Here is a 56,404-nt window from a genome sequence, read left to right as displayed (position 1 = left end):
CTTCCAATCGATGCTGCGCGAATCCATGCCGGTCGCAAATTCGCGCAGCTGATGAAATTCGGATCCTTCACCTCTCAGCCGCAGATCCTTCTGGCCGTTTTCGAGTGGCAGGATCTGTGCCTGTATCGCGCCCGACAAAACCGGTGAGATATCGGGCAGGACGGCGATATCCCTTTCGATTGGCATCGAAGCGATGATGTCCAGCAGTTTCAGTCGCGATGGCCATTTCAGCCAGAGCCTATGTATCCTGTATTGCCCTCGCCGCGCGAGGTGAAGGCCGGTAGATGTCTTCGCGTGTTTTCGTCCCGCGTCCACGGTGACGTCAGGCAATGCGTTCTCAGCTGAGCCAAGTTCCGGAGCGAGATCCAGACGCGCCTCAATTCCGAGAGGCAGCAATCCCCTGTGCGGCCGTATGTCGACCGTGAGCTGCGCTGTATGGCCGACAAAGCCCTGCGGCGGCAGGTCGACCTCGATCTTCATGCGGCTCGATAGCGCCGACAAGGCCAGATCGCCGACGGTCAATGCGGCGACAGCCACCCACGCCCAGATCAGCGGCAGGCTCATGTCAGCCCGCCACACGCAGATGACGAGGGTCACTGCAGTCAAGATCAAGATGAGTGCGATCAGGTAGGATGATGGCCGCATTTAACGAGGTGCATCCACGCGGTTTCTGATATTTCTCAAGACTTCATCGGCTGTGCGGCCATCGATTTCGGCCGCGGGCGACAGCACGATGCGGTGGCGCAACGCCGGCACCAGCAAGGCCTGAACGTCATCGGGCAGCCCGTAGTCTCGGCCTTCAAAGGCGGCACGCACTCTGACCGCCGATGCGAGAGCGTCGGCTGCGCGCGTGGATGCGCCATGAAGAATATCTGGGTCCGATCGGGTGGCGCGCACAAGGTCGACCACATAGGTCAGAATCGTGGTGTCCAGATGGATCTGATCGATCAGCGCTCGTCCTGTGGCAAGGGTCTCACTCGAGATGAGCGGCTGGATACCGGCATTGCGCACGTCCGATTTCAGAGCCTGGTTCGCATGTTTGGACAGGATGGCGATCTCGATGGCGCGTTCCGGAAAGTCGACGACCAGCTTGAAGAGAAAGCGATCGAGCTGTGCCTCCGGCAGAGGATAGGTGCCATGCTGCTCGATCGGATTTTGCGTGGCGAGCACAAAGAAATCCGATCCTAGCGAGTAGTCGGTACCGTCGATCGTGATCACCCGCTCGTTCATCGCCTGCAAAAGGGCCGACTGCGTCTTTGGCGGCGCGCGGTTGATTTCATCGGCGAGCAGTATGTCGGTGAAAACCGGACCCTTGGTCAGATGAAACTGGTTTGTCTGGAAATTGAAGAGATTGATGCCGAGCACGTCGCCGGGCATCAGGTCGGGCGTGAACTGGATGCGGCGATATTCCAGCTCCATGGCCGCCGAAACGGCGCGGGCGAGCAGAGTTTTCGCCGTGCCGGGCGGACCTTCGACAAGGCAGTGCCCACGGGCAAAGATCGAGATCAATACAAGGTCGATAAGGGTGTCCTGCCCCTGCACGGCCTTGCCGATTTCGCCGCGAACGGCGGCAATCAGATTGCGAAACTCACCTAGATCCAAGATCTGCACTCCCTAGCAACTTTCTGAATGTTTCGAGATTGCGATGCAGCTCCGAGCGTGTCATGGCATGCCCTCTTTCGATGAGCGCCTGCGCCGTGGAGCGCAATGCATGCGCCAAATTTTCGTCGCGGCGCGCCAGGCGCTGGAACATCCGCTCGATCCCCGGCTGATTGCCGGCACCTGCTCCAAAGAGCAGCATCGCCTTGTCGGCCAGCAGATGCTGCACGAATTGCGCCGCCATGCGGCCGTCATTGCCGGAGAGGCGCAGCAGCCGCGCCATCGCTTCGATGGCGGCCGTCTTCGATATTTCGATGTGGGAGGATCCGTCTGTCACAGGCGGCCCGAACCGATAGGCTCCCCGCCAGAAACATATCACCACGACAAGCAGGATCGTCCCCCAGATGACCGACAGGGGATAGGCGAAAAAGCGCTTCAGATCGGTTGCGGAGCGCTCATAGGTCTTGCCCTCATCAACAGGCTGTTCGCCTTCGAGTGCCTGACCCTTCGTGTCGAGATAGACCGGTCGCGTCTCATCGGCGCCCCGCAGATTCTTGATCAAGGAAACAGCAAAGGCCGCATTATCGGCAAGTGCGAGCCCATGGTTGTTCAGCAGGTCCGGATCAGACAACAGATAAACTGCAAAGCCGTTCTCACAGCGCAGAAGCAGGGCGCCGGCCGACGTGCCCGCAAGCTCCTTGCAATGGCCAGGCAATTTCGAACGCTCGAACACTTGCGCCCGGTATAAGGCTATCTTTTCAGGCTGATCCGGCGGCAACGGCAGCTGTGCCTCCTCGAATTCCGGCCCAAGACGTTTCAGGCGCAGATCCGGAAGATAGATTTTCGCAAGTTCGCTCTGAAGATCGGCCAGCGGCAGTAGTCCGGCTTCCCGCGCAATGCCGTCTTTCGCGACGCTGCCACGCCATTTCGACACTATGACCAGCGTCGGCAAATCATACAGCTTTGCTTCGTAGATCCAGGACTTCAAATGGCCATCGGTCTTATCGTCATCGGTCTGAGTTTCGGCCGCACCATCCTGAGATGTCGGTAAGGACAGGATACGCAGCGAGATTTCCGAACGTGACCGGGTGACATGATCATCGGATCGGACAACGGCTATTCCCTTGGACTGCAGCCATAGCTGAAGTCCCTTGTTACCGAGTGGCGAGCGATCGTAGTCACCGTCTCGCGGTGATCCGAATAATGCCAGTGCTGCCAGCGCGAGAAGCAGCCCGAGAAACAGCAAGGGACCAATTTTACGCATTGGCCACTCTACCGTTGGAAAGAAATCCGCGCGCTATGGCGAGGAGATCGTTGAACTGGCTCTCCACCAGTGCGCGGCCGCCATAGTGGACAAGCTCCGCCTCGATCAGCAGGTTTTCAAGCCGGTCGCGCCCCACCATATTCACCGGCAGACGTCCCAGAACGGCGCGTTCCGTGTCGTAGCGAAAAAGCCGCGTTCCCGTTGCATCGGCGGCATGAAGGAGACAATGCCTCAACAGCAGAACAAGCGCCTGCCGCCGGTCTCGCATGGCCGCGATCCTCTGCAGGAAATCGTTCGGTCGCTCTTCCATTTCGCGCGCGGGCGAGCCCCAGCTTTCGGGCACCTCTCCCTCGCGCCGCTTCATTTCCCGTGGCGCCGGCGCCAGCAACATGCCGCCGCCTCCGAAGCGCATCCATAGGCCTATGATTGTCGCGAACGCGACCAGCACCACGACGATAGCCACCGGCCCATTTAAGATCGGGTCTCGCGGGTTGAATAGCGGCTCGCTCGAGGATGGCGACGCTTTCGCTGCTGTCTCAGGCGTTCGCGCTGAATCGCCATAAACAAGCGTGCAGCGCAAACCATTTTGCAAGCATTGCGAGGCATATGCGGCACCGACCTCGCTGGTGGGGCGATCGTTCTTTCCATCACGATCAACACCATTGCCCTGCGACCATGCAGGGTGGAGTTGAATTGACAGGGCTAAGAACGGGCCCAGCACCAGCAGGCCGATGCTGCGGATCAACATGCCTCAGGCAAACACCGCCGCCGTGGCATCCGGACGCAATGGATCCGCGCCGAACTTGTTCGGGCCATCAGTGCCTTTAAGCATGGTGATAACCAGCATTGCGATGCTTGAGATGAAGCCGATGTAAGGAATTACGTTCAAGATATACAGGCCGAGAAGCCACCAACCGGAAATGTTGCGGTCATGGAAGCGGCGGACTTGAACGGAGATCTGCGGCAAGAACATCGCGAGCGCAAACAACCCGCCGAGAATTCCGATACCGATGACAAGGGGAGAAGGGCCAGCCTGTCGATCGAAAGTAGCGCCGATCAGCGCTCCGGCAACCAGACCGAATGCGAGAAGCACCAGCAAATAAAATAGCTGGAACCACCAAAATTCCGAGCGGGAAGCCCTGCCGGAAAACGTAACGTACTTCAATTTCAGTACTGTCCGAACAGATTCAGAAAATCCCATTTTATCCCCCGTTCTATCTTGTGAGACGCGCCATGATCGTCGGGCCTCAACGATGTCTGCATCCAAGAAAGTGACCCCGAACGATAAAGAGCTACAATTTGAACGTGAAACTTGCAAGAAGGCCGCGGTTTCCATGGCTTATTTCAACCTTCTAATTCGCCATGAACCCGACTCCGGATAGGCGGACTGCAAACAGGCGGCAGGTAACACCCCTACCCTCTCAGCAGCGAAAACAACAACTTATCGTGATCAGCGGCTTTGACACGCCATGACGGCGGGCAGACATCGTCTCGTTAAGATGTCGGTTTATATCACTGGGGCAGGCCCTGGTTTCAGGCCATATTTCACGAATTACATGGGTTTACCCGGCCAAGTCTACGCAGATTCGGCCGTTTCGCACGTAGCGGGAATCGTCGGGGCATCGCTTGCATCGGCTATCTGAAAGTGAAGTACTTGCATTCCGAAGACAGGACATATCGCCAATCTCAATCGCGGATTATGGAAGCATGATGAAGCTACGATCGCTATTCCCCCGCCTTTTGGCGCGGCAATGCTTCCATCCGGGTTGCCGTTCAAGCCAGCGGCTCTAGCGATGGTCGAAAACACCGATGCTGGTCGGCCTCGCGATCCGGATGTAACAGATCGTGCCCATATTGCTTCGACCGCCTACCATGTGATCAAGCGCTACTTCGCTCATGCGGAGGGATTGCCCGCTGGTTATGACTTCGAGGCGCGCTACCGCGCCTATCTTGGAGAGGCGATCGGAGCCGAAAACCGGAACGCTTTTTCCCTGGCCACCATGCGCTTCTTCGCAAGCCTGCAAAACGGCCACACATTCTTCGAAGACGAAGCACTGTCGCAACAGGCGGGGCCGGCACCGTTCGGGATAAAGCGAATCGACGGTCAGTGGACCATCGTAAGATCAAGAATGCCCGAGTTGGCGCCTGGTGAAGTGGTTACGATGGTTGACCACAAACCTGTCGATGAATGGCTCAAACCAATCCATGAACATATCGGTCAATCCAGCCGGACGGCGCTTGATCGTGCGACCTGGCGCCGGGTGTTTCTGTTTCCGAGGCATTTCACCATCGGCATGGATGACGGCCGGCAAGTGCCTGTCGATTTGAACGCACCGCTTGCCGGGCCCGAACGAGGGCTGGTGACCGCGACGGACGTCGAGACAATCCGACGCGCAGACGGTCTGGTCGTGATCCGCATCCCCAGCTTCGCAAATCCTAGATACGAGCAAGACGCGATTTTCGCCATTCACCATGCGGGAGATGCTCGAGCCATACTCCTCGATCTGCGCGATAACGGCGGAGGCAGCACGCCCGGAAACCTACTTTCAGCCATCATGACGAAACCCTATCGGGGCACTCTGGTCGCGACCCCCATGACAATCGCCATGAACGATGCCTCCAACTCCTTCAACGACACTATTGCGGCCTTGCCGACGCTGATGATGCGATACGGGCCGAATGTAACGCCGCCACTCGTGGGCGCTTGGCAGGGAAATATAGCCCTGCTTGTTAACGACGGATGCGCTTCGGCATGTGAGGATTTCGTCTTGCGCTTCCAGGATGGCGGGCGAGGCCTTGTGCTGGGAGAGCCGACATATGGCTCGACCGGGCAACCATATTTCGTGCGCTTCCCGGAATTTGGAATGTCGTTCAGGGTATCGACGAAACGCGAATATTTTCCCGACGGGCGTCAATTCGAAGGTGTTGGAATAACGCCCGATAGACCCATCCCGGTCACGCGCGAGGAGTTGTCGAGCGGCATCGATAGTCAGCTCGAACTTGCAGCCAGCCTCGTATTGGCACAGTGATTTTCGTCGCGCCGTTCGCTCTCTGACATGCTCCCCGGCACCGTCCTTGAAAGCGGCCAGCAACCGACGAACGGACCGCGCCGAATATCGCCGCCAGGCCCCGGTGGAACCATGGCAACTTTTTCAAACGAATTTGTCGGCCAGAGATGTTCCTGCGCGCAATACTTGCGAAGTATTTGTTTATATATCTGTTTTCATTGCAGAAAATTCAAATTATAACATATGTGAAAAACGATATAACTCCAGTTGCTACGCGGTTTCATAGCCTGATATGAATCTTACATGATAGCATTATCATGTTCGAAAATATCGTTGATTCCATGTTTTTGATGAGGCATCGTGCCTGCGTTGAGGGGTGGCGCACCCCTTCAAAACAGGAAAATGGAGTTAGTCATGTCTGTATTAGATAGCAGCTTGGACAATGCCGGTATCCGTGAGCTCCTGGACGGTGAACTCGATCATGTCGCGGGCGGAGCGGGCCTGCTCTCGGGACTTCTCGGCTCGATAGAAAAGGATGTCAACGGCCTCCTTGGCAACCCTGGTGGCGTTCTTGGCACCGTGCTTGGGAGTGCCGAGGGCGCTGTTAATGGCGTCGTTGGTACGGTTGGAGGCATCCTCGGATCCCTCCCGGTCGTGGGCGGCCTGCTCGGCGGCCTTATCTGATGAGAAAGACCTGGTCGATTGCTCGGCCTGGCAAAAACAAGGAATAACCATGGACCCACGCGGCCCATGACAGGGAAGATGGCGCCCTTGCATTGATCCGATCAGTGCAGGGGCGCTGGAGTCTATGCAAACACCATATCATCCGGGAACCTTGCCTTCTGACAGGCAGGCCGACATGCCAATTCTGATACCGACAGATCAGGGTGATGCCCCTCCCGCGGATCAAGCCCAAGGTAGCGGGCACCAGCCGGGATCGAGGACATCGCCGACGACGTGAGTGCTTTAACAGACGACCTAGCAGGACCAGCCCCATGTCCACATTGTTTCGTCGCGAAGTGCTGGAAGCCAAACAGGATGCCTGGCTCGGTCAGGTACAGGTTGTTTATCCGCTGTCCGTTCGCCTGGTTGCGATCACCAGTCTTGTGCTGCTGGCAGCCTGCCTGACATTTTCGATCATGGGCAGCTATACCCGCCGCGTCTATGCCAGCGGCGTGGTGATGCCTCGTGCCGGCTTGATTACGATCGCAAGTCCGGCAGCGGGTGTGATCGACGGCATGGCCGCGACGGAAGGGCAGAAGGTTCGCGCGGGCCAGTTCCTCTATGCGATCAATCTCGAGGCAACCTCGACCGCTGGTCCGACCCAGGAACGTGTCATCGCCGCACTGACGGACCAGAAGGTGGCATTGCAGCGAGAACTGTCGCTGCGAAAATCGATGGCGGCGGTGCAGAAGCAGGGATTGAAGGACCAGCTTGCCAATCTCGACCTGCAGCACAAAAATCTCGCGGCACAATTGGCCGCCGATGAGCAATCCCTGCCGCTGATGAAGGCATCCATGGATCGATTGAACGATGCAGCCAACCGCCGCATCGTTACCGACGCCTCCTTCCAGTCCCAGGCATTCATCTACGCCGAAGCCCTTGGCCAGCATGCCCAGTTCGAGCAGACATATCTGATGCTGGAGGGCAAAATCGCCGACGTCACCGCGCAGCTGTCCTTATTCGACGACAATCTGGCAAAGGATGTAAGCGGGCTCGACCGCGCGATCTCGCAGCTCGATCAGCAAATCGCCGAGGTCCAGGCCAAGCGGGCGATCCAGGTTCTGGCGCCTGCCGACGGCGTGCTGACAGCCGTGCGGGCGCATGTGGGTCAGCCGGTCGGAGCCGGCGCCGTGCTGGTCACGCTGCTGCCCAGTGGCCAGGCGCTGCAGGCGGATCTCTATGTCGACAGTTCCTCGATCGGTTTCATCAAGGAGGGAGCCCCGGTGCTCCTGCGCTTTGCGGCCTTTCCCTTCCAGCGCTTCGGCCTTTACGAAGGCCGCGTCAAGGAAATCACACGAGCCCCCGTTCAGGCCATTTCCGTAGCTGAAACCGGATCGTCCTTCGCAGCCGGAGGACAGGCATCCTCGCCCAGCAGCTCTTCCACCCAGGGCGGCCAGTATCGCGTCGTGGTCGAACCCGACCTGCCATATGTCATCGTCGACGGGGCTCAAAAACCGCTGGAGGTCGGCATGGAAGTGGGAGCGGATATCGCGCTTGATAGCCGCCGCATTTACGAATGGGCGCTCGATCCACTCTATCGCGCTCGCAGCAGCATCGGCGTGGTCACCGGCGTGCCCAGACAGGCGGCACCATGAAGCTCGACCGTGTGCTGCAATTCGGCTTCAGCCGCCGCTTGCCCGTTATCCTGCAGGCCGAGGCGGCCGACTGCGGCATGGTCTGCCTGGCCATGATCCTGGGCTTCCATGGCCATGCGATTGATCTCGGAACCATGCGGCGGCGCAATGCCGTGTCCTTGAAGGGGGCAACGCTGCGCGATCTGATCAAGCTGGCAGACGCAATGGGGCTCTCGACGCGACCTTTGCGGCTGGAGCTGGCAGATCTTCGCAAGCTGCGCCGGCCCTCCATCCTCCATTGGGGCCTCAATCATTTCGTGGTGCTGCAAAGTGTGGGACATGGCAAGATCACGATCCATGACCCGGCGGTCGGGCGCCGGGTCATTTCGATGGAGGAGGCTTCGCGCGAGTTTACCGGCGTGGCGCTCGAAGCCTTGCCGAACGAGCGCTTCGTTCGTGCGGATGAACGGCACGATCTGAAGCTGCGGCACCTGTTCCGCAATATCACGGGCGCCGGTTCGTCTCTCGTCAGCATCCTCCTCCTCTCGCTGGGAATAGAGCTTATCGCTCTCTTGATGCCCATCGGCTCGCAAATCATCATCGATGAAGTCATCGTGTCGGCCGACTACGACCTGCTGCTGACCGTGGGGGTCGGGCTTGCCGTGTTCCTCGTCCTGCAATTGGTCATCAGTGCGGCGCGCACCTGGGCGATCATGCTCGTGAGCACCACGATCAATCTGCAATGGAATACCGGGTTGTTCGATCATCTGACCCGCTTGCCGCTGGATTTCTTCGAGAAACGGCATATCGGCGATATCATCTCGCGCTTCGGCTCGCTGGCCACGATCCAGAAGGCGCTGACCACCGATCTGGTTCAGGCGGTGCTGGATGGGCTCATGTCCATCGGCATGGTGGCGATGATGTTCATCTATGGCGGATGGCTCGGCTGGGTGGCGATGATCGCCACTGCCCTGAACGCTTGCCTGCGGCTGCTTCGCTACCAGCCGTATCGTCAAAGCACGGAGCAGGCGATCGTCTACGATGCCAGGCAGCAGACGCATTTCATCGAGACCGTGCGTGGAATAGCCAGCGTCAAGCTGCTTGGCCTGCGCGATCGCCGCCGCTCTGCCTGGCTGAATTATCTGATGGACAGCATCAATGCCAAGCTGCGCCTGCAGCGCCTGGATCTGATCTTCGGCCGGGCCAATGAACTGCTCTTCGGCGCTGATCGGCTGGTCATGATCATCCTGGCCGCGCAAATGGTCATGACCAACAAGATGACTGTCGGCATGCTGGTGGCATTCCTGTCCTACAAGGATCAGTTCGCCACCCGCGTCGGAAGCCTGATCGCGTCATGGTTCCAGCTTCGGATGCTCAATGTCCAGACCGATCGGCTGGCCGATATCGTGCTGGCGGAGCAGGAGGAAGAAGGCAGCGGTTTTGCCGCACCTGCGATCCACGACAGGCCGGACCTTTCGGGTGCAGCGCTTCGGGCCGAGGATCTGTCCACTCGTTATGGCGAAAACGAGCCGTGGATCCTGCGTGGAGCCGATCTGGATATACCATCGGGCCAGAGCGTGGCGATCACCGGCCCCTCCGGTTGCGGCAAGACAACCCTGCTGAAAGTCCTGATGGGTTTGCTGGCGCCCACGGAGGGGCGCGTGTCTATCGACGGCATCGATATCCGCGCGATCGGCGGCACCGCATACCGGCATCAGATCGCGGGTGTACTCCAGCATGACGGCCTGTTCGCAGGCTCGATCGCCGATAATATCTGCGGCTTCGACCCAAATCCCGATCGAGGCTGGATCGATGAGTGCGCGTCACGCGCTGCGATCCTGCAGGATATCCAGCGAATGCCCATGGGCCTCGAGAGCCTTGTCGGCGATATGGGCAGCAGCCTGTCGGGCGGCCAGATGCAACGCGTCGTCCTGGCTCGGGCGCTCTATCGTCGGCCACGGATCCTGTTTCTGGATGAAGCGACGAGCCATCTCGACGAGACCACCGAGGCGGCCATCGTGGCAGCCTTGCGCGACCTGCAGATGACCCGCGTGATCGTTGCGCATCGGCCAGCCACCATCGCGAATGCCGATTTGGTCATTCCCTTTGCTACACTCGGCGTCGCTCATCTCAGCGGCAGTCTGCATCGGAGCGGCATCGAACGGGAAGCAAAGCGACCGGGGTCGCTTCCCGATAGACAGGCTTGAACTATCACACTGGGCAGAGATCATGTCGGCACAGCTGCCCGCGCATCATCCATATGCCTTGACGATTCCACCCGTGCCGCTGCCCTCCACGCAATCGACATAGGCCCGGATCAGCCTATCCATCGACACCGATTTCATTCCCGGAAACAGATGACCGAAATTTTCGATCGAGTCGGCGACCATCGTCGGACTGACGGCATTGATGCGCAGGCCGCGCGGCAACTCGATTGCCGCTGACAGGACGAAACTATGCAGGCCGCCACTGATAACCGCGCCGCCGGTGACGCCGGGCCACGCCTCATCGGCGAATATGCCGCTGGTCAACGTAAACGAGCCATTGTCCGCGAGGTAGCGCTGGCCGATCAGCACCAGATTAATCTGGCCGAAGAGCTTCCCGCGCATGTTCTCAAGCAGAGTGGCTTCGGTCAGCTCGGCGAAACGGTCCAATGCGCCCGATGCGGCAACGCAGATGCAGGCGTCTATGCGCCCCACGCGCCGATACATCTGCTCAATGCTGTCAGCCGACGTGATATCGACCGCTACGTCCCCACCGGAACGGCCGGCGGTCATCACCCGATGCCGCACCGCCAGCTCCGCGCAGAGCGGACGCCCAATGGTCCCCGCCCCTCCGACGACAAGAATTTGCATTCCGCTCCCCCTCTACTGTCCATGACATCAACTGAGGAGGAAGATCGCTCACTGGATTTGAGAAGAGAATAGTCTATTATATGACATAGCTTTAAAGGGAATAATACATAATGCGAGGCAGCGAGTTTGCCGATCTCAAGGCGTTCGTCGCCATCGCAGAGCGCGGCAATTTCTCGGCTGCGGCAAGAACATTGGCTATTTCGCCATCCGCCTTGAGCCAGCGGATTCGTGAGTTCGAGGCCCGGCTGGGTGTGCGGCTGTTCAATCGCACGACCCGGAGTGTTGGCCTGACCGAGCAGGGACAAACACTACTCGACAAAATCGTGCCGCTCTTTGCCGGCTTTGACCAGGCGGTCGCCGAACTGATGGCCGAAAACGCCGAGGTGGCCGGCTCACTGCGGCTCAATCTCTCACGCGTCGCCGCCATGTATCTGCTGGGGCCTCATCTGGAGGCGTTTCACCAGGCCTATCCGGCAGTGACACTCGACATCACCATCCAGGACACCTTCTCGGACATTGTTGCCGGGCGGTTCGACGCAGGTATTCGCCTTGGCGAAACCCTTGAAAAGGACATGGTGGCGGTGCGGATGGGCGGACGAAGGGCTTCCATGGTAGTCGCAAGCCCTGAGCTTATCGAGCGGATGGGAAGACCAGAAAGTCCTCAGGACCTGCACCGGTTCCCTTGCATCCGCTTCCGCTGGCCCGGTGCGATGAACATCTATCGCTGGGAGTTCGAGAAGGGCAGCGACGTTCTCGAGATTGATGTTGACGGCCCGCTGATCGCCAATGACACTGCGATGATGCTGAAGGCAGCAGAGCGAGGGCTGGGCTTCGCCTACCTGCTGGACCTCGAGGCAAGAGAGCAGATTAAGGCTGGCCGACTGATGCAGCTTCTTCCCGATTGGACGCCTTCGTTCGGCGGGTTCTACCTGTATCATGCCAGCGCAAAACAGATGCCGAAGCAACTCAGAGCGTTCATCGACTTCTTAAGCGACCGGCTGAACGTGTAGCGCCCCCTGCTTTCCAGTTCGCATTTATCATTGCCCCATAGAGCAACAAATCAAACGCACCTGTTATTCACCCCAAGCAAGTAATTCGGGATGATTTGCAAAAATTTAATCAGACATACGTCAAGGTGAAAAGAGTATGGCTGAACTTAGGAAGCCCCCGCTTTACGTTAGCGCAACAGGCCCCTTGTTTTGCAACTTCAATCGCGGGCAACTGTTAAGACATCAATCCTCTCTGAAATAGATCGATCCGTTATGGGAACAAAGGCCGCATAGATCGGCACATAAAGATATCGTCAAGGGAGATATGCTTGGGGGAGAGCATGCCGGAATTCTTGAAAAGCAAAGCTGGGAGGCAACTTGTCGTTCTCGTCTCCGGCTCGTCATTGCTCTGGATCATAGGTTTCTTTTGGCATCGAAACATCTTCAGCGGCCTCAGGGCACTCGGCGACAACGCCACTGACGTGCTGTTCCTGTCATTTACGATTGTGGGCGGAGCGAGCTTTATCTATTCGTGCCTGCGAATTCTTGATCTTCGCAAGGAAATGTTGCGGCAGGAAGAGCGTGGAAAGCGGGCGCACTGGATTGCCACGCACGATCATCTGACGCGCCTGCCGAACAGATATGCGTTCGAGAAATTCGAGATCGTGAAGGCGGTGAATGCAGAGGAAGACGATCAGGAACCAACCGCAACGATTTTTTCCATCGACCTGGATGGGTTCAAGAAGGTCAACGATCTGGTCGGTCACCAGGGAGGCGACAAGCTTCTGCAGGAAGTGTCGAAAAGGCTGTCTGCACTCGCCGATGAATCGAGCGTCTTCCGTCTCGGCGGTGATGAATTCATCGTTGTGACCAGAGGGCTTACCTGCGAGAAGGACGAGAAATTCGCAAAACTCCTCATCCACGCCATTAGCCACCCTATCCAGGTGGGGGCGATATCATGCCAGGTCGGAGCGAGCGTCGGCTATGCTCGCTGGCCTCAGCAAGGGGACTTGCTGCAGGAAGTCTGCCATCGCTCAGACATCGCGCTTTATGAGGCCAAAAGTGTAGGCACCAACATCGCCCTTCGATTTTCAGAGGATATGCAGCTCAAGGTCACCGCGCGGGCAAAGCTCGAAGGGGAACTTCGTCAGGCCGTCACGGAATGCCGCATCAAACCATATTATCAGCCTTTGATCGACCTGCGGTCAGGACAGGTCTGCGGCTTCGAGGCGCTTGCCCGATGGATTGCGGATGATGGCACAAGCATCTCGCCGGCGCTGTTCATTCCCATTGCGGAAGAAACCGGCTTGATGACGCCCTTGTTTCAGCAGCTTCTCCACGCCGCGTGCAATGATGCCAAGTCATGGCCCCAGCACATCTCGCTTTCCTTCAATGTTTCCGCCATTCAGATGGATGATCGTCTTCTCGCATCCCGGATTCTCAAGATCCTCGAGGATACGGGCTTGCCATCATCCCGGCTTGAAGTGGAGATCACAGAAAATGCCTTGATCCGGGATCCGGAGCTTGCCGCATCGATCATTGACGATCTTCACAGTGCAGGCATTCAGATCGCACTGGATGACTTCGGTACAGGCTATTCGAGCCTCGCGCAGTTGGCGCGCTATCAGTTCGATAAGATAAAGATCGACAAGAGCTTTGTCAGATCAGCACGAGACCATGATGACCGGCATGAAAAGATCGTACAGGCGCTGCTGATCATGAGCCGCGGCCTGGATGTGAAAACCACCGTGGAAGGCATCGAAGAACATGGGCAATTGATGTACTTCCTGCGTGAGGGATGTGACATCGGACAAGGCTATCTTTTCGGGAAGGCCATGCCTTTCCCTGAAACAATGCCGTATATTCGGGATCGAGAAGAGCTATCACGCAAGACAGCCTGAGCTACCTCCTGAAATCCCCGACACTTCGCTCCTACATGAGATGATCATGCCAGCAAGAACGAGGATTCCATTGCCGCGGCAAATGACAAGACATGTTCGTCGGCAAAACGCCGGCCGATGATCTGCAGCCCCACCGGCAAGCCATTTGATCCACGTCCCGCCGGCAGTGACAGAGCCGGAAGCTGCGGCAGCAGGTTGAAGGGACAGGTCATATCGAGGCCTGCGAATTTGCCGTTCCGCAATGTCGCGACATAATCGTCGTCGTTCTCCTGCACTGATGGAGCGGTGATCGCGCAGGTGGGGCATAGCAAGGCGTCGTAGGTCTCGAAAATCTTTGCCATGTCCCGCCACATGGAGGTGCGCAGCAGTTCCACGCGCTTGTAGTCCGTCGCATTGGCGGCAAGGCCACGCTCGATTATCGAGACGACGACGGGATCCATTTGGTGCCTGTATTGGATCAGGCGCTCGCCGAAGAATGAAGACATGAAGACGCACCACAGGTCGAACCATTGGTCGTTGACGGCGCGGGTCCAATGCATCGGCACCTCATCGACGACAGCGCCCAGCTCGCGAATTCGCCTGATCGCCTCGCACATCACGGCCGCGACTTCGGGTTGGATCTCGTAATATCCAAGATCCATCGAGAAGGCGAAACGCCTGCCTTTCAAACTCCCCTTTCGCGCGGTTTCCCCCGAGAAACCCAGGGGCAGTGACATGATGTCTTCATCGCTGGGGCCGCTCGCAGCCTCCATGAAGGCAACGGCATCACCGACCGTTCGCGCCAAGGGTCCAAAATGCGAGATATTGTCGAAAACGCTCGGCAGGATCGTCATTGGAATACGGCCAAGGCTTGGCTTCAACCCGACCACGCCACAGAAGGCGGCGGGAATGCGAACGGAGCCACCCATATCGGTGCCCTCGGCAAATGGCACGACGCCTGTTGCCACGGCGGCCGCCGAACCGCCGGAGGAACCGCCGGGCGTTCTTTCGAGGTCCCAGGGATTGCGGGTGGCACCCCATCGCGGACTATGCGTGAAGCTTGCATAGGCGAATTCCGGGGTCGCCGTCTTGCCGATCAGGATTGCACCGGCCTCTTCGAGCCGGCGGATGCAAAGCGCGCTTTCCTCCGGTATCCAATCGCCCGATGTCCAGGACCCCAATGTGGTCAAATCCCCTTTTGTCGGTGTCAGGTCCTTCGCGGCGAAGGGTACGCCGTGAAGAGAGCCAACCGTCCTGCCTTCGGATGTAATCCGGTCCGCCTTGCGAGCCGAAGCAAGTGCTTGCTCCTCGCGGATCACCGTGAATGCATTGAGCGTCGCATTGACGGATTTTGCCCGGCGAATTGACTCCATGACGACTGCTTCCGAGGTGAACTGCCCCGAGCGGATACCGCTTGCGATTTCGGTCGCCGGAAGGTCGAGTGGATGAGCAGTTGAAAGATTTCCCTGAGGCTTGTTCACGAGATCGGTTTCCGTTGTTTCGGCCTATTGCATTTCACGGGTGAAGCGTGCGTGCTACTGATGTGGTTTCGATGTCCGATAAAGAGAATGCAAGGAAAGGTCCGCTTTTTTGATGACTTCGGCTGCGACATCGAACACCCAGACGCCGCCTTTCGGCGTTTGGAACGCCAGTCTCGGAACTGCAGCAAGTTCTATCGGCTCGCTCGCGTTTCCCGATGCCCTGGCCGTCACATTGCGACTTCTGTCGCCGTTTCAGATGATGAATGGCTTTCTCTACTCTCCGGATGGACACGCCTTCGATCTCTACAACGAAAAGATCGTCGCCAAACGATCTGTCATCGTCGATCGCTATCTGGCCGGGGCGTTCGTGCTCGACCCGTTCTACGATGCCATCCGTATTGATAACAGCGAACGCATGATCGTGATGCGTGATCTTGCTCCCGACGATTTCACACAGACCGAGTATTTCCGGCTGCATTACGCCACAACCGAGATCGTCGATGAGATCGGTTTCGTGTTGAAGCTCGAAAGCGACTTTGTCGGCGTGCTCTCCCTGTCGAGAACCGGTATCGCGCCGTTGTTTTCCTGCGAGGATCTCAATCGGCTGAGAGCTGCCGCACCGGTCATTTGCGCGCTGGGAGAACGGCATTGGTTTCACGCTCCCAGCCTCTCCGTCGACAGCAAGGCTGCGCCGCCTGCCTCGAAGATCGAGCACCCTGTCCTCACCAAGCGCGAATTGGAGATCGTCACGCTGATCCTGAAAGGACATTCCACCCTCTCGCTTGCGGCGGTTCTTTCCCTCTCCCCGAATACGGTCAAGGTGCATCGCCGGCAGGTTTACGCAAAGCTCAATATCTCAAGCCAGGCCGAGTTGTTCCGCCTGTTTCTGGCGTGAGGCCCGGCCACAGACCGAGCCTCCTTTTCGTCCAGCACCCTATTCCGCAAAATCCATTTCGGGAGGAGCCGTCTGGAAGGCGCGGGTGAGATAGGCGAGATAGGCGATACCGATCACCAGCCAGACGAGACCGAGAATCTTGGCATCCTTGTCGAGGTTCCAGAGAAGGAAGAGATCGCAGACAGCCGCTACCGCCGGGATGACGAGGCCAATCAGCACCCCGAGCGGCTTAACCTCTGCATTATTCTTCAGATAGAGCGCGATGACTGAAATGTTGACCGCCGTAAAGGCCAGGAATGCGCCGAAGTTGATGAAGGAGGTGGACGTGGTCACGTCCATGGTCAATGCGAGCAGGCCGACAACGCCGACAAGGATAAGGTTGAGCAGCGGCGTATGCCACTTCGGATGCAGGCTACCGAAGAAGGCCGACGGCAGCACCTTGTCACGCCCCATGGCATAGAGCAGACGACCGACGCTCGCCTGGGCGGCAAGACCGGAGGTGAACTGCGCGACAACCAGCGTGGCGAGGAAGACTGTGACGAACAGATCTCCACCGATCGTCTTTGCGATTTCATTGGCCGCGGCATCGGTGGAAACAAACTCGAAACCGGGATGGGCAAGCTGCGTGACATAGGCCGAGGCAATGAAGATCAGACCGCCGGCAAGCGCCGTGATCAGGATCGCCCTCGGCATCGTGCGCTTGGCATCCTTGGTCTCCTCGGTCAGCGTCGAGACAGCGTCAAAACCGAGGAAGGAGTAGGCCGCGATGGCAGCGCCGGCGACAGATGCCGAGAAGGGCACTTCAGGCTTGAAGAAGGGCGTGACGGAAGCAAGACCGCCGGGACCGTTCAAGGCGATGACATATCGCGCCGCCAGGAAAACGAATGCCGCGAGAACCGCGAGCTGCACCACCATCAGAATGAAATTGACGCGGTTGGCGAAGGCGATGCCGACGACATTGACGATTGTTGTTACCGCGATGAAGCCGACGATCCAGATCCAGCCCGGAATGCTCGGAAACGCCGATGTCAGATAGGCGGCGCCGATGAGCCATATGACCATCGGCAGAAAGAAATAATCGAGCAGGACGGCCCAGCCGACAAGGAATCCGATGTTCGGATTGATCGACCGGCGGGCATAGGTATAGGCCGACCCGGCGACGGGATAGACGCGTGCCATGACGCCGTAGCTGATGGCTGTCAGAAGGATTGCTCCGGCGGCCACGAGATAGGCCATCGCCGTCGTCCCCTGGCTTGCCGTTGCAAGCGCCCCGAAGGTGCCGAAGACGATCATCGGCGTCATGTAAGCCAGGCCAAAAAGCACGACGGACCAAAGCCCGAGTGTACGGTCAAGTTTCACAGTGTTGTTCATGTTCCGCCTCCGCGAAGAGTTCTTGTTTATCTTCTCGGAAACTGCGCAGTGCAGATAAATCAGCCATTCCCGCGCAGGTCTCCGCCCGCTGTTTTTTTATTTATGAAGAAAACATGACCGAGGGGGTGGCCGCTTGATATAACCCCAAGGTGTTATATCGGCAGTGTTGGCTGGATGGCGAAGAAGGATGCCAGCATCGCAACCCTCGACACCTTTCGCTTCGAGTTCAGATATCTTCGCCTTGTCGGCATCTTGCGGCGTGACCGAGGCTTCGGCCGCCCAACTCCTTCAGCGCTTGCCGCACGGCATATTCGCAGCTTGCCGAAAACGATGAGAAATCAGTCTTTCGGTTCGAGGGACATAGCCACAATCGCCGAGTTGAAAACGCAGTGAAATTCAGCGTCACTTCAAGATCGTCAGCTAACAAGGCCGGAATCGGCGCCGAAAAATTGATGGCGCGATGTGATGTAGCGAATAATCGTGTGGGGCAGAGACAAAGATGAACGACCAAACCCATTCCTTCGGTGCGGCCCCGATTTTGGATCGGCAATGGGCTTTCATCATCGGTGGACTGTGGCTCGTCGTCATGTCGGCCTCGCTGATTGAAAGCTACGCCTATCGCTATGCTGGCGTCTTGCTCCTGATTTTGTCGCTCATTTCCTATCTGCGATCCTCATCAAGACCATCGATCGACTGGCGCGGCTGGCTCTGCCTGGCCTGGGGCACCTATGCGCTGTTGCGATTTTCTCTTCAGTTCGCGCTGCTAAGCGATCACCCGATCGGCGATCGCGATCTGCTGTTCCTGATGCCGCTCGTTTTTCCGCCGCTCGCCTATGCGCTGTTTTTATGCTGGTCGCACCTCGAGAGGCTCATCGCAGTCTATTTCGGCTTCGCGCTGATCGTCCTCTTATGGGGTGCGCGGGTCAGTGAGGTCGCCGCAGGCAATACCGTCATTCCGTTAATCCAGCACAATCAGATACATGGGGCGGTTTGCTGTGGCATGATTTTTATAGGCACCGTGTTCTGGCTACTCTATTACCTGACAGAGGGAGCCGGCAGGCGCACGATGCGCATCTACGCTTCCGTTCTGTCCCCGCTCATCTGCCTGCTCTGCCTGATTGGCATCTATGGGGCAAAATCGAAAGGGGTCTGGCTTTCGCTCCTTCCGGTATTGCCGATCCTGGCATTTTTGACACTTCGCAGCCTGAAACAACGGTTGGCGGTGCCGCTCGTCCTTGCCTCGCTCGCGTTGCTCGCCGCGGGTGCCTATGCAGTCCGGGACAATATCGACCACACTGCCGGAGCGACAGTCTCCGCCGCTCTAGCCATGTTCAAGGATGCCGGCACGACCGAGCCAATTGGCCAGGCCGTCTCGCGCTCCATCGAGAGCGGCAGTACGCCGCTTGCCATGAGCGAGCGTCTCCAGCTCTGGTCAAACGCGTGGGAATTGTTCTCCACCGCGCCGATCTTCGGTTGGGGAACCGAGTGGCTCACACGCTGGCCGCATACTCGCTATCCAAATGTCGGATATACTTTCATGCACAATGGCTACCTCGAAATCCTCATCCGGCATGGGATATTCGGCGCGGTGGTTTTGGGCGCGATGCTGACCTGCTTTTGCGCCAGCGTCTGGCGGGCGGCAAATAGGGGGATCATCCCCAGGCACGCCATGTATGCCTACTTTCTCATTCTCTTCTTTTTCAGCCTGACCATTCTCAGCAACTCGAACAACCGGCTCGCCAGCGGAGAAAGCCTGTCAATCCTGACCGCCGCCTTCGCCTTGGCGTGCGAGCTAAGAATTCGCAGGCAGGCGGCTTGAAGCAGGTTTCATATCGAGGAGCCGGAATTGGGTCGGAGCGGACCCGGCCTTGACGCGACTGCTGATCAGGTTTGTCGCGAGTAAAACCTGGCGGCCACGCGATCAAGGGCAATGAAAATCCCGCCGAGAGCCAGGAATATCGCGCCCAAGATTGCCATGTTGATCAGAACGGCGCTTAGGCCAACGTCGCTCACCTCCAAAAAGGGGTAGGGATAAAATCCCGAGAGATGACCATGAACGAGTGAATAGACTGAGTAGAGCGCGGGAAACAGCAGCCACCAGATCGCATCACGCCAGGAAAGCCTGCCACGTTCAACAAGGAAAATCCAATCCAACGCGGTGAGCAACGGGATCCAATAATGAAGTATTTGATCCCCCCACAATTGCCACCCGCGTGGATGCCAAGCGTCCTGCAGCACCCAAACGTAGACGCAGCCCGCAACCCCGACGTAAATGAGGAGCGCGGTTTTCGTGGCTGAACGTTTGGCCCATCGTCCGACCACCGATGAAGGCGCGATTTCAGCCGACAGCAGCGCAATGACAAGCAGAATATTCGCCTGGATCGTAAAATAGCTCAGAAAATTGGTCGTCAATCGCAATCGTGAGACATGGGCTGCCGGTATGATGGCCGCGTATGAGATGACGATGCCTGACAGCGCCAGCAGTGCGATCATCCAACGCCAGAACCGGACTGAAATTCTCTTGGACATCGCGGTCTCGCAGAGTTCTAGGGCAACCGACCCCCGCTCGCGAGGTGCACGACTTACGCATATGTCGTAGATCGAGTCGACAATACCCGTCTCTAGCGCACCAGATCAAAAATCGAAATCTATTTTCGGCTTCATGACTTGGAGAAGCCGCACCGCTTAACCTTTCGTCACTCTCTTGCGCAGCCGTACGGCGATTAGCAGTGCTCCTTCGGCAGCAATAATCGTTATGAGGACCCAGAAGCCGGTCTGGACAACGTCTCTTCCGCTGTAGCGCAGGCCATAGCCGAGGCACAGAAAGGACCCGTTCCAGATCAAGCAGCCAAGTGATGTCGCCGCCAGGAAAGTTTTGGGATCGAGCCGCAGGGTACCCGCCGGCAAGGCCATATAGATCCTGACTGCAGGGATGATCTGGCCAGACAACGTCACCCAGAAATGGTTACGGCGATAGCTGTCCGTCAACCCGTCATAGAACGAGAGCCGCAGCAGTATGTATCCACCATAGTTGGCGACCGTACGACGAACCCTCTGCGGTCCGAACATCCAGCCGACGGTATACCAGCCAAAGCCACCTGTGACCGAACCGGCTGTCATTGCCGCAATGGAGAAGGCAAGCGTGAGGGGATCGGGCGCCATCAAGCCGAGGAGCATCAAAAGGATGTAGGATGGGAAAAGTGGGACAAACTTTTCCACGACGGCGAGACAGAAAATTCCCCCAAGCCCGAAGCTGACGAATAGTCTGATCGTACCAGGCGCTTGCGCCACAAGTTCCTGCGCCGTCATGCGAGCTTCGATCCCACCGATCCGGAACCGTTCAGGACTTTGCAATCGCCAGCCTTGGAGATCCGGTAGACGGAGGCTGGCGGCAGGTTCCAGACAGTTCGGCCGATCCGCACGTCTCTAAGGTTTAAATGATCCAGCACCTGGTCCGGCACCGGACAGCGAGGCCCATAGGTGATCTGATGGAATGCTCCGCCAGGTTTGAGATTCTTGAAAGCGCCGCCGAGAATGGCACGGATCTCTCGTACCCGCATGGCACGAAAGCCCAGTCCGCTGACCACCGCACCGAAGGGAGCGCCTTCCAACATTTCCATCTCGCCAATCCGCGTCGCGTCCAGGCACAGCACGCGCGCCCTGGGAAAGCGCTTTTGCAGGAGCCTGGCGAAATCAGCACTCAGCTCGACCAGCGTGAGGTCATCTTCGCGAACGCCTCGTTCAAGAAGTGAATAGGTGAAGGCTCCCGTACCCGGGCCCAACTCCATAACCGCACCTGTGGCGGGTCCAATGCCTTGGGTCATCAAGGCGGATATGCGAGAACCCGAAGGGGCTACGGCCGAGATGGCACGGGGATTGCGAAGCCAGGCACGAAAGAACGAGGCGGCGTCAGCGAGCAGCATGACAGCCACTCTCAATTGCGAAATATCGATCGGCGGTGAAGCCGTTGGGGTTACTGGGCATCGTTGCTTCCTTCCAAGATGAGGAAGCGAGGTCTCACACACCCAGATTGAGAAAACCTGTCATGCCGGAGTGCCTCGGAAGATAGCGGCTTACGTGGCTCAAGGACGAGAAGCCCAGGTCCGCAACGGTCTTTGCAAGGTTATCGCAATGTAGCGATACTAAGCTTCGCGCGCCCTATCGATACGGGCGGGAGATGGAGTTTACTGAATGCGCGTGCTTTTGGTCGAGGACGAGCGGCCCATGGCCCTGGTCCTGCGCAACGGACTTGTGCGCCACGGCATGGTCGTGGACGACGTGGCAAGCCTATCGGAGGCGGAAGCCGCGCTCCACAATGATATTTACGATGTCGTGGTGCTGGACCGCCGGCTGCCTGACGGGGATGGCCTTTCACTGGTCAAGCTGCTGCGCGCCAAAGGCGATGTGGTGCCCGTTTTGGTCCTCACGGCGAAAGGCGACCTGATCGACCGGATCGCTGGCCTTAACAGCGGCGCGGACGATTATCTCGGCAAACCCTTTGCGTTCGAAGAGCTTCTGGCACGCTTGCGGGCAATCCTGCGCCGACCGGTTCATCTGCAACCCGACATCGTCAAACTTGGCCGCATGTCGTTCGATTTCGCCCATCGTGAGGCCCATGTCGAAGGTATCCATCTGCGCATGCCGCGCCGCGAACTGCTGGTGCTTGAAGCACTGATGCGGCGCATGGGACGGATGGTGCTGCGCGAGACGCTGATGGAGGCCGTTTTCGGCATGAACGACGAAATCGAGTCAAACGCTCTCGATACGCATATCTCTCGCGTTCGTCGCAAACTTGCCGACGCGCAGGCCGGTATCACCATCAGCGGCATTCGCGGCGTCGGCTATCTCCTGCGCGAGACTGCATGATGCGGCCACGCTCGCTGAAATGGCTGCTCGTCAGCAGGCTGGTGACGCTACAGGCAGGCATGATCGCCGTCGTCCTGCTGCTGGTTATAGCCGCGATCTGGAGCACCGGTTATCTTCTCGACGAGTATGAAGGCGGCAGCCTTGATGTTCTGGCTGATGCTACGGAGCGAGACCCGACGGGAGGATTGGCGCTGCGAGAGACACCGGAGCTCGCTCATCTGCGCGCCAAGGCGCCAGATTTGTGGTTCATGGTTCGCGACACTCAGGGGCATCGCCTGCAAGAGGGCAACATTCCCAAGGCCTATTTGCCTGTACTCGCCGTGCTTGACCAATTCAGCGATGCTCGGTTGAGCGACCGGCCAGAATTGGCCGGAAAACCCGATGCGGTAATCAAATGGGTGGAAAGCCCTGCCGGCAGGATCCAGATCCTGACGGGTACGAAAGGGCAGATGTCCGTCCAAAGACTCGCAAAGGGTATTTCAGGCGGCTTTGTCCTGGTGATGCTGCCCATTATCGTGCTGATGGCGCTAGCGACCTCGCTTGCCACTCCGTTGGTGGTTCGCCGGGCGCTGGCTGGTCTTGGCCGGACCGTAGCGCAGGCGGCTCACATCGAGTTCGACAAACGTGGCGCCCAACTGGAGGTGAACGATGTTCCCGCCGAGATCGGTCCGCTCGTCAGCGCGGTCAATGACACACTGTCCCGCCTCGATGCGGGATATGAACGGCATCAGCATTTTCTGGCCCAGGCGGCCCATGAATTGCGCACGCCGATCGCTATCCTGAACGCACGCGTTGCGGCACTCCCCGCCGGCCAGGACAAGCGCGACTTGCTGGAAGATGCTGCGCGGCTGACAACACTTGCCGGACAGCTGCTGGATCTCCAGCGTCTGGATCAGAAGCGAAATGATTTCCTACCGGTGAACCTGGCCGCCATGGCCAAGCAGGTGCTGTTCGACCTTGGCCCGCTGGCGCTGGATGCCGGTTATGATGTGGCCTTCGAACCGGAATGCGACGAGGTGCTGGTAACGGGTGACCAGACGTCGCTGGAACGGGCGCTGACCAATCTGGTTCAAAACGCCATCGATCATGGAGGACGTCAGGGAACGATCACGGTTCGCGTCGGCAAGAGTGGCTTCGTTGAGGTTTGCGACGAGGGCAACGGCATTCCCTGGAGCGAACGTGAGCAAATCTTCGAACCTTTCAATCGCCTGGGCTCCGAGGGCCGGGGGGCCGGACTGGGACTCAATCTGGTTCGGGAAATCATGCAGCTCCATGATGGCTCCATCGCCGTGGTCGATGTAGCCACCAAGGGCGCTTGCCTCAGGATGTCGTTTCCCGCGGCGCCTTCGGCGTAGTCAATGAGAAGACATCGGCGTCATCAACGGATCCTCGCCGACGATCTCAATCAGAAAATCGAGAACCGTCCTGATCCGCATCGGCAGGTTTCGGCGCGACGGATAGACGACGCTGATCGCGAAACGGCTCGGCGGAAAATCGGGCATGACGTTCACCAGCCTACCGTCCGCGATGTCAGATCCGACGAGAATGTGGGAGAGCACGGCAAGCCCGTTTCCGGCAAGCACGGCACGATGGACGGCGATCGAATTGCTGGCGACCAGACGAGGCGCGATGCGAACCGCCACATCCTCTGCTCCATTGGAGAAAGACCAGGACCGGGCATCGCCTGCGCGGCTGTAACAGATGCAGTCGTGAGTACCGATATCTTCAGGCGTTTCAGGCGCTCTTCGTCCCCGCAGGTATGCGGGCGATGCGACGAGAAAGGCGGTGGTCCAGCCGATCCTGCGGCACATGAGACTACAGTCGGCCACCAGCCCGAGGCGAACCTCCAGATCAATGCCCTCCCCCACCAGATCGGACGGCTCGTCGCGAAAGATCAATTCGACGGATAGTCCGCGATGGCGTTCGAGCAAAGTCCCCAGGCGGTCGCTGACATAAAGCCCTAGCGGTGTCGGCAGGGCGAGCCGCACCTTGCCCGCGACGGCCGCGCCCTCACGGCATGTCGTTTCGGTCAGTGCCTCAACGGCCTCTATGATCTTCTGCGCCATCGGGATGATCTGCTCGCCCTCGGCCGTCAATGCAAGCGCAGTCGTCGTGCGATGCAGGAGACGCGTATTGAGGTGCGCCTCCAGTGCCGAGACCTGACGGGAGATCGCCGGTTGCGTCCGCCTGAGATCGGCTGCGGCTGCGGAAAACGAGCCGGTTTCCACCACTCTCATGAAGGTCTGCAGCGCGCATACGATATCCATTTCTCACCGTCCCATACTTTTCAGCATAAGCCTTATGTCCGGAGTTTAGTCCGGCAGGGCTTTACTGTCCAGCTATTAAGGATATGTTTTATCCATAAGGATAGCAAATATCCTTAATAACGGAGGCGACAATGATACAGCGCTTGAACTACGCCCAGCAATCCCCGGAACTCTTTCGGAAGCTCTCGGAACTCAGCATGGCCCTGAAGGACAGCGCCATTGAGCAGAAGATCCATGATCTCGTGCAAATCCGCGCATCGCAGATCAATGGCTGCGCCTTCTGTCTCGACATGCATGTCAAGGAAGCCAAGATCCATGGCGAGAGCGAACTTCGGCTCTACCACATTGCCATCTGGCGGGAATCCAATCTCTTCGTGCCCAGGGAACGGGCTGCTCTCGCCTGGACGGAAGCCGTCACGAAACTGCATGAGGGCGGCATTCCCGATGAGTTCTACGAGCGCGTGCGCGGTCAGCTTTCCGAGAAGGAAATCTCCGACCTCACCTTCGCAATCATGGTCATCAATGCGTGGAACCGCTCCAGCATTGCCTTCAAATCCGTGCCCGGCTCGGCCGACAAGGCATACGGCCTCGACAGGGCCGGCCTCAACTAGGCCTTTCGCCCAAAAGTGCGGCCGCGCGACCGGCCGCGGTAGGCCTTTGAACATCATCAACGGCAGAACCGGCCTGACCGGTTCAAAGACCGCAATCAACAGGAGACAGTCATGACCTTACAGAACACTTCCCATCCCATTAAATCAGCTCCCGACGAGCTGGTTCCCTCGCGCTACGCGGTGAAGATCGGCGAAATCGACGTGCTTGTGGTAAGCGACGGCGTACTGCCATTGCCGACAAAGATGCTGGGCTACAATGCCGATCCGGCCGAACACGCAGGCTGGCTGAACGACATGTTTCTGCCGCCGGACGCTTTCGACTGGGCGCTGAATGTGGTTGTGGTGCGCACCGGCAAGCAGACCATCCTCATCGACGCGGGCTTGGGTTTGGACCCTGAGTTGAACCTGCCTAGGGCCGGGCAATTGATCAAGCGGCTGGAAGCCGCCGGCATAGACCTTGGATCCGTGACCGATGTGGTGCTGACCCACATGCATATGGACCATGTCGGCGGCTTGCTCGTCGACGGCGTGAAGCAGCGGCTGCGTCCGGATCTGCGCATCCATGTGGCGGCAGCCGAGGTCAAATTCTGGGAGGCACCCGATTTCACGCATGTGTCGATGCCACCCGGTTTCCCGGATGCACTTCGAGCGACCGCCCAGCGGTTCCGGGAAGAGTATCAGAGTCAGCTGCGATTGTTCGATGACGAGCACGAGGTAGCGCCGGGCGTCGTCGTCTCCCGAACCGGCGGCCACACACCCGGGCATAGCGTGGTCCGCGTGACATCCGGCAAAGACCGGCTGATGTTCGCCGGTGACGCCGTGTTCGCCGTCGGATTCGAGCATCCCGACTGGCACAACGGCTTCGAGCACGATCCGGAAGAAGCAGCGCGCGTTCGCGTTCGTCTCTTGCGTGAGTTGGCGGAGACCGGCGAGCTTCTGGTGGCCACCCACATGCCGTTCCCCTCCGTCGGCCATGTGGCGGTCGATGGCGACCACTTTCGTTGGGTGCCGGTCTTCTGGGACTACTGAGACCTCAATGGCCGGGGCCGAGCCGGGTGCGAAGCCTTCGCGGTCGGCGCGGCTCACACGATGCGGCTCCGATGGGGCCGCCGCAAACCACAACCACTTGAAATAAATCAACAATGCGGCACCCAAAGTGCCGCGAATGGAGAAGCTCATGAAAATCGTCATCATCGGCGGAACCGGCCTGATCGGTTCAAAGACGGCAGAACGCCTTCGCAAGCAAGGCCATGAAGTCATTGCCGCCGCTCCGAACACCGGCGTCAATACCATCACCGGTGAAGGTCTCACCGAAGCATTGACCGGTGCCTCCGTCGTCATGGATCTGGCAAACTCGCCGTCCTTCGAGGACAAGGCGGTGCTCGATTTCTTCGAGACGTCTGGCCGCAATCTGGCGTTAGCGGAAAAAGCGGCGGGCGTGAAGCATCACATCGCCCTTTCCATCATCGGCGTCGATCGCCTGCCCGAAAGCGGCTATATGCGCGCCAAGGTCGCCCAGGAGAAGATCATCCGGGAATCCGGCATTCCCTATACGATCGTCCATTCGACGCAGTTCATGGAATTCCTCAGCGGCATCGCTCAATCTGGTACGGTCGGCGATACGGTGCGTCTGTCGCCAGCCTATGTGCAGCCGATCGCGTCCGACGATGTCGCCGACAACATGACCGTCGTTGCGAATTCGGCTGCTATCAACGGCGTCGTCGAAATCTCCGGCCCGGAACGGGTCCGGCTGAATGAGCTCGTTGCCCGCTATCTCAAGGCGATGGGCGATACCCGCAAGGTCGAGGCCGATCCGGAAGCCCGCTATTTCGGCGCCAGGCTGGAGGATGGTTCGCTTGTTTCCGACAACGATCCGCGCCTCGGCCGCATCACCTTCGAGCAATGGTTCGCGACCTCTGCCCGCAAATGACCCCAACCGATAAATCTTCAGGCGCCGTGCCGCGTCACTCTCAAGAAAGGAATTCGAGATGCTGAAGTCAATTCTCGGCCTCACCCTGGCCGCTCTTCTGTCCACCACCGCCGTTGCTCATGATGCCGGCGAGAAGGACGCGAAAGTCACGCTGGTTTACGAGCACGAACTGCCGAACGTTCCCGGCAAGAGCATCAAGGGCATTCTCGTCGAATACGGGCCGGGTGGCTTTTCCGAAGGCCACACGCATCCAAGCTCCGCCTTCATCTATGCAACCGTTCTGGAAGGGGCGATCCGCAGTCAGGTCAATGACGGTCCGGTGAAAGTCTACAAGGCCGGTGAGAATTTCTCCGAAATGCCCGGCGATCGCCATGGCGTCAGCGAGAATGCCAGCAAGACCAAGCCGGCGAAACTGCTGGCCGTCTTCGTCGTCGACAGCAGCCAGAAAGAACTGACCTTCCCGATCAAGAAATAGCCGGATGAGGGATGGGTGCTTGAGGCATCCATCCCTCCCCGCTTTCAGGAAATTATCGTCGGTGAACCCCATCATGTTTGGTGAAGATCATTCCCTGCCGCTCGTCCTCATCAATCTTCTCGGGCTCGCCGGCATTCTCATTTGGCATATTCAGGGGCGCCGTCACCCGACCGCGCGCCTTGTCGCGCAGATCCTGTTTTTCACTGGCATGACACTCGTGCTCTGGCTTGCCGGCATTTCGCCCTATCATCTCGACGACGGTGAACTTCAGGGTGTCGGCATCCTGCTTGCCAAATCTGCCAGGGTGCTCTGGTGGCTGCACCTCGCGTGGACGATGATCGGCTTCGTCCACATCTATCTCACCCTCAATCGCCGTCCGCATGAAGCCCATCTCCTGCAGGACCTGATCGTCGGCATCGTCTACCTCGGCGTCACATTATCGGTCATCGGTTTCGTCTTCGGCGCACCCGTGGGGCCGCTGATTGCTACCTCTGGCGTGGTCGTCGTCCTTATCGGCCTTGCGCTGCAGAACACGCTAGCCGATGTCTTTTCCGGGATCGCGCTTGCACTGGGCCGCGCCTACGTGATCGGCGACTGGATCCAGCTTGCCGATGGCACCGAAGGGCGCGTCGTTGAAACCAACTGGCGTTCCACCAACCTACTCTCGGGCGGGAATAACGTCGTCGTGTTGCCAAATGGCGTCCTTGCGAAACAGGGCGTTACCAACCGCAGCCGCCCGGATGAATCGCACCAGATATCGCTGACTATGCGAGTTTCCGCCGCCCACAAGCCGCGGCTCGTCGAAGAACTCATGATCGCCATTCTGCAGCACAGTGAAAGGATCGTCATGAACCCGCCGCCGGCCGTCGCGCTCAAGACCATCGACGCGATTGCCATCGAGGTCGAGCTGCTATTCCGCGTGGCGAGCGCGGCAAGCCGCATGTCGGCCCAAAACGAGATCATCGACCTCATCTACGAGCATTGCCGGACGAACGGCGTATCATTGGCCATGCCGGCGCAAAGCCTCGTCTGCGTTCCCATGGGTGAACCCAAGGAGCAGGCTGCTTTCACGGCGACTTCATCCGGCGCGCTCTAGCACCCATTCAAAGGAGCTTTTCCAGAGCTCCGGCGGGATTTCCTGCGACAGGATGCCGACAAGGTCGGACAATTTGACACCGCGTAATTTCTCGCGCCAGGCTTCGTCGGCCGCCCACATGATGCGCGCGACCGCGCAGGGGCTGCTTTCGCAATAATCCTTCGGGCGACAGGGGTTATTGGCACGAATATTGGTGCAGACGAAGGTTCTTTGCCGGCCTTCGACAGCCTCTACAATATCGAGAAAGGTAAGATCTGCAGGCGGTTTCGCCAGCCTGTAACCACCGGAAGGACCAAGGGCGGTATCGACAAGGCCGGCCTGCGACAGACCCTGCAGCGCCTTCGAAAGATATTCCTTGGGGAGCCCGTGAAATTCTGCCAGCGCCTTGGTGGAGAGATAACGGCCCTCGGGCAGGCCTGCAAGAATGGCGCAGCAATGAAGCGCCCATTCGACTTGGCTTTTCAAAATCATAAATACACACCAAAGGCCTGCGGTTGGCATACATTGATCAAGGATAAATAATATCCTTATTTGATCACCATGTAAACAAACGCAAAGGGCGCATCCGCTTCACCCATGCCGGATCTTGACTGGCGGCTCCGGTCGCCTCATCCGCCATAGTCCTACAACACCGCGACGAACGGAGCCACCTAGACCAAAGTATCATTCAGCGCGGTTACGCATGCGACTAGCATTTCGCCATCCGCCAGCGCCGATCTCGGCTCGATATGGTGATAAAGCGAGGATCTCGTATGTACCAGGATTCCATCATCAACTTCGCCGAGTCCGGCGAACACAAGGCCGTCATCGTGCGCACACAGCTATTTGCTTTCCTCATCGGAGCGGCAATGGCAGGCGCCTATATCGGCTTTGGCGACATCCTTATGTTTACCGCCGGCGCGCACGCGGATGCGGCCTGGGCGCATCTCATTATGGGTGCGGTCTTCTCATCCGCCCTGACGATCGTCGTGTTCGCCGGTTCCGAACTCTTTACCGGAACGGCCATGTACATGCCGCTTGCTGTTCTGACGCGGCGTGCGCACATCTCGGACATGCTGCTCGTATGGTGTGCCGCCTGGATCGGTAACCTGATCGGCGCGGTGGTCCTTGCCGGACTGTTTCATATGGCGGGCGGCGGCGTGTTGCTGGGCGACGGGAGCCAGGAATTCTTTTACGTCGTCTACGCCAAGATGTCGGCGGGTTCGCTTGCGCTTCTCGCGCGCGGCATTCTGTGCAACTGGCTGGTCTGCCTGGCGATCTGGATGGCGGGACGCACCGACAATGCAGCCGCAAAGATCATGCTGATCTTCTGGCCGATCACAATTTTCGTCGCCGCCGGATACGAGCACTCCGTCGCAAACATGTTCACCTTCGCCATGGCCCTGATGGGCGACCATCCAGCGAACATCACCCTTGCCGGCGCTGCTCACAACCTGATCTGGGTCACGCTCGGCAATCTGATCGGCGGCGCCGTCTTCATGGCCTTGGGCTACTGGGTCCAGTTCCAAAGCAGCGGCCATGTTTCGTTCGCACCAGCTCCCGCAGCCATCCGGCCTGAGATCGCCGCCAAGGGAAACCGGAAATGAACACCCCAAACCGGCCGGCTCGACGGTATGAGCCTCAGGCCGTGGATTGAAAGCTGCCCGGCTAGGCGATAACCTGCCCTCAACGTCATCGTCGCCCCCACCTAGCCGCACCACACCTATGTACAGGTTAAGTGGTGTTCATAAGAGGATAAGCTTGCGGTCGAACAGGCTGAGGGAAGAATGTCCATAGCGTCGATATTGCTTCGTGCCCGCGATCCAGGCCAGGGCCATAACCTGGCCTTCGGCGTGGTTGCCGTCACGCTTGCGGCCGTTATCTTCTGCATCGATACCTATACCGATATAGAGGGTGCGATCGCGGTTCTCTACGTTGTCAGCATGCTGCTTGCCGCTCAATCGATGACCCGCATCGGCCTGCTTGTCATCGCGACAGGATGTGCCGCCCTGACTTTTCTCTCTTACGCCATGACGCATGGCCAGGAAGCAAACCTTCAGGAAACACTCCGTCTGTTCGGCGCGCTCGCTGCACTGTCCGTGACGACCTTGCTACTCCTCAAAACCGAAACCGCACGTCTCAATCTGCTTTCAACCCATTCTGCATTGTCGGAAAGCGAAGCAAGATATCGATCGATTTTCGATCGCACGCGCGTCGCGCTCTGGGAGCGCGATTATTCAAAGCTGCGAAGCTATCTGATGGATGTCAGGGCGCAGGGCGTTATCGACATCAAGGCTTATGCGCGTGTTAACCCGACCCTGGTCGACCACTGTGGCGGTCTCATCAAGGCGGTTGCGGCAAATCAAGCCGCCCGCGAATTGCTGGGTCCAAAATCCTCCGGCATGGGCATCCCGCAGCGGGCTCTTATTGCGGGCCAGGAGAAGTTCCTTGATATGCTACAGGCGATCATGGATGGCGACCGAACCTTCGAAGACAAGGTCGAGGTGCAAACCGACGACGGGGAGGACAAGCTCGTACTGCTCAGCGTCAGCCTTCCGGAGGACCCTGCCGCCTTCGGCCGCGTCGTCGTCAGCATGGTCGATATCACCCAGCGTGAATTGGCTCTGAAAGCGCGGGCCGAGGCCCAGGCGGAACTGACGAAGGCGTCGAGAGCCGCAATGGCCGGCGCGATGTCGGCATCACTTGCCCACGAACTCAATCAGCCGCTCGGCGCGATTGTGATCAACGCGCAGACGCTACTGCGATGGCTCGATCGCGAACCGCCGGATCTCCCCGCCGTGCGGCGCTCGGCCGAAAGGATGATCCGCGACAGCCAGCGGGCAAGCGAGCTGATACAAAATGCGCGCCGTGTGCTTTCTTCGCCGAACAACGATCTGGAGAGTGTTGATCTCGGCAGTCTGATCGATGAGACGGTCGCCTTGATGGAGCACGAGCTTCAGCAGAGCAAGACGGCCGTGCTGGTCGACTACAGCCCGCATATCCCCACCGTATCGACCGTGAAAATCGAATTGCAGCAGGTGCTGATCAATCTCATGACGAATGCCATTCAGGCAATGGATGAGGCCGGATGCTCCGAGCGGAGTATAAGAATAACGATGAATCAGCCTGATATCGAGCATATCTGCATCGCAGTGCGCGATACAGGTCCGGGCATTGGCGACGATGCCAGGGACAGATTGTTCGCGCCGTTCTTCACCACCAAGGCGGCGGGCATGGGCATGGGCCTTTCGATTTGCCGCAGCACGCTGGAGGCCCGCGGCGGAAGGCTCGATGGAACCAATCATCCCGAAGGCGGTGCCGTGTTCGAAATCCAACTGCCGATAAAGCCGGAGGCGGAGCATGCCTGATCAGCGCAAGATGCAAAAGGAGCCACCCGCGCCAGTGGTCTTCATCGTCGACGATGATCTGTCGATGCGTGAGGCCCTCATGGATCTTTTTCGCTCGATGAAATTCGAGGCGCAGGCATTCGAGAGTGCCACGGCGCTGATGGGCGTGACGAACTTCGATCGCCCGGGCTGCATCGTTCTCGATGTCCGCCTGCCCGGCCTCAACGGACTGGATTTTCAGGCGCAGCTGGAGCGCCTTGGCAGCAAGATGCCGATCGTGTTCATGACCGGGTTTGGGGACATACCGATGACCGTGCGGGCGATGAAGGCCGGCGCCGTCGACTTTCTGACCAAGCCATTCAAGGACCAGGATATTCTGGATGCTGTGGCAGCGGCGATGGAGCGCGACGCGCAGCGCCGGCGCCAGCATGCGCAGAACGAAGCCATTGTTTCGCTTGCGGATCACCTCACCCCGCGCGAACGCGAGGTCATGAAGGCCGTTGTGATGGGACTGATGAACAAGCAGATCGCCTACGAGCTCGGTATCAGCGAGGTCACGGTGAAACTGCACCGCGGCAATGTCATGCGCAAGATGGAGGCACGCTCGGTCGCCGAGCTGGTCCGCAAGGCCGAAGTGCTGGGCGAAAGCGTAAGCCCACCTGTCTCTTAGTATGATATCTTTCAAGCGAGCTTCAGAGCATAAAGATCACTATAAGCGCCGAAAAGCAGCCAGAAAGGGTCGCTTCGTTGCCTCCGACACCGACCATAGCCATCGTCGATGACGACCACGCCATCCGGGAAGCCATGGATGATCTGGTGAAGTCCTGTGGTTACGACAGTCGCCTGTTCGCGTCGGCCGAGGAGTTTCTCGCCTTCGAACCGCGCTCGGCAATCGACTGCATGCTCGTCGATGTGAAGATGCCCGGCCTTAGCGGGATCGAACTGCAGACGGAATTGAACAGGCATTCGGACCGGCCGCCGATGATCTTCGTCACCTCCTACAAGGATGAGCGGACGCGAAAGAAAGCCATGAACGGCGGCGCCCTCGCCTTCCTCGGCAAGCCTGTCGATATCGCAAGGCTCATCGATTGCCTTGAGTCCGCGCTCGGTCATTGACGGCCGAAAGATAACCCTAGGCCATCTGCCCTCTTCGGCTCATCCAGCCCTTGCAATCACTCATCTGCCGATCGCACTCCGCGGCCTCGGGGCTAGCCCGAGGGCGGAGCCGGGACGGTCGATACAGTGTATTCGCGGATAGACATATACCTTTTGCCGAATACTACTAGACCTAGGTATAGATGTGCGATTGCCTCTGCGGTTGTAGCCTCCAGTCATCAGATTCAGCGACAGGAGGAGACGATGCCCAGACTTGAAGTGACGCATACCATCGCGGCTCTTCTTATGGCTGGGATTGTCGGCTCGACGTCCATCCACCTCGCAAACACCGTTGAGACACGACCTCATTCGCCTGGATTGCAGGGCACCCTCTCGCATTCGCATTGGCGTCCGGGTCATCGACGAGTGAAGTCCTAACCGCCATCGGCCGCTCGTCCTCAGAGACCTTTGCCCGGGCTTCAGCGGCCCAGCACAGCCATCCACATGAAAGGAGTAACAGCAATGGATTCTCTATCGAGACGTTCGGTTCTTGCCCTCGGAGCCATGGGGGGTGCCGCGCTGGCGACCGGCGCTGCCCAGGCGGCCAGTTTCGGCAATCCCGATCAGCCGGCCGAAGGGGCGATCAATGCCAATCCCGCCGGCCTTTCCGACCCCGGTCCGAAGAACCCGGCGCTCGCCGAGCAATTCCCCTCGTTCCAGAGTCCGCCGGCAACAGATATCGGCGACATGCAGCTCTTCTGGGCATCGTTCAACAACGCCGCCAAGCGTATCCAAAACGGTGGCTGGGCACGCCAGGTCACGAAGTCGGATTTCGCGATCTCCGAAGCCGTCTCCGGCGTCAACATGCGCCTCGGCCCCGGCGGTGTCCGCGAGATGCATTGGCACCGCGCCGCCGAGTGGGCCATCATGACCAACGGGCGCTGCCGCATCACCGTCCTCGATACCCAGGGTCGGGCCTATGTGCAGGATGTGGAAGAAGGCGATCTCTGGTATTTCCCGGCCGGCTTCCCGCATTCGCTGCAGGGGCTTGGACCGGATGGCTGCGAATTCGTGATCGTCTTCGACCAGGGCGACCAATCCGAATACGGCACGCTGCTTCTGACCGATTGGCTGGCCCATACGCCGCCGGAACTGCTTGCCAAGAATTTCGGCGTCCCGCAGGACGCATTCAAGAACATTCCGCTGCAGGATCTGTGGATCTTCCAGGGCAAGGAACCCGGCCCGCTTTCGGCCGATCAGGAGGCCGTTGCTTCCGCCGGCCTGCCGCCCTACCCCTTCACCTACAAGCTGACCGCTTCGGCACCGTTGAAGCAGAATGCATCGGGCACCATCCAGCTTGCCGACAGCAATACATTCAAGGTCTCCAAGACCATTGCCGCAGCGATCGAGACGATCAAGCCCGGGGCCGTACGCGAGATGCACTGGCATCCGAATGCGGATGAATGGCAATACTGGATCAAGGGCGAGGGCCGCATGACCGTGTTCGATGCCGGCCCGCGCAGCCAGACCGCTGACTTTCGGCCGGGCGACATCGGGTATGTGAAGAAGAGCCAAGGCCATATCATCGAGAATACCGGCAAGACGGACCTGCAATTCGTCGCCGTCTTCAAGGTGGCTGAATATCAGGAAGTGGGCCTGTCATCCTGGCTCACCCACACGCCACCGGCGCTTGTCGCGCAGCACCTTAATGTCAGCCTGGCCGACATTGCGAAGTTCCCCGCCGATCAGCCCGGCATCATGCCTCGCTGATTTCAGATTGCCGCGGCGCATTGGCGCCGCGGCAATCCGCGTCACTGCAAAATGTGACGGATGCGATAGGCGCAGCGGCGGGCTCCCGCAAGAATATGTTCGTCGCGCTGGATCGATACATCTTCGCCCATGACTTTTTGGAAGATGGCGAGTTCGGTTCGGCAAAACCCCTGGCACACCTGCGCTGCCGCACATATGGGACAATGGTTCTCCACCAGCAGCCAACCATCGCCGTCAGCCGCTACAGACCACTCCGCCATATATCCTTCGCGGGACCTGATATCGGTCAGTCCGGCAAGACGGTCTTCGATACTCCCCGCTGTGGCCAAAGCGTCGACATAGGCTTTTTCCGTTTCCAGCTCGCGCGCCGTAATCAGCTTTTCCAGCCCGGCTTCGCCGAAGGCAGCCCGAATGCCCTTGATCAATCCGAGGGTGAGCTCCGCATGGGTGTCGGGAAAGCGGGATCTGGCCGCTTCGGTAAGACGCCAGAGCTGCTTTGGCCGCCCGACGCCGGCCGAGATAGTCTCCGCCGTCACAAGGCCATCATCACTGAGCTTGAGCAGCAGCTGGCGCGCATTCTCGCCGGTGGTGCCGAGACGCTGCCCCAGCTGCGCCGACGTCTGCGGGCCGCGCATCTTGATCTCCAGCAGCACACGCTCTCCAGCGGCGCCCCTTTGTTTTTCCAAGCTATTGCTTGACATATTGCTTTCCAAAGATATTTTCCAAGGTAAGGCTTGCTAAATAAACCATCTCCATGAACCCGACAATACCGGAGCTCGATATGTCGTCGCCGCTCGTTCCCCGTTTCAACGTCATTGATATGCAGAGTCCTCATCTCTCCAGGCATTCCGACATGGCGGTGGCCTGATTCCATGACTGCGATAATCCAGGCGCTTCTGGCGCGGCTCGAAAGCGGCAATGACGGCCCGCTCCTGCGCTTTGCACTGGGCAAGGGTCTGCTCGACGCCAATGATGCAACGCGTGCGCTTCCGCACCTGCGCGAGGCGGTCCGTCAGGATCCAGACTATGCTGCCGCATGGGCACAGCTCGGCCGTTGCGAGCTTGCTCTTGGTGCCGAAGCGGCCGCCATCGAGGCCTGGATTCGAGGTCGTGATGCCGCTCGTCTACATGGAGAGGTGCAAGCCGAACGCCAGATATCCGTATGGCTTCGGCGGGCTGTTGCCAGAAGCGCTGGCAATGCCTGACGTGTGTGGCGTTTTGCTGCTCAGATCCATCATAGGATTGGGCTTTGGGTACTGCTTGCGGCCTGGAGCAACCTGGTTGGGCTTCCCGGCATCGCATCTTGCGCGGCTCGCGGAGCAATAGAATGCTGAGCACGAGCCGCGCAGAGACTTAGAGCGGTTCAGTGTTTGGCTGAATCGTGAGGGATTCCCGGCTTGTTGATTTTGTGATTCAAGATGCTGGCTGGGCAGGAGGCCAGCATCTGATGACAGCAGCGTTATCCAATGATCTTCGCGAGCGCGTCGTGGGCGCGATCGAGGCGGGCGAGAGTTGCCGGTCTGCCGCCGCTCGGTTCGGCGTTGCCGTTTCCTCGGCAGTGAAGTGGCATCAACGCTACCGGGCGACGGGCTCGGTGTTTCCGGGCAAGATGGGCGGGCATCACCAACGCGTTCTGGAGCCGCATCGGGCGTTCATCGTGGAGCGGATCAACCAGACGTCGCATCTGACGCTGCATGGTCTGAAGGATGAACTGGCGGCGCGCGGTGTGAAGGTGTCGCACGATACCGTGTGGAAGTTCCTGCGGCGTGAAGGGCTGCGCTTCAAAAAAAAACACTGTTCGCCCTTGAGCAGGCCCGCGCCAACATCGCCCGCCGGCGGCAGCGCTGGCGGTCCTTGCAGGCCGGTCTCGATCCGAACAAGCTGGTCTTCATCGATGAGACATGGATCAAGACCAACATGGCGCCCCTGCGCGGATGGGGACCACACGGCAAGCGTCTGCGCAGCTTCGCCCCGCACGGACACTGGCGCACGCTGACCTTCCTCGGCGCGTTACGCTGCGACCGGCTGACGGCACCTTGCGTCTTCGACGGGCCGATCAACGGCCAATGCTTCCGTGCCTATGTCGCGCAACTGCTCGTGCCTGTACTCAAACCGGGCGACATCGTCGTCATGGACAATCTCGGTAGCCATAAGGTGGCCGCCATCCGCCAGATCATCAAGGCCGCCGGCGCAAGGCTCTGGTTCCTGCTGCCCTATTCACCCGATCTCAATCCGATCGAGCAGGCATTCGCCAAGATCAAGCACTGGATGCGCCAGGCCCAGAAGCGCACCGTCCAAGACACATGGCGCCACATCGGATACCTTGTCTCCACCATCGAACCCGATGAATGCAGAAACTATCTCGAAAACGCCGGATATGCTTCCCTCAAAAGCTGAAACGCTCTAGTGGCGTTGGAAGGATGCTGGTTGCTTCCTAACTACGCAAAAACGACTTCTTCCATTTCGATCTTGCTCGTGTCGATTTCCATCGCCAAGCCCGGTCGATCCGGGACTTCAATCATGCCGTCAATGACATCGAGGGGATCAACGAGGAAATGCTGGTGCACGGCATTCCACTTGACCAGATACTCCTGATAGGGCGTGTGGATCGGCGATTGCACTGCCGAAAAATGCGCCGTGGCAAAACTTGAATGGCCGTGCGGAATGGTCACGAGATCGTGGACCGACGCGTAGGCCGCGATCTTCAGTGTTTCCGTCAATCCGCCGCACCAATAAATATCCGGCTGAATGACGTCGAGCGCTTCCGAGTCGATGAAGCGTTTGAACCCCCAGCGCGTATACTCGTGTTCGGCGCCGGACAGCGGGATCCGAATGCGCTCCCGGATCTTGCGGTAGCTGTCGATCCGATCCGGCATGACGCATTCTTCAAGCCAACGGGGCTTATATTGCTCGATACGATCGGCGAGATCGACGACATAGCCGACATCCATGGCCTGCCAGCAGTCGAACATCAGATCATAGTCCTCGCCGACCGCTTCGCGGAGCGTGCGCACCAGCTCGACGTTTTTCTTCAAGCCTTCGGCGCCGCTCATCGGCCCATGGCGGAAGAACCATTTTTGAGCGCGATAGCCCATTTCCTTGTATTCAATTGCACGCTCGCGGACGCGACCGGGGTCGAGAACCGCAAAGCCGAGCATCGAGGCATAGGCTGGAATCTTCGTCTGCGTCGGTCCGCCAAGCAGACGATAGACCGGCTGGCTCAGCCACTTGCCGCGCAAATCCCAAAGCGCGCAGTCGATAGCCGAAATCGCCAGCATCGTATCGCCCTGCCGGCCGTGCACCATGAAACGGTGCATCTGGTCCCAAAGGCGTTCACCGGCGATCGCATCCTGACCGACCAGCAATCGCCGCAGGCTTTTTGCAATGATGAATGCCACCCCTTCCGGAATAGGCCCAGCCAGACCGGTGACGCCTTCGTCCGTATGGACTTCGACGAAATAGGTGACGATCTTGAATCCGTCGGCGGTCTGCACACCACCCTCGAAGTCATTTCGCGTCCGGTATTCCGGATAGATATCGACGGGACGAACAAGGCGTTCCTCCCAAAGATCGGCCTGTGTCGGCAAGGTGCCGGCCAATTTTCTAAGACGGATTTCCGTTATCAGCATTATCGGACCTCGACTGCGGAGCTAGACCGGTTTCGCCCAAACAGGACGGTGATGATGGTAAGAACAACGATCGACATGGCTGCCATCAGCGCCAGCCAATAAAGGCCGCCGTTGAAATCGCCCGTCGAGTCGCGGATGGTTCCAATGACCCAAGGATTGACGACGCTCGACAAATTGCCAAGCGCATTGATGAGTGCAATGCCACCGGCAGCCGCGGCACCGCTAAGGATCGCTGTGGGCAAGCCCCAGAAAACCGGCATGGCGCCGAAGACACCGAAAGCGGCAACGCAGAGAAAAATGAGTTTCACCGTCGGATCACCGGCACTCCCGGCCCCGACCAGGCCGATAATGGAAATGGTCAACGCGCAATAATTCGCCATCCGGCGCTTGCCCGGCAAATCGGCAAGGCGGCCGAGCAACAGCATGCCCGCGAGGCCAAACAAATAGGGAATGGCCGCGACGAAACCGGTCTGCAACTGGCTGAGACCGAACCCCTTGAGGATCAAGGGCAGGAAGGTGCTGACCGCGCCATTGAGGTTGGTGAGGCCGTAGTACATCAGGCAGAAAAGCAAGACCCGCGGGCTGAGCAGGGCCTTCAGGAGCTGCTTGCCATGGCCGCTTGCACTCAGCGCCGACCGCTCCCGTTCCTCCTTGGTCAGCCGCTCCACCAGCCATGTCCGCTCGGCAGCATCGAGAAACTTTGCTTCCGAAGGGTTGCTCGGAAGAATGAACGGGATGCACACGGCCAACAACACGGCCGGAACCCCCTCAAGCAGGTACATCCATTGCCAGCCATGCAGTCCTAAAATTCCGTCCATCTGCAAAAGCAACGTCGATACCGGCGTGCCGATCACCAGGGCAATTGGAATCCCCGCCATGAACAGGCTGATGATGCGGCCGCGATAGGCCGAGGGATACCAAAGCGTCAGATAGAAGACGACGCCCGGAAAGAAACCGGCTTCGGCAGCGCCAAGCAAGGCGCGCAACACGTAAAGACTGCCCGCGCTCCAGACGAAGGCGTGGGCGCCGGAAAGCAATCCCCAGGTCAACATGATCCTGGCGATCCACCAGCGGGCGCCAAAGCGCTCCAGCGCCAGATTGGACGGAATTTCCAGCAAGACGTAGGGCACGAAGAATACGCCGGCGGCAAAGCCGAATGCGGTAGTCGACAGACCAAGATCCTGATTCATCGTCAGCGCCGCCACGCCGACATTCGCGCGGTCAAGAATTGCAATAAAATAAGCAAAAATCAAAATCGGCAGCAAACGCCGCGTCAGCTTGCCGATAACAACCTGTTCGGAAACAGCCATTCTCTCCTCCTAGAGATCCATTCGCTCCAACGCCGAAGGATGCCTTCACCTCTCCGAGCTTCCGGTTGATCCCTTCAAATGATTCCCGGAAACGTTTCCGGCATTGCCATGCCTCAAGGTCGCTGTCAAGTAAGGGACACTTTGCTATCGACGAATTGAGCCTCATGAAGAAACCAACCAACGTCGGCATTCGGGAACTTGCAGCACATCTTGGCATGGCCATCAGCACCGTCTCGCGGGCGATGAACGACCGCAGTGAGGTGAGCGCCAAGACCCGCAAAAAGATCCTCGATGCCGCCGAACAGTTGGGCTATCGGCCAAATCAGTCCGGGCGAAGCCTGCGCAGCGGATCGACGAAAGCCATTGCCCTGACGATGCGCACCGACATTGGTCGCTCGACTGCCGGCGAGACGTTTTTCATGGCACTCAGCGAGGGCCTGCAAAGCGCACTTGCCGATGCCGGGCTGGATCTGATCATTCTGCCCTGCGCCTCCGATCAGGACGAAAATCAGTTTCTCTATCGCGCCGTCGACAGGAAACTTGCCGACGGCTTCATCATTTCCAACGTTCAGCGCTTCGACCCACGCATCGACTATATGAAGAAATGGCATGTGCCCTTCGTCGCACTGGGAAGCAGCGAGACGCCGGGGGATTATGCGGCCCTGGATCTGGACTTTGCCGGTGTCGCCCTGAGGGCCATCAGGCGGCTGATTGATCATGGCCATCGGCGAATAGCGCTGGGGCTGACGGCGCAGGAAACCAACAACAACTATGTTTTCCTCGAAGGTTTCCGGCGCGGTCTTGACGAGGCAGGGATCGAGTTCGACGACGCCTTGGTCTTGCGCCTGCACGACCGGATTTCCGGCGGCTATGAATTGGGATCCGCCCTTCTGGCGATGGACCACCGTCCTACCGCGGTGGTGCTTATTCAGGAGACCATGGCGATGGGTCTCTATCAGCGGCTGGGCGAAGCGGGCCTGCAACCCGGCAGGGATCTCGCCGTCATCGGGTTTCGCGAAAATCCGGTCTGCCGCTACCTGACCCCGCCGTTGACAAGCTTCCGCATCGACTTGAAGCAATACGGTGTCCGACTGGCCGAGATGATGGTTTCCGTATTGGAAGGCATGGCAATTCCTGAAACGCAATCGACATTGGCGCGAGAAGTCTGGTCCATGGACCTTGTGCCCGGCCAAAGCGATGCCGGGCCGGTACGTTAGGCAGGAATGCCGACAATTTTTGGTGGCCTAGCAGAGCGCACAGGTACGCCGAACACGATCGACCATCGCCCTCCGATGATGTTCACCTGAGCCGACCCGGCTGACGCTAACATGTTATCGATGCGCAAGACGTCATCAGGCAAACGAAGGCGGTGGTTTACATAAAAATATCTTCCTGGTAAGATACTGGTATATTAAATTCCGAAAGCAACCCAGCGAGGCCTTGATGAGTGACGCCATACATGCCGTGCAATTGGCGTGGAGCCGAGAACGACCCGATGTTGATAATTGGCCCGTGGGGGTGATTGGCCGAGTGCAACGACTTTCCCATCTGCTCGAGGACGAACTTCAGAGCTTCTTCCGCCAGTATAATCTGGATACGAGCGAAGTGGACGTGCTGTTCACGCTGCGCCGGTCTGGCGCACCCTATGGGCTGACACCGACGCAGCTTGTCAAATCCTTGATGGTCACCTCTGGCGCCATCACCAAACGCATTAATCGGCTCGAAACGAGGAAATTAGTCGAACGCATTCCCGATGCGCTCGACCGTCGGATCGTGCAGGTTCGATTGACCGAACAAGGCCTTGCGACGGTCGAAGCACTGTTCGCACCTCATATCGCCAATGAGGGCCGACTGCTGCAGGGCTTGGATCGAGACAAGCTGGACCAGCTCGCCGACCTGCTCCAAGCGCTTTTGCAGACCTTTGGCGAAGCTTCGTACCGATGACGGCGGAATTGCCATTCGGCAAATCCCGTTCGCTGTCCGTATATCTTGGAGTGCCTGATGTCGTTTTCCAGAGATGCCCGACCTGACGAGACCGCCGCCCGCACCGCGCTTTGGCGCGCCTTGCATAGGGCAATCGATCCTCCACCACATGTGCTGGAGGATGAGCTGGGATTGAAGCTGCTGAACCCGGGACCGGACTGGCTCAAGCGCGGAGATATGGACCCCGGTTTTACGCGTCCGTTTCGAGCATCGATCGTGGCCCGGGCTCGGTTCATAGAGGACGTCGCAATCGACCAGGCAAAGCAAGGCGTGAGCCAATATGTCATTCTCGGCGCCGGTCTTGATAGCTTTGCCCAGCGCAACCCCGAAATCGGCGCTTTGCTTGATGTCTTCGAGATCGACCAGCCCGGAACACAGCAATGGAAACAAACCCGCCTGACCGAACTTGGGTTTCCCGTTCCCGACTGGCTACACTTTGTGCCTGTCGATTTCGAACAGGGACGGTCGTGGTGGGATAGTCTGATGACTGCAGGATTCGACCCGACAAAAGCCGCGCTTGTCGTATCCACAGGCGTGAGCATGTACCTTACCCACACGGCGAATGAGCTGACCCTCCGGCAGGCAGCCGGATTGCCGCCCGGCTCTACCTTCGCGATGACGTTTCTCGTCCCCACGGAGCTGGCCGATCCGGCCGTTCGGCCAGGCCTCGAAATGGCAGTCCGCGCCGCAACGGCAAGTGATACCCCCTTTCGATCCTTCTACACGCCCGAAGACGCTCTTGCCCTCGCATATGAGGCGGGCTTCCGGCACGCTCAGCATGTATCGGGCGACGAGCTTGCCAATCGCTATTTTGCGCACCGAAAAGATGGACTCCGGCCGCCGAACAATGCCGAGGAGATCTTGGTCACGCATACCTAGTGGTTCCGACGGAACCGGAGCGTTTCCAGTCGATTGGAGTTGCCTTCTCAAGGGACCGCAGAATTCGCAATTGCGTCCCCAACCCTTAGAAATCAAAAGCAATGTTCGTTTCCAACCAAACCACCAGTTTCAATTCTTGACGATGAATTGCATCATGTATACACCGTATACATGAGCACTCGCATCGTCATCCTGAATTGCGCACTCGATGAATTGCAGGCTGTCGGCCTGGACAAGCTCAGTTTGCGCGCCGTGGGAAAACGGGCGGGCATAACGCCCATGGCAGTCTACCGACATTTTCAGGATAGAGCGGACCTGCTGCATGCGCTTGGCGACCACGCTCTTTCCCAGTGGCAAGCACGCGTCGAGCAAATTCAGGATGTCGATTTCCGCGGCTGGATTGACGCCGTTACCCGCGCATTCATAGACCTCGCTCTCGATTCACCGGCGCTCTTCGATGCCGCTTTCGTGCTCAAGACACGCGCCGAGCGTGTATATCCTCAGGACTTCGTCGGGGGACGCTCTCCAGTGGTTGGAGCCTTTTCGGCTCGTCTGGCAGACGGTCAGCAGCGCGGCCTGGTACGCCCGGGCGATGCGCTCGAGATCGCAATATTCTCCTGGGGCCTGTTGCAAGGGCTGATCGGGATGCATCGTTCCGGCCGCTTCAATCTTTCTCGTGAAGACTTCACCGACATGTGCCTGCGGGCCGTCGCCAGACTCATCAACAAGGACTAGCCGATGAAAATGAGAGGCTTGATTGCTGCACTGATTTCCGGCGCTGTCCTTGCGGTGAGCCGCGATACAGGCCATCTGGGCTTTCTCGTTTTGCTAGGTCCAATTCCGCTTTTCGTCCATGTCCTGGGTGAAAAGCGAGCTCTGAATACGTTCGCGCTGTCTTATCTGGTCGGGCTGATGGCCGAGGCTGGCCCGCTTTACTTCTACGGCGGCGTCATCCCCATGATTTATTGGATTATAGCGCTACAGGCCCTGTTTTTCGCCCTGTCGGTCCTTTTCATGTGGGCCCTATATCCACGAAGCCCGACCGTTGCCGTTTTTGCCTATGCAGCCATGACGGGGGCAATTGAACTTTTGTACTCCTACATCTCGCCGAACGGTAGCTTCGGTGCGCTTGGCTATGCGTTGGTGGACGTTCTGCCTCTACTGCAGGTCGCATCGCTTGCGGGCGTGAGCAGCCTCAGCTTTCTCGCGGCTATCATACCCGCCGGCATTGCAACGCAGATCCGGCGGCCGACCGATTATTTTGCCGCTTCGGCATGGATTTTGCCGGTTCTTGCCGCTCTTCTGTTTGGGTTCTGGCGGCTGGCACAGCCGGACGGCGAAACCATTCGCATCGCGCTCCTGAGCAACGACCAATTCGCCGGCGTCGCTACCGATCGGCCGGATCGCAACGACGCGATTGTCGCGGATTTCCGCCAGAATATCGAACAGGTTGCGAGCAAAAGGCCGGCCTACATCGTCACGCCGGAAAAGATGTTCCTGCCGACGCCGGAATTTGCGCAGCTTTCCGTGAAATTGAACACGAAAATCGTCGCCGGAATAGACCGGCCGCTTGCCAATGGGCAACGTTCCAATACCGCGGAGTTGACCCGGCCCGCTCTGTCACCGCTGGCCTATGACAAGCACTACCTTATTCCAGGATTGGAAGGTGAATATATCCCCGGCGAGGAGTTGGTGAGCGTCGATCGCGTCGGCATCGCGATTTGCAAGGACATGGATTTTCCCCAGTTCCTTCGAACCTATGGCAGCCGGCATATTGGCCTATTGCTGGTGCCGGCCTGGGACTTCAATGCAGATGGAAAACTGCATGGCAAGATGGCGATCGTACGGGGCGTGGAAAACGGCTTCGCGATCGCGCGTGCGGCCAGCCATGGCTTGCTAACGCTAAGCGACAGCAAGGGCAGAATCATAGCCGAGACCGCCTCCACAAAAGGCCAGGGCAATCTTGTCGACGCAGTGCCGCTTGGGTCCGGGGATACTTTCTACGCGCGCAATGGCGATGCCTTCGGCTGGTCGCTTGTCATCCTGTGCGGCGGACTTCTGTTTGCCTTGCTGGTGGTCAGGATCGAGCCCAACAGGGACGCATGACGTAAGCGCTGCCATAGTGAAATAGCGAGCGCGGACATGCCGGCCGCCCGCTGAACGGCGAACCGTCCCACGAAAGAGGATGAGTTGTGCAAAGTTTGAGTTGACCGCTTTCAATGGCGAGGCAACACTTGCAACCTGTAGCAAGGCAGGAGGAAACATGATGGACGAACCAGACCGTTGGCGCCATATGGCAAGCGCACCGAAAGACGGCAGCAGGATCCTCGTCACGATCCGCTCGACCGAACAGGGGCCGGCCGCAGTTGATCTCGCCTACTGGTCGAATGGTGATCAGTTCGGCGCAGAAGGCTGGCGCGCCTCTGATTCCTCGCCCGGCCGCCTCTTCGAATACGCCGAGCCGGAATTGAAGTGTTGGATGCCGATGCCTTCGGCCAATCTCAACCGCACCGCAATGCCCTCACCGTGGGAAGGTGAAGACGCAGAGCAGCTCGACGGATCGGGGATATAGGAACTCGCTTCCCCACGCTGCCAAGATTCGATGCGTGGTAAAATCAAATCGACATATGCCTGCCCAATATCAGCCAACCGCCTTATCTGGGTTGTCCGTCATCGGACCTTCATGCCCTTAGCAACTGCTTCAGGTCGCTGCCCGGATCGGCCAGCACTCCTTTGTCGGGATTGATTCCCAGTTCCAGCATCTTCCGGCCGACTATATAGGCCGTCGCATCATTGATCGCGTCGACGGATACGAATGCGCCTGACTTGAAATACCAGACGGAATGCGTGCCCTTGCGACCGTCCGCGCGAAGAAGAGTCTGATCATAGCCAAGATTGAAGCCGGCGATCTGCAGCTTGACATCATATTGATCCGACCAGAACCATGGCTTTGGCCTATAGGCCCCATCGCCGCCAGCAATGACCAAGGCTATGGCCTCGGCCTGGTCGACGGCATTCTGGACCGATTCGAAGCGAATGCGTCCGTCCTGCCAGGGAAGCGACGCGCAGTCGCCGGCCGCGAATATAGATGGATCGGATGTCCGGCCGAACTCATCCACAACGATACCGTTTTTCACCTCCAGACCCGCAACATCGGCGAGCTGATCATTCGGAACAACACCAATACCAACGATGACGCAATCGACAGCCACCACCGTACCGTCGGAGAGCTTAGCGGCGCTGACCTGGTCGTCCCTACCGATCAGATGATCGAGGCCGGTCTTCTCCCTTATGACAACGTCATGCGCCTGATGAATACCGCGTATGATATCGGCAGTTTCCCTGGCCGCCGTCCGTTGCAAAATACGGTCGGCCATCTCGATCACGGTGACCTCCATTCCGCGATGACGGGCAACAGCAGCCGCTTCGAGCCCAATATAGCCGCCACCGATAATCAGCACGCGACGGCCGGGCAGCATCGCTTCGGCCAGATGGTCGGCGTCGCGCTTGTCGCGCATGACGTGGACGCCCTTCAGCGTCCCGCCGATCGCCGCCGGGAGCTGCCGGGGTGTCGATCCGGTTGCAAGCAGCAGAGTTCCGTAGTCGAGAACCGCCCCGTCATGCAGCAGAACCTGCTTTCGCTCGCGCCTGATCTCCTCTACCCAGGTCGAGAGGTGAAATTCGACCCTGTTGTCGGCATACCACTGCTCGGGACGGAACAGCAGCCGATCGAAGCTTATGTCGCCGAGAAGATATTTCTTCGACAGCGGCGGCCGCTGGTAGGGCAAGACGTCCTCAGCACCGATAATGGTGATCGGACGATCATCCTTCAAAGCCCGCAATTTTGCGGCAGCCGCAAAGGCCGCCTGGCCCGCGCCGACGATGACCAGTCTTCCGGTATTTGGCATCTAAGAGATCTTTCTCCACGAACGGGCAACAGGTCCCGCCTTCAGCTGCGATATTCCGGTTCCTCAGCATCAAGGATCGCCCGCACCTCGGACAGATGATCGATCGCGAATTGACCATAGTCAGCCCATTGCTGCTGTGTGACCGCCGCGACATTGTCGGATACGATCCGCAATGGGCGACCCGAAGCATAGGCGATCATCAGTGTCTCGCAGGCACGTTCGAAATAATACATTTCGTCCAGCGCCGCAGCGACTGTATCGGCGGCGACCAGCACGCCGTGATTACCCATCAAGAGCACGTTGCCGTCGCCGAGCGCAGCGGCCAGACGATCGCCTTCGTCGGTCGAAAGGCCCATGCCGCCGAAGCCCTCGTCGATGACGAGCCGGCCGAAGAAGCGCATGGTGTTCTGGTCGATCGGCGGCATGCGGCTGTCGGCGAGCGAGGCAAGCGCCGTCGCATAGCGCGGATGCAGGTGCATCACGCAGCGGGCATGAGGACAGCGGGCATGGATCCGGCCATGGATATGCCAGGCCGTCGGATCGGGCGCGTCCGGCCGGTCGAGCGTCGAGGCGTCCTCGGTATCGAGCAGGATGAGGTCGGAGGCCCGTATTCGTGAGAAATGCCGGCCGCGCGGGTTCATCAGGAAGTGCCGCCCGCTCGGCTCGACGGCGACACTGAAATGATTGGCGACGGCTTCGTGCATCCCCAACCGGGCGAACCAGCGGAAGGCTGCGGCAAGATCGCACCGCATCGTGTTCATGGTGTCTTCATCCGGCATCACGCCCGAGGCACGGGTCGAAAGGGTCTCTATGGCGTTCATGCGTTGGTCCTCCGTGTGAGATTTTCATTTGCATTTGGAGTGGAACGTAATGGCGTGCGGCCACGAATGATGTCCGCGGCCTTTTCGGCGATCATGATGGTCGGAGCATTGGTGTTGGCGCTGACGATCGCCGGCATGATCGAGGCATCCACGACGCGCAGGCCTTCGAGCCCGCGGACGCGGCATTCCGGATCGACAACGGCGCCGGGATCATCCGCTGCCCCCATCCTGCAGGTGCCGACAGGGTGATAGCAGGTCTCCAGTGTTTGCCGGATCCAGCGATCAATCTCCTCGTCCGTCCGTACAGTCGGGCCCGGAAAAAGCTCCGCACCGGCAAAAGGAGCAAGCGCGGGCTGAGAAAGCACGTCGCGCAGCAGATGAACGCCGGTGCGAAGATCCGCGAGATCCTGCGGATCGTCCAGATAATTGAACAGAATCTCTGGCGCCTGAAACGGGTCGCTGCTCGTCGCGCGCACATGCCCACGGCTGCGTGGCCGCATCAGATCGATATGGACCTGGAACGCATGTTTGGCGAGCACGTCTGTTCCGCCGGGAACGACCGCCAGCGGCATGAAGGTGAACTGAATATCCGGCTGGTCCAGCTCGCGTCGGCTGGTTACGAACCCGCCTGCCTCGAAATGGTTGGTTGCCGCAGGGCCGGAGCCTCTGAGCATCCATTCGACCCCCGCCAGCCAGCTGCGCGGCGCGCGCGTGACGGGGTAGAGCGAGACCGGCTGCTTGCAGGCATGCTGGATGACAAGATCGGGATGATCATTCAGGTTCTCGCCAACACCGGGCAGGGCGTGGCGCACCTTGATGCCAGCGCTTTCCAGATGCTTGGGCGAGCCGATGCCCGATAGTTGCAGGACATGCGGCGAGCCGATGGCGCCACCACAGAGGATCACTTCGCCCGCCGCAGCAAAATGTTCGCGGCCCGCTTTTGAATAACGCAGCCCAGTCGCGCGCTGTCCTTCGATCTCGACGCGCAACACATGCGCGCCCGTAATCACGGTCAGGTTAGGTCGATTGCGTGCGGGGTTTAGATAGGCATGCGCGGCACTCCAGCGGCGGCCGCGCCAGGTGCTGCGTTCGACAGCACCGAAGCCTTCCTGCTGCCGGCCGTTGAAGTCGCTGGTCTCCGGATAGCCCGCCTCAACGCCGGCCGCGATGAAGGCCTTGGCGAGCGGCGATCCATCGACATCGCCGCGCGTGATCCTGATCGGGCCACTCTTGCCGCGAACCAGATCATCCGCGTTAGGGGCAGTCTCCGCCCGACAGAAATAGGGAAGCACGTCCTCATAGCTCCAGCACCGCGCGCCAAGCTGCGCCCAGCCATCGAAGTCGCGCGGATGACCGCGCAACCAGACCATGCCGTTGATCGAGGATGAACCGCCCAGAACCTTGCCACGGGGATGTCCGAGCCGCCGATTTTCCAGATGCGGCTCGGGTGCGGAGGTGAATGCCCAGCTATACCGCTCTCCCCAGACCACGCGCGACATGCCCGCAGGCATTCTGAGCCATATTGATCGGTCCTCTGGCCCGGCCTCAAGGAGGAGAACCCGGCATGCCGGGTCCTCCGTCAGGCGTGCCGCCAGCACGCAACCGGCCGAACCGGCACCGGCGATGACATAGTCCCACGACATGTCGGCGCGTCCGCTCATTCCCGGATCGCCTTGTAGCAAAGCGTATGGAAATGATGCACCAGGTTCTCGCTCTGATTGGGGCGCGCGGGATCGATCAGATATTTGCCCGAACCGAAGCCGAGGGAATGCAGCCCCTTCTGGTTGGTGATGTTGAGTTCGATATCTTCGGGGCCGAGCTGCGTATTCATCCACTCGATCGCCGCTTCAGTCACCGGCGGCATTGGACGACCTTTCGGCTTGTAATAGCCAAAGCGAAGCAGGGATTTTTCGGGCCCAAGCGGGATCATGATGAAGGTGCCGACCATATCCGTGTAGGGGAAGCTATAGAAGGTCGTGTTGGGAAAGATCCCTATGTTGAAGAACCAGTCGGTCTGCCAGGTCGAGCCCTCGAGCGGCACGCCATAGGCTTCCTTGGCGCCCTTGTTGGGAGGGCCGATATAGGTCCACCACTGCCCATAGGGCGTCAGCGCATAGCCTTCGAAATTGATCAACGCCGCCAGATCCTTATGAACCGGCCCTGAAAGGTCGAAGTGATAGCCCTCGATCGAGTTTTCCTGAATGACCTTCCAGTTCGCATCGACAATGACGTCCGATTCCGAGGCCAGTTCGAGATTGTCGAGATCGGGAAGAAACCGACGCATCTCGGCCTCCGCTCCGCTGGCAATCTCGGCGACGGCGGGAGCGTTTTCGTCAAGCGTGATGAAGACGAAGTTCGCGAAGATTTCAAACCGGACATGCCTGAGACCCCAGTCCTTCTTGTTGAAGTCTTCGAGGTTTTCAGTTCGCGGGGCACCACGCAGGCTGCCGTCCTGATTGTAGCACCATGAATGATACATGCAGCGGATGACGCCCGGCCTGTTGCCGCGTCGCTCATCGATCAGCCGGTTGCCGCGATGCCGACAGACATTGTGAAACGCACTGATTTCACCGCCCCTGCCGGCCATGACAACAACGCTCTGCTCGAAGATGTCCTGCACGACGAAATCGCCGGGATTGGCGAATTCGTTGATGTGGCCAACGACGTGCCAACAGTTCATGAAGATCTTCGCCTTCTCTTCGTCAAACACGCCCTGATCGAAGAAGAACGAAGCCGGCATCGACGTGCCCGTCCGCGGATCGCTATAGTCCCAGGTCATTTGCGCTATGGTCATGCCTATCCTCCTGTTCAACGATGCGGCCCGGGAAGGACCCGCCACAGAAGGATGCTATGACTCAAAAGTTCTCCGCGATTGACATTATCCGCCATATTCCGAAAGGCGGCATCATTCGGCCTTGCGAGAAATCGATAGCAATTTTAGTATGTTATAGGCCAACACACTCAACCGGCCGTCACATCTGAAGCAACCAGACGATTTTGGACATTATGCGTCCGAAAAAATCAAAGGCTCTCCATGTCGTCACTCGAAAATCCGAGAGGTCATCGCTTCGGCCTCGTACTTGTTCCGGGGTTTTCCTATCTCGCACTGGCGATGGCGATAGAGCCGTTGTTCATCGCCAACTGGCTTGCCCGCCGCAGGGTCTTCAGCTGGAACACACTGTCCACCGACGGCTTCGCGGTCGCGGCCAGCAACGGGATCCAGAGTGCCGTCGACTATCCCCTCGGCACCACCGAGCGTTTCGATGTTGTGCTGGTACTGGCAAGCTTCGACGCACGCGAAGCGGCATCGGACAATCGGCTGCTGAAATGGCTGCGTTGGGCCGAGCGGGCGGGCGCCGAGGTCGGCGCAATCGAGACAGGAAGCGAAATACTAGCCGCCGCCGGCCTGATGGAGGACCATCGGGCACCCGTACACTGGTACAATATCGAAGGTATGCGGGAACGCTACCCTGACGTCAATGTGACCGATACGCTCTACAGCCTTTCCGCGCGCCGGCCCATTTCGGCGGGCGCGAGCGCGACCCTCGACATGATGACAGCCCTCATTGCGCGCACCGCCGGTCAGGAGCTTGCAAACGAGGTCGCCCAGCACCTGTTGCTGCAGAGGCGAGAGGGCCACGACCGTCAACAGACATCAGACAACCGCGACCAAGGCACCGTGGCGCGTGATCCCGTGACCCGAGCACGCCACATCATGGCTGCGACCATTGACGAGCCCCTGCCCTGTCCGAAAATTGCTGCAATGGTCGGCGTTTCGGAAAGGCATCTGCAGCGCCTGTTCCAACAACGGCTCGGCTCTAGCATGACACAGGCCTATCACATGCTGCGCATGGAGCGGGCGCACCAGCTGGTTCAGCAAACGGAACTGACCATTACGCAGACCGCGGTTGCCTGCGGCTTCTCCTCGCTCGAGGTCTTCTCGCGCACCTACCGCAAGGCCTTCAGTGTCTCCCCGAGCAAGGATAGACACCAGTCCGTCGACAGCAGCGTGTTTCGCCGAGGAAGCATGCGGCACCCAAAACTGCCTCGAGGCGGAAACCAGCCGGAATAACCTCCGGCAGGCCTTGTATCTCCTGCTCAGCGGGATGTCAGATCATCGGGCAGTTCGGCATTGTGGTATTTGCGATAGATATCGCGCAGCACCTTATTGTCGAAGTTTGTCTTTACCCATTGGTCCAGCCATCCCTTCAAGGCAGTTTCGCCCTTCGGAATGCCGATACCCAGCACGGTCTCCTTCTGGGTGAACTTCACCTGCAGCGGATGATCGCCAAGCTTCTTGTTGATGCCGTTGATGACAGCTGATTGGCTTGAGAGAATGTCGACCTGGCCCGAGACGACGGAGGTGATGAGTGTCGCGTCATCTTCAAAGCGGACGATATTGGCACCCTTGGCATTTGCCGAGATGTCCTGATCATTCGTCGTCGCCCGGGTCACGCCGACGCGCTTGCCGACGAGGTCCGAATAGCCCTTGATTTCGATGCTCGGAGGCGCCGCAACGACGAGCGCCAGCGTGGCGTAGGGAACCGAGTAGTCGATCGCCTTCTTCCGCTCATCGGTGATGCCGAGCGCGGAAACGACCATGTCGGCCTTGCCGGTCTGCACGGATGGGACGCGTGCCGCATTGGTGATCTCCACCAATTCCAGCTGAACGCCGAGGTCCTTGGCGATCAACTGCGCGGTCTCGACGTCCGATCCCGTCGGCTTCAGATTTTCATCGACAAATGAATATTCCGGAGTGCCCATCGCAACCGCGATGCGGACTTTCCCGGCCTTCTTGATGTTGTCAAGCACATCCGCGTGAGCAACGCTCGCAAGCGCAAGCAGACCGGCACTGGCAATCAACGCAAGCTTCGAAATCATTCTTCTCTGCATATGAAACTCCTCTCTCGTTGTTCGATCCTGCGCCTGGGCACAGGTACTCCTCCCGGAATTCAAAGCTCGGCGGCCATGAATTCCCTCAATTCGGGCGTCTGGGGATTGGAGAGGATATCCGCCTCTCCGGTTTCCCAGACCTTGCCGGTATGCATGTAGATCACGCGGTTGGCGGCGCGTTTGGCAAAGCCCATCTCATGCGTCACGACGATCATGGTCATGCCGCCACGGGCAAGATCCTCCATCACCCGCAAGACCTCGCCGGTGAGCTTGGGGTCGAGTGCGGACGTCACTTCGTCGAACAGCATGACTTTCGGCTGCATGGCAAGCGACCGGGCAATGGCCACGCGCTGCTGCTGACCGCCCGAAAGCTGCTCGGGGTAGCTTTCGATCTTTTCCGATAGCCCGACCTTGGCCAGCACCTGTACCGCGATCTCGCGCGCCTGATCCTTGCGCATGCCTTTGACGCGGCGCAAAGCCAGCATGATGTTTTCGGCGACGGTCATGTGCGGAAACAGATTGTAGCTCTGGAACACCATGCCGATATCCCGGCGCAGGGCGCGAAGATCGAGTTTCGGGTCTTCTACGCGATGGCCACAGACATCGATCGAGCCGCCCTGGATCGTCTCCAGGCGATTGATGCAGCGCAGTGCGGTGCTCTTGCCGGAACCCGACTGGCCGATCAGCGCGACGACCTCGCCGGCATTGATCTCGAAGGAGACCCCTTTCAGCACCTCCAGCTCGCCGAAGCGCTTGACGACATTGGTGAGCTTAACGGCGACCGACATTGAGTTTCCTCTCAAGCGAACGACTCCAGACCGACAGCGGATAGCAGACGCAGAAGTAAAAGAAGGCTGCGACGCCAAAGACCAGGAAGGGCTGGAACAGTGAGTTGTTGATGACCTGGGCAGCGCGCGTCAGCTCCAGAAAGCCGACGACCGAAGCAAGCGATGTGTTCTTGACGAGCTGCACGAGGAAGCCGACCGTCGGCGGCGTTGCGATTTTCAAAGCCTGCGGCAGGATGACATCACGCAGGGCCTGCCAGCGCGTGAGCCCAAGGCATTCGGCGGCCTCGAATTGCGTCTTTGCGATCGACTGCACGGAGCCGCGCCAGATTTCGCCGAGATAGGAGCTCGAATAGACCATCATGCCGAGGCAGGCGGCGACAAGCGGCGGCACCGAGATGCCGAAGACACCAAGGCCGAAATAGAGAAGGAACATCTGGATGAGCAGCGGCATGCCCTGCACGATCTGGATGTAGACAAGAGCCACCCGCCGCAGCCAGCGAAAGCGCGAGATACGCGCGAGCATGACGAAAAAGCCGGCGATGCCGCCGAACAGAAAGGCGAGTGCTGACAGCACCACGGTCCACGCGAGACCTTCGAGCAGATAGACGAGATGATTGGTCGAAAACGCACCGAGCATCAGTACCTCACAAACCGAGTTCGAGTTTGCGGCGGCGCGGGAAGGCGATCAGCCCGAGCCCGAAGAAGGCGGCGCGCATCAGATAGGTGATGGCGATATAGAGCACCGCAACGACCACATAGGTTTCGAGCGAGCGGAACGTGTTGGACTGGATGTTGTTGGCGACGCCCGTCAGCTCCTCCGCCGATATCTGCGAGCAGATCGAGGTCGAGAGCATCATCAGGATGAATTGGCTGGAAAGGGCCGGATAGACCCGCTCGATCGCCGGAAGCAGGATGATGTCGCGATAGATCTGGAATTTCGAAAGGCCAAGCGACTCGGCCGCCTCGATCTGGCTCGGGTGAATGGAATCGATGCCGGCCCGAACGATTTCAGCCGTATAGGCGCCGACATTGATGACCATCGCAAAGACAGAAGCGGCGACGATTGGCAGGCGAACGCCGATGGAAGAGAGGCCGAAGAAGATGAAGAAGATCTGCACGATGAAGGGGGTATTGCGCACCGCTTCGATGTAAGCGCCGGACAGACCTCGCAGGATTGCCACATCGGATCGGCGGGCGATAGCACAGGCAATACCGATCGCAAGGCCGATAATCACCGAGAACAAAGTGATCTCAACAGTCGTCAGCGCGCCCGCCAGGAAATCCTGCCAATAGGGCAAGAGTGCCCCAAAATCGAATTGATACTGCATCTCTCCTCCAAATGTTGCGCCAGACGACCCGATCCCACCGTCCTCAGCGCGCCAGCCATCCCCCGTCGACCGGAATGACCGTACCATGAACGTAATCGGAAGCAGGTGCGGCAAGAAATACTGCCGTTGCGCCAATATCCTCCGGTTTTCCCCAGCGACCTGCCGGGATGCGGGCAAGGATCGCGGCGCTGCGGTCGGGATCCTCGCGCAGAGCCGTGGTGTTGTTCGTCACGAAATAACCGGGTGCAATCGCGTTCACATTGACGCCCTTGCCAGCCCATTCGCAGGCAAGCAGCCGTGTAATACCCGCAAGCCCGCTCTTCGAGGCCGTATAGGAGGGGATGCGTATCCCTCCTTGGAACGAAAGCAGCGAGGCGATGTTGATGATCTTGCCCCGGCCCTTTTCGAGCATGTGACGACCCGCGGCCTGCGATAGAAAAAATGCCGTCTTCAGATTGGTATCGATGACCGCATCCCAATCCTCCTCGGTGAAGTCGATCGAGTCGGCACGGCGGATGATCCCGGCATTGTTGACCAGGATATCGAGGGCTCCGAACCTTGAAACAGTCTCGGAGACGATCCGCTTGACGGGCTCGATTGTGGACAGATCGGCATTGATAGCGTGAAAGCGGGAACCGGCCTGCCGAACCAGTGCCTCGGTCTCCTCCATCGACGAGCGGCCGACGGCGACGATCGATGCGCCTGCGCCGGCAAGCGCCACAGCGATGCCCTGGCCGATACCCGTATTGGCGCCGGTGACGACGGCGGTGCGTCCGGCAAGATCGAAAAGATTGGCCATGCCTGCTACCTCAAATCGGCGATTGCGATGTGGTCCATATCGGTGAAGCTCTTGTTGTCACCAGCCATGGCCCAGATGAAACTGTAATTCTTCGTGCCGGCCCCCGAATGGATCGACCATGGAGGTGAGATAATCGCCTGTTCGTTGGCGACAAGCATGTGGCGCGTTTCCTGCGGCTCGCCCATGAAATGAAAGACGCGCTGATCCGCCTCGAGATCGAAATAGAGATAGGCCTCCATGCGTCGGTCATGCGTATGCGCCGGCATGGTGTTCCAGACGCTGCCCGGCTCGATCATGGTGAAGCCCATGGTCAGCTGGCAGGACTGGCAGACATCGGGATGGATGAACTGGTAGATCGAGCGCTTGTTGGCGGTCGCTGCCTCGCCCGGCGTCAGGTGCCGGGCCTGCTCGCGCTTCAGAAGCACGGTCGGATGCACCGCATGCGCCGGCGTCGAGACAAGATAGAACTTCGCTGGGGTGCCGGCGTCCCTGCTTTCGAAACGAACATCCCTGGCACCCTTGCCGATGTAGAGGCAATCATATTTTCCGAGATCGTAGGACTTGCCATCGACGGTAATGCGGCCGGCGCCACCGATGTTGAGTGCACCAAGCTCACGCTCGGTCAGGAAGGTTTCCTGTCCGATCGCCTCGGGCGCCGTCAGCGTCAATGCCGATCCGGCCGGCTCCGCGCCGCCGATGACCATGCGGTCGTAGTGAGAATAGGTGAGCCGGATCTCGCCGCTTTCGAAGACGGTCTCGACCAGAAAATGGCGCCGAAGCGTTTCCGTGTCATAGCCACGAACGGCTTCCGGATGGGACGCGTGTCTCACGTCTGTTTTCATGGAATTATTTCCTTTTCTCGATGGTGTCCGGCCGTCGTGACCAGCGTTGAAGGCAAGCGGGACAGGTCCCGATCGAGCAGGCTTGCGACTTTCATAGTCGCCGCAAGCCTGTTCGCTATTTGATGTATCCGAGGCTGCGCGGCAGGGAA

56 protein-coding genes (2 of these 56 running past the window's edge) are annotated in these 56,404 nt (G+C 58.9%); 29 read left to right on the top strand and 27 right to left on the bottom strand.

Features of this window, described 5'->3' with window-relative positions:
• The 5 genes in view from A6U86_RS12760 to A6U86_RS12740 are tightly spaced (at most 3 nt apart) and all read right to left on the bottom strand, a layout consistent with a single transcriptional unit that may run on beyond the window.
• Window positions 1-645 carry the start of a DUF58 domain-containing protein gene (locus A6U86_RS12760; protein WP_068391492.1) on the bottom strand. 675 nt of this gene lie to the left of the window's left edge, so only the first 645 of its 1,320 coding nucleotides appear in the window; its start codon is at window positions 643-645; the stop codon falls past the left edge of the window.
• Window positions 646-1,602, bottom strand: coding sequence for a MoxR family ATPase (locus A6U86_RS12755; protein WP_068391530.1), 957 nt, complete (start codon window positions 1,600-1,602; stop codon window positions 646-648). It lies immediately after the preceding gene.
• Window positions 1,589-2,863 carry a hypothetical protein gene (locus tag A6U86_RS12750; protein WP_068391489.1) on the bottom strand — a complete coding sequence of 425 codons (1,275 nt, stop codon included), beginning with the start codon at window positions 2,861-2,863 and terminating at the stop codon, window positions 1,589-1,591. Before A6U86_RS12750 ends, A6U86_RS12755 begins: the two co-directional genes overlap by 14 nt.
• Window positions 2,856-3,611 (bottom strand): hypothetical protein, encoded by a 756-nt coding sequence (locus tag A6U86_RS12745; RefSeq protein ID WP_068391486.1) that lies wholly within the window; start codon window positions 3,609-3,611, stop codon window positions 2,856-2,858. The genes A6U86_RS12750 and A6U86_RS12745 overlap by 8 nt, the downstream gene beginning before the upstream one ends.
• A 3-nt stretch (window positions 3,612-3,614) precedes the next feature.
• On the bottom strand, window positions 3,615-4,064 hold the full coding sequence (locus tag A6U86_RS12740; RefSeq protein WP_068391482.1) for a DUF805 domain-containing protein: 450 nt from the start codon (window positions 4,062-4,064) through the stop codon (window positions 3,615-3,617).
• A gap of 592 nt (window positions 4,065-4,656) precedes the next feature.
• Between A6U86_RS12740 and A6U86_RS12735 the strand changes: the two genes are divergently transcribed.
• The 4 genes from A6U86_RS12735 to A6U86_RS12720 all read left to right on the top strand — a co-directional run bounded on the left by A6U86_RS12735 (window position 4,657) and on the right by A6U86_RS12720 (window position 10,375).
• A complete protein-coding gene (locus A6U86_RS12735) occupies window positions 4,657-5,892 on the top strand; it encodes a S41 family peptidase (protein WP_068391528.1) in 1,236 nt (411 codons plus the stop codon).
• A 393-nt stretch (window positions 5,893-6,285) separates the two neighbouring features.
• The gene (locus A6U86_RS35185) at window positions 6,286-6,555 is read left to right on the top strand and encodes a hypothetical protein (RefSeq protein ID WP_141683699.1); all 270 of its coding nucleotides are present in this window, start codon (window positions 6,286-6,288) and stop codon (window positions 6,553-6,555) included.
• A gap of 311 nt (window positions 6,556-6,866) precedes the next feature.
• On the top strand, window positions 6,867-8,189 hold the full coding sequence (locus tag A6U86_RS12725; RefSeq protein ID WP_068391477.1) for an HlyD family secretion protein: 1,323 nt from the start codon (window positions 6,867-6,869) through the stop codon (window positions 8,187-8,189).
• Window positions 8,186-10,375, top strand: coding sequence for a peptidase domain-containing ABC transporter (locus tag A6U86_RS12720; RefSeq protein ID WP_083196822.1), 2,190 nt, complete (start codon window positions 8,186-8,188; stop codon window positions 10,373-10,375). The genes A6U86_RS12725 and A6U86_RS12720 overlap by 4 nt, the downstream gene beginning before the upstream one ends.
• 45 nt (window positions 10,376-10,420) lie before the next feature.
• On the opposite strand, the gene A6U86_RS12715 is transcribed toward A6U86_RS12720, so the two are convergent.
• The gene (locus A6U86_RS12715) at window positions 10,421-11,023 is read right to left on the bottom strand and encodes a short chain dehydrogenase (protein WP_068391474.1); all 603 of its coding nucleotides are present in this window, start codon (window positions 11,021-11,023) and stop codon (window positions 10,421-10,423) included.
• 110 nt (window positions 11,024-11,133) lie between these two features.
• On the opposite strand from A6U86_RS12715, the gene A6U86_RS12710 reads away from it, so the two are divergent.
• A complete protein-coding gene (locus tag A6U86_RS12710; RefSeq protein WP_068391470.1) occupies window positions 11,134-12,033 on the top strand; it encodes a LysR family transcriptional regulator in 900 nt (299 codons plus the stop codon).
• Between the two features lie 320 nt (window positions 12,034-12,353).
• The gene (locus tag A6U86_RS12705; protein WP_068391467.1) at window positions 12,354-13,913 is read left to right on the top strand and encodes a bifunctional diguanylate cyclase/phosphodiesterase; all 1,560 of its coding nucleotides are present in this window, start codon (window positions 12,354-12,356) and stop codon (window positions 13,911-13,913) included.
• A gap of 44 nt (window positions 13,914-13,957) precedes the next feature.
• Here the strand turns inward: A6U86_RS12705 and A6U86_RS12700 are convergent, their stop codons facing one another.
• Entirely contained in the window at window positions 13,958-15,373 is a 1,416-nt protein-coding gene (locus A6U86_RS12700) for an amidase (RefSeq protein ID WP_068391464.1), read from the bottom strand.
• Between the two features lie 112 nt (window positions 15,374-15,485).
• Between A6U86_RS12700 and A6U86_RS12695 the strand changes: the two genes are divergently transcribed.
• A complete protein-coding gene (locus A6U86_RS12695; protein WP_068391461.1) occupies window positions 15,486-16,268 on the top strand; it encodes a helix-turn-helix transcriptional regulator in 783 nt (260 codons plus the stop codon).
• A 39-nt stretch (window positions 16,269-16,307) separates the two neighbouring features.
• On the opposite strand, the gene A6U86_RS12690 is transcribed toward A6U86_RS12695, so the two are convergent.
• Window positions 16,308-17,639, bottom strand: a complete 1,332-nt coding sequence (locus A6U86_RS12690; RefSeq protein ID WP_068391458.1) for an APC family permease — start codon at window positions 17,637-17,639, stop codon at window positions 16,308-16,310.
• Between the two features lie 499 nt (window positions 17,640-18,138).
• On the opposite strand from A6U86_RS12690, the gene A6U86_RS12680 reads away from it, so the two are divergent.
• On the top strand, window positions 18,139-19,458 hold the full coding sequence (locus A6U86_RS12680; protein WP_068391452.1) for an O-antigen ligase: 1,320 nt from the start codon (window positions 18,139-18,141) through the stop codon (window positions 19,456-19,458).
• 65 nt (window positions 19,459-19,523) lie between these two features.
• Here the strand turns inward: A6U86_RS12680 and A6U86_RS12675 are convergent, their stop codons facing one another.
• The 3 genes from A6U86_RS12675 to A6U86_RS12665 all read right to left on the bottom strand — a co-directional run bounded on the left by A6U86_RS12675 (window position 19,524) and on the right by A6U86_RS12665 (window position 21,562).
• Entirely contained in the window at window positions 19,524-20,168 is a 645-nt protein-coding gene (locus A6U86_RS12675; protein ID WP_068391449.1) for a Pr6Pr family membrane protein, read from the bottom strand.
• A 156-nt stretch (window positions 20,169-20,324) separates the two neighbouring features.
• Window positions 20,325-20,948: a DedA family protein gene (locus A6U86_RS12670; protein ID WP_068391446.1), complete on the bottom strand. Its 624-nt coding sequence runs from the start codon at window positions 20,946-20,948 to the stop codon at window positions 20,325-20,327.
• The gene (locus A6U86_RS12665) at window positions 20,945-21,562 is read right to left on the bottom strand and encodes a class I SAM-dependent methyltransferase (protein ID WP_068391443.1); all 618 of its coding nucleotides are present in this window, start codon (window positions 21,560-21,562) and stop codon (window positions 20,945-20,947) included. The genes A6U86_RS12670 and A6U86_RS12665 overlap by 4 nt, the downstream gene beginning before the upstream one ends.
• A 268-nt stretch (window positions 21,563-21,830) precedes the next feature.
• Between A6U86_RS12665 and A6U86_RS12660 the strand changes: the two genes are divergently transcribed.
• Together A6U86_RS12660 and A6U86_RS12655 are read left to right on the top strand one after the other, a co-directional pair.
• Complete coding sequence (locus A6U86_RS12660; RefSeq protein ID WP_068391440.1) at window positions 21,831-22,505, top strand: response regulator transcription factor; 675 nt, start codon at window positions 21,831-21,833, stop codon at window positions 22,503-22,505.
• Window positions 22,505-23,860, top strand: coding sequence for a HAMP domain-containing sensor histidine kinase (locus A6U86_RS12655; protein ID WP_068391525.1), 1,356 nt, complete (start codon window positions 22,505-22,507; stop codon window positions 23,858-23,860). The genes A6U86_RS12660 and A6U86_RS12655 overlap by 1 nt, the downstream gene beginning before the upstream one ends.
• Here the strand turns inward: A6U86_RS12655 and A6U86_RS12650 are convergent, their stop codons facing one another.
• On the bottom strand, window positions 23,861-24,772 hold the full coding sequence (locus A6U86_RS12650; RefSeq protein ID WP_068391437.1) for a LysR family transcriptional regulator: 912 nt from the start codon (window positions 24,770-24,772) through the stop codon (window positions 23,861-23,863).
• Window positions 24,773-24,903: 131 nt separating this feature from the next.
• Here A6U86_RS12650 and A6U86_RS12645 point away from each other — a divergent pair, with 131 nt between their 5' ends.
• The 5 genes from A6U86_RS12645 (at window position 24,904) to A6U86_RS12625 (ending at window position 28,884) form a co-directional block, all read left to right on the top strand.
• Complete coding sequence (locus tag A6U86_RS12645) at window positions 24,904-25,383, top strand: carboxymuconolactone decarboxylase family protein (RefSeq protein ID WP_068391434.1); 480 nt, start codon at window positions 24,904-24,906, stop codon at window positions 25,381-25,383.
• 111 nt (window positions 25,384-25,494) lie between these two features.
• The gene (locus A6U86_RS12640) at window positions 25,495-26,412 is read left to right on the top strand and encodes an MBL fold metallo-hydrolase (RefSeq protein WP_068391431.1); all 918 of its coding nucleotides are present in this window, start codon (window positions 25,495-25,497) and stop codon (window positions 26,410-26,412) included.
• Between the two features lie 148 nt (window positions 26,413-26,560).
• Window positions 26,561-27,313, top strand: coding sequence for an SDR family oxidoreductase (locus tag A6U86_RS12635; protein ID WP_068391522.1), 753 nt, complete (start codon window positions 26,561-26,563; stop codon window positions 27,311-27,313).
• Between the two features lie 58 nt (window positions 27,314-27,371).
• Window positions 27,372-27,788 (top strand): cupin domain-containing protein, encoded by a 417-nt coding sequence (locus A6U86_RS12630; protein WP_068391428.1) that lies wholly within the window; start codon window positions 27,372-27,374, stop codon window positions 27,786-27,788.
• A gap of 73 nt (window positions 27,789-27,861) precedes the next feature.
• Window positions 27,862-28,884, top strand: a complete 1,023-nt coding sequence (locus tag A6U86_RS12625; protein WP_068391426.1) for a mechanosensitive ion channel family protein — start codon at window positions 27,862-27,864, stop codon at window positions 28,882-28,884.
• On the opposite strand, the gene A6U86_RS12620 is transcribed toward A6U86_RS12625, so the two are convergent.
• Window positions 28,867-29,355 (bottom strand): Rrf2 family transcriptional regulator, encoded by a 489-nt coding sequence (locus A6U86_RS12620; protein WP_068391423.1) that lies wholly within the window; start codon window positions 29,353-29,355, stop codon window positions 28,867-28,869. The two genes, A6U86_RS12625 and A6U86_RS12620, sit on opposite strands and share 18 nt — an antisense overlap.
• A 281-nt stretch (window positions 29,356-29,636) precedes the next feature.
• On the opposite strand from A6U86_RS12620, the gene A6U86_RS12615 reads away from it, so the two are divergent.
• The 5 genes from A6U86_RS12615 (at window position 29,637) to A6U86_RS12595 (ending at window position 35,075) form a co-directional block, all read left to right on the top strand.
• Window positions 29,637-30,470 carry a formate/nitrite transporter family protein gene (locus tag A6U86_RS12615; protein ID WP_068391420.1) on the top strand — a complete coding sequence of 278 codons (834 nt, stop codon included), beginning with the start codon at window positions 29,637-29,639 and terminating at the stop codon, window positions 30,468-30,470.
• Window positions 30,471-30,650: 180 nt separating this feature from the next.
• Window positions 30,651-32,231, top strand: coding sequence for an ATP-binding protein (locus tag A6U86_RS12610; protein WP_068391417.1), 1,581 nt, complete (start codon window positions 30,651-30,653; stop codon window positions 32,229-32,231).
• Window positions 32,224-32,880 carry a response regulator transcription factor gene (locus tag A6U86_RS12605; protein WP_068391414.1) on the top strand — a complete coding sequence of 219 codons (657 nt, stop codon included), beginning with the start codon at window positions 32,224-32,226 and terminating at the stop codon, window positions 32,878-32,880. The genes A6U86_RS12610 and A6U86_RS12605 overlap by 8 nt, the downstream gene beginning before the upstream one ends.
• A gap of 77 nt (window positions 32,881-32,957) precedes the next feature.
• Window positions 32,958-33,326, top strand: a complete 369-nt coding sequence (locus A6U86_RS12600; protein WP_077467281.1) for a response regulator transcription factor — start codon at window positions 32,958-32,960, stop codon at window positions 33,324-33,326.
• Window positions 33,327-33,827: 501 nt separating this feature from the next.
• Window positions 33,828-35,075, top strand: coding sequence for an oxalate decarboxylase family bicupin (locus A6U86_RS12595; RefSeq protein ID WP_068391408.1), 1,248 nt, complete (start codon window positions 33,828-33,830; stop codon window positions 35,073-35,075).
• Window positions 35,076-35,116: 41 nt separating this feature from the next.
• Here A6U86_RS12595 and A6U86_RS12590 read toward each other — a convergent pair whose 3' ends face one another.
• Entirely contained in the window at window positions 35,117-35,776 is a 660-nt protein-coding gene (locus A6U86_RS12590) for a metalloregulator ArsR/SmtB family transcription factor (RefSeq protein WP_068391405.1), read from the bottom strand.
• 171 nt (window positions 35,777-35,947) lie between these two features.
• On the opposite strand from A6U86_RS12590, the gene A6U86_RS12585 reads away from it, so the two are divergent.
• Window positions 35,948-36,280, top strand: coding sequence for a tetratricopeptide repeat protein (locus A6U86_RS12585; RefSeq protein WP_141683698.1), 333 nt, complete (start codon window positions 35,948-35,950; stop codon window positions 36,278-36,280).
• 242 nt (window positions 36,281-36,522) lie between these two features.
• Window positions 36,523-37,472 (top strand): IS630 family transposase gene (locus tag A6U86_RS34720; protein WP_141683697.1). Its coding sequence is split into 2 segments (ribosomal slippage): window positions 36,523-36,858 and window positions 36,861-37,472, totalling 948 coding nucleotides; the frame shifts between segments, so codons are not numbered across the junction.
• 41 nt (window positions 37,473-37,513) lie between these two features.
• Here A6U86_RS34720 and A6U86_RS12570 read toward each other — a convergent pair.
• Together A6U86_RS12570 and A6U86_RS12565 are read right to left on the bottom strand one after the other, a co-directional pair.
• Window positions 37,514-38,704 (bottom strand): enolase C-terminal domain-like protein, encoded by a 1,191-nt coding sequence (locus A6U86_RS12570; RefSeq protein WP_068391395.1) that lies wholly within the window; start codon window positions 38,702-38,704, stop codon window positions 37,514-37,516.
• Window positions 38,704-40,014, bottom strand: coding sequence for an MFS transporter (locus A6U86_RS12565; RefSeq protein WP_068391392.1), 1,311 nt, complete (start codon window positions 40,012-40,014; stop codon window positions 38,704-38,706). Before A6U86_RS12565 ends, A6U86_RS12570 begins: the two co-directional genes overlap by 1 nt.
• 164 nt (window positions 40,015-40,178) lie before the next feature.
• Here A6U86_RS12565 and A6U86_RS12560 point away from each other — a divergent pair, with 164 nt between their 5' ends.
• The 6 genes from A6U86_RS12560 (at window position 40,179) to A6U86_RS12535 (ending at window position 45,448) form a co-directional block, all read left to right on the top strand.
• Window positions 40,179-41,231, top strand: coding sequence for a LacI family DNA-binding transcriptional regulator (locus tag A6U86_RS12560; protein ID WP_068391388.1), 1,053 nt, complete (start codon window positions 40,179-40,181; stop codon window positions 41,229-41,231).
• 226 nt (window positions 41,232-41,457) lie between these two features.
• Window positions 41,458-41,958 carry a MarR family winged helix-turn-helix transcriptional regulator gene (locus A6U86_RS12555; RefSeq protein ID WP_068391385.1) on the top strand — a complete coding sequence of 167 codons (501 nt, stop codon included), beginning with the start codon at window positions 41,458-41,460 and terminating at the stop codon, window positions 41,956-41,958.
• Window positions 41,959-42,015: 57 nt separating this feature from the next.
• Window positions 42,016-42,876 carry a class I SAM-dependent methyltransferase gene (locus A6U86_RS12550; protein ID WP_068391382.1) on the top strand — a complete coding sequence of 287 codons (861 nt, stop codon included), beginning with the start codon at window positions 42,016-42,018 and terminating at the stop codon, window positions 42,874-42,876.
• A gap of 171 nt (window positions 42,877-43,047) precedes the next feature.
• Window positions 43,048-43,611 (top strand): TetR/AcrR family transcriptional regulator, encoded by a 564-nt coding sequence (locus A6U86_RS12545; RefSeq protein WP_068391379.1) that lies wholly within the window; start codon window positions 43,048-43,050, stop codon window positions 43,609-43,611.
• Between the two features lie 3 nt (window positions 43,612-43,614).
• Entirely contained in the window at window positions 43,615-44,982 is a 1,368-nt protein-coding gene (locus A6U86_RS12540) for a hypothetical protein (protein WP_141683696.1), read from the top strand.
• Between the two features lie 160 nt (window positions 44,983-45,142).
• Window positions 45,143-45,448 (top strand): hypothetical protein, encoded by a 306-nt coding sequence (locus A6U86_RS12535; RefSeq protein ID WP_068391515.1) that lies wholly within the window; start codon window positions 45,143-45,145, stop codon window positions 45,446-45,448.
• Between the two features lie 109 nt (window positions 45,449-45,557).
• Here A6U86_RS12535 and A6U86_RS12530 read toward each other — a convergent pair whose 3' ends face one another.
• Genes A6U86_RS12530 through A6U86_RS12515 form a run of 4 tightly spaced genes read right to left on the bottom strand, consistent with a single transcriptional unit; the run spans window position 45,558 to window position 50,399 of the window.
• Window positions 45,558-46,784, bottom strand: coding sequence for an NAD(P)/FAD-dependent oxidoreductase (locus A6U86_RS12530; protein ID WP_068391373.1), 1,227 nt, complete (start codon window positions 46,782-46,784; stop codon window positions 45,558-45,560).
• A 41-nt stretch (window positions 46,785-46,825) separates the two neighbouring features.
• Window positions 46,826-47,605 carry a class II aldolase and adducin N-terminal domain-containing protein gene (locus tag A6U86_RS12525; RefSeq protein ID WP_244509901.1) on the bottom strand — a complete coding sequence of 260 codons (780 nt, stop codon included), beginning with the start codon at window positions 47,603-47,605 and terminating at the stop codon, window positions 46,826-46,828.
• Window positions 47,602-49,266 (bottom strand): choline dehydrogenase, encoded by a 1,665-nt coding sequence (locus A6U86_RS12520; RefSeq protein WP_068391370.1) that lies wholly within the window; start codon window positions 49,264-49,266, stop codon window positions 47,602-47,604. Before A6U86_RS12520 ends, A6U86_RS12525 begins: the two co-directional genes overlap by 4 nt.
• Window positions 49,263-50,399 (bottom strand): aromatic ring-hydroxylating dioxygenase subunit alpha, encoded by a 1,137-nt coding sequence (locus A6U86_RS12515; RefSeq protein ID WP_068391367.1) that lies wholly within the window; start codon window positions 50,397-50,399, stop codon window positions 49,263-49,265. The genes A6U86_RS12520 and A6U86_RS12515 overlap by 4 nt, the downstream gene beginning before the upstream one ends.
• Window positions 50,400-50,639: 240 nt before the next feature.
• Here A6U86_RS12515 and A6U86_RS12510 point away from each other — a divergent pair, with 240 nt between their 5' ends.
• Window positions 50,640-51,677 (top strand): GlxA family transcriptional regulator, encoded by a 1,038-nt coding sequence (locus tag A6U86_RS12510; RefSeq protein ID WP_068391357.1) that lies wholly within the window; start codon window positions 50,640-50,642, stop codon window positions 51,675-51,677.
• Between the two features lie 26 nt (window positions 51,678-51,703).
• On the opposite strand, the gene A6U86_RS12505 is transcribed toward A6U86_RS12510, so the two are convergent.
• The 7 genes from A6U86_RS12505 to A6U86_RS12475 form a co-directional block, all read right to left on the bottom strand.
• Entirely contained in the window at window positions 51,704-52,498 is a 795-nt protein-coding gene (locus A6U86_RS12505; protein ID WP_068391355.1) for a transporter substrate-binding domain-containing protein, read from the bottom strand.
• 59 nt (window positions 52,499-52,557) lie between these two features.
• A complete protein-coding gene (locus A6U86_RS12500; RefSeq protein WP_068391352.1) occupies window positions 52,558-53,286 on the bottom strand; it encodes an amino acid ABC transporter ATP-binding protein in 729 nt (242 codons plus the stop codon).
• Entirely contained in the window at window positions 53,270-53,923 is a 654-nt protein-coding gene (locus tag A6U86_RS12495) for an amino acid ABC transporter permease (RefSeq protein ID WP_068391350.1), read from the bottom strand. Before A6U86_RS12495 ends, A6U86_RS12500 begins: the two co-directional genes overlap by 17 nt.
• A 7-nt stretch (window positions 53,924-53,930) precedes the next feature.
• Entirely contained in the window at window positions 53,931-54,614 is a 684-nt protein-coding gene (locus A6U86_RS12490) for an amino acid ABC transporter permease (RefSeq protein WP_068391347.1), read from the bottom strand.
• Window positions 54,615-54,657: 43 nt separating this feature from the next.
• Window positions 54,658-55,413, bottom strand: a complete 756-nt coding sequence (gene kduD, locus A6U86_RS12485; RefSeq protein ID WP_068391345.1) for a 2-dehydro-3-deoxy-D-gluconate 5-dehydrogenase KduD — start codon at window positions 55,411-55,413, stop codon at window positions 54,658-54,660.
• A 5-nt stretch (window positions 55,414-55,418) separates the two neighbouring features.
• Window positions 55,419-56,255, bottom strand: coding sequence for a 5-dehydro-4-deoxy-D-glucuronate isomerase (gene kduI / locus A6U86_RS12480; protein WP_068391342.1), 837 nt, complete (start codon window positions 56,253-56,255; stop codon window positions 55,419-55,421).
• A gap of 115 nt (window positions 56,256-56,370) precedes the next feature.
• Window positions 56,371-56,404: the 3' end of a TRAP transporter large permease subunit gene (locus A6U86_RS12475; RefSeq protein ID WP_244509900.1), read on the bottom strand. 1,853 nt of this gene lie beyond the right edge of the window; only the last 34 of its 1,887 coding nucleotides appear in the window; its start codon lies off the right edge, out of view — the gene reads right to left on this strand; it ends in the stop codon at window positions 56,371-56,373.

Source organism: Rhizobium sp. AC27/96, assembly GCF_001692325.1.
In the GTDB taxonomy this organism is placed as follows: domain Bacteria; phylum Pseudomonadota; class Alphaproteobacteria; order Rhizobiales; family Rhizobiaceae; genus Rhizobium.
This window is presented reverse-complemented; position numbering and strand designations above follow the sequence as displayed.

Coding starts and splice junctions, on each gene's coding strand:
- A6U86_RS12750 (WP_068391489.1), bottom strand. CDS start 2,863: ATGCGTAAAATTGGTCCCTTGCTGTTTCTCGGGCTGCTTCTCGCGCTG.
- A6U86_RS12745 (WP_068391486.1), bottom strand. CDS start 3,611: ATGTTGATCCGCAGCATCGGCCTGCTGGTGCTGGGCCCGTTCTTAGCC.
- A6U86_RS12740 (WP_068391482.1), bottom strand. CDS start 4,064: ATGGGATTTTCTGAATCTGTTCGGACAGTACTGAAATTGAAGTACGTT.
- A6U86_RS12735 (WP_068391528.1), top strand. CDS start 4,657: ATGGTCGAAAACACCGATGCTGGTCGGCCTCGCGATCCGGATGTAACA.
- A6U86_RS35185 (WP_141683699.1), top strand. CDS start 6,286: ATGTCTGTATTAGATAGCAGCTTGGACAATGCCGGTATCCGTGAGCTC.
- A6U86_RS12725 (WP_068391477.1), top strand. CDS start 6,867: ATGTCCACATTGTTTCGTCGCGAAGTGCTGGAAGCCAAACAGGATGCC.
- A6U86_RS12720 (WP_083196822.1), top strand. CDS start 8,186: ATGAAGCTCGACCGTGTGCTGCAATTCGGCTTCAGCCGCCGCTTGCCC.
- A6U86_RS12715 (WP_068391474.1), bottom strand. CDS start 11,023: ATGCAAATTCTTGTCGTCGGAGGGGCGGGGACCATTGGGCGTCCGCTC.
- A6U86_RS12710 (WP_068391470.1), top strand. CDS start 11,134: ATGCGAGGCAGCGAGTTTGCCGATCTCAAGGCGTTCGTCGCCATCGCA.
- A6U86_RS12705 (WP_068391467.1), top strand. CDS start 12,354: ATGCCGGAATTCTTGAAAAGCAAAGCTGGGAGGCAACTTGTCGTTCTC.
- A6U86_RS12695 (WP_068391461.1), top strand. CDS start 15,486: ATGACTTCGGCTGCGACATCGAACACCCAGACGCCGCCTTTCGGCGTT.
- A6U86_RS12690 (WP_068391458.1), bottom strand. CDS start 17,639: ATGAACAACACTGTGAAACTTGACCGTACACTCGGGCTTTGGTCCGTC.
- A6U86_RS12680 (WP_068391452.1), top strand. CDS start 18,139: ATGAACGACCAAACCCATTCCTTCGGTGCGGCCCCGATTTTGGATCGG.
- A6U86_RS12675 (WP_068391449.1), bottom strand. CDS start 20,168: ATGTCCAAGAGAATTTCAGTCCGGTTCTGGCGTTGGATGATCGCACTG.
- A6U86_RS12670 (WP_068391446.1), bottom strand. CDS start 20,948: ATGACGGCGCAGGAACTTGTGGCGCAAGCGCCTGGTACGATCAGACTA.
- A6U86_RS12665 (WP_068391443.1), bottom strand. CDS start 21,562: ATGCTGCTCGCTGACGCCGCCTCGTTCTTTCGTGCCTGGCTTCGCAAT.
- A6U86_RS12660 (WP_068391440.1), top strand. CDS start 21,831: ATGCGCGTGCTTTTGGTCGAGGACGAGCGGCCCATGGCCCTGGTCCTG.
- A6U86_RS12655 (WP_068391525.1), top strand. CDS start 22,505: ATGCGGCCACGCTCGCTGAAATGGCTGCTCGTCAGCAGGCTGGTGACG.
- A6U86_RS12650 (WP_068391437.1), bottom strand. CDS start 24,772: ATGGATATCGTATGCGCGCTGCAGACCTTCATGAGAGTGGTGGAAACC.
- A6U86_RS12645 (WP_068391434.1), top strand. CDS start 24,904: ATGATACAGCGCTTGAACTACGCCCAGCAATCCCCGGAACTCTTTCGG.
- A6U86_RS12640 (WP_068391431.1), top strand. CDS start 25,495: ATGACCTTACAGAACACTTCCCATCCCATTAAATCAGCTCCCGACGAG.
- A6U86_RS12635 (WP_068391522.1), top strand. CDS start 26,561: ATGAAAATCGTCATCATCGGCGGAACCGGCCTGATCGGTTCAAAGACG.
- A6U86_RS12630 (WP_068391428.1), top strand. CDS start 27,372: ATGCTGAAGTCAATTCTCGGCCTCACCCTGGCCGCTCTTCTGTCCACC.
- A6U86_RS12625 (WP_068391426.1), top strand. CDS start 27,862: ATGTTTGGTGAAGATCATTCCCTGCCGCTCGTCCTCATCAATCTTCTC.
- A6U86_RS12620 (WP_068391423.1), bottom strand. CDS start 29,355: ATGATTTTGAAAAGCCAAGTCGAATGGGCGCTTCATTGCTGCGCCATT.
- A6U86_RS12615 (WP_068391420.1), top strand. CDS start 29,637: ATGTACCAGGATTCCATCATCAACTTCGCCGAGTCCGGCGAACACAAG.
- A6U86_RS12610 (WP_068391417.1), top strand. CDS start 30,651: ATGTCCATAGCGTCGATATTGCTTCGTGCCCGCGATCCAGGCCAGGGC.
- A6U86_RS12605 (WP_068391414.1), top strand. CDS start 32,224: ATGCCTGATCAGCGCAAGATGCAAAAGGAGCCACCCGCGCCAGTGGTC.
- A6U86_RS12595 (WP_068391408.1), top strand. CDS start 33,828: ATGGATTCTCTATCGAGACGTTCGGTTCTTGCCCTCGGAGCCATGGGG.
- A6U86_RS12590 (WP_068391405.1), bottom strand. CDS start 35,776: ATGTCAAGCAATAGCTTGGAAAAACAAAGGGGCGCCGCTGGAGAGCGT.
- A6U86_RS12585 (WP_141683698.1), top strand. CDS start 35,948: ATGACTGCGATAATCCAGGCGCTTCTGGCGCGGCTCGAAAGCGGCAAT.
- A6U86_RS12570 (WP_068391395.1), bottom strand. CDS start 38,704: ATGCTGATAACGGAAATCCGTCTTAGAAAATTGGCCGGCACCTTGCCG.
- A6U86_RS12565 (WP_068391392.1), bottom strand. CDS start 40,014: ATGGCTGTTTCCGAACAGGTTGTTATCGGCAAGCTGACGCGGCGTTTG.
- A6U86_RS12560 (WP_068391388.1), top strand. CDS start 40,179: ATGAAGAAACCAACCAACGTCGGCATTCGGGAACTTGCAGCACATCTT.
- A6U86_RS12555 (WP_068391385.1), top strand. CDS start 41,458: ATGAGTGACGCCATACATGCCGTGCAATTGGCGTGGAGCCGAGAACGA.
- A6U86_RS12550 (WP_068391382.1), top strand. CDS start 42,016: ATGTCGTTTTCCAGAGATGCCCGACCTGACGAGACCGCCGCCCGCACC.
- A6U86_RS12545 (WP_068391379.1), top strand. CDS start 43,048: ATGAGCACTCGCATCGTCATCCTGAATTGCGCACTCGATGAATTGCAG.
- A6U86_RS12540 (WP_141683696.1), top strand. CDS start 43,615: ATGAAAATGAGAGGCTTGATTGCTGCACTGATTTCCGGCGCTGTCCTT.
- A6U86_RS12535 (WP_068391515.1), top strand. CDS start 45,143: ATGGACGAACCAGACCGTTGGCGCCATATGGCAAGCGCACCGAAAGAC.
- A6U86_RS12530 (WP_068391373.1), bottom strand. CDS start 46,784: ATGCCAAATACCGGAAGACTGGTCATCGTCGGCGCGGGCCAGGCGGCC.
- A6U86_RS12525 (WP_244509901.1), bottom strand. CDS start 47,605: ATGAACGCCATAGAGACCCTTTCGACCCGTGCCTCGGGCGTGATGCCG.
- A6U86_RS12520 (WP_068391370.1), bottom strand. CDS start 49,266: ATGAGCGGACGCGCCGACATGTCGTGGGACTATGTCATCGCCGGTGCC.
- A6U86_RS12515 (WP_068391367.1), bottom strand. CDS start 50,399: ATGACCATAGCGCAAATGACCTGGGACTATAGCGATCCGCGGACGGGC.
- A6U86_RS12510 (WP_068391357.1), top strand. CDS start 50,640: ATGTCGTCACTCGAAAATCCGAGAGGTCATCGCTTCGGCCTCGTACTT.
- A6U86_RS12505 (WP_068391355.1), bottom strand. CDS start 52,498: ATGCAGAGAAGAATGATTTCGAAGCTTGCGTTGATTGCCAGTGCCGGT.
- A6U86_RS12500 (WP_068391352.1), bottom strand. CDS start 53,286: ATGTCGGTCGCCGTTAAGCTCACCAATGTCGTCAAGCGCTTCGGCGAG.
- A6U86_RS12495 (WP_068391350.1), bottom strand. CDS start 53,923: ATGCTCGGTGCGTTTTCGACCAATCATCTCGTCTATCTGCTCGAAGGT.
- A6U86_RS12490 (WP_068391347.1), bottom strand. CDS start 54,614: ATGCAGTATCAATTCGATTTTGGGGCACTCTTGCCCTATTGGCAGGAT.
- kduD (WP_068391345.1), bottom strand. CDS start 55,413: ATGGCCAATCTTTTCGATCTTGCCGGACGCACCGCCGTCGTCACCGGC.
- kduI (WP_068391342.1), bottom strand. CDS start 56,255: ATGAAAACAGACGTGAGACACGCGTCCCATCCGGAAGCCGTTCGTGGC.